This window comes from Candidatus Laterigemmans baculatus, from assembly GCF_010367455.1.
Classification (GTDB): Bacteria; Planctomycetota; Planctomycetia; order Pirellulales; family Pirellulaceae; genus Laterigemmans; species Laterigemmans baculatus.
This window is the reverse complement of the sequence record NZ_WRPR01000052.1, coordinates 1-57,421: the sequence shown is the minus strand read 5'-3', so window position 1 is coordinate 57,421 and position 57,421 is coordinate 1. Positions and strand designations below refer to the sequence as shown.

Genomic DNA, 57,421 nt, shown 5'->3' with positions numbered 1-57,421 from the left:
CGGGAGATCACGATCGCGTCGGCGCGGGCGAGCGCTGTGAGCGGCTCGCGGAGCAGGCCTCGTGGCAGGAGGTGCCCGTAACCAAAGGGGCAGGTCGCATCGATCAGGACGACGTCCAGATCGCGGTGCAGGCGGCGGTGTTGGAAGCCGTCGTCGAGCACGATCGCTTCCATCTCCAGTTCCTCGACCACCACTCGTGCCGCTTCGACTCGGTCGGGATTCTGCACGTGGGGAACGTCGGGGATCCGGTCGTAGAGTTCGCGGGCCTCGTCGTTGCTGCCGCTCTCGTCGCTGCGGTAGCCGCGGCTGACCAAGCCGACCCGCAGTCCCCGCCCGCGGAGATGGGCGGCAATCGCCGCGACCATCGGTGTCTTGCCGGTCCCGCCGGCGGTGAGGTTGCCGACGGAGATTACTGGAACGCCCGCGCGGTGGATGGGCAGGCGCTGGGAATCGTACCGTCGGTTGCGGAGGCGGACCGCGGCCCCGTAGGGAATCGCAGCGATCCGCAGGGCCGAGCGCGCGACGACGGCCAGCGGGTCGCGCCGCTGGCCGTCGATGATCCGCCGGTAATCCATTCCGTTAGAGCGCCGCGCAGATCGCGTCGGCCATTTCTTGGGTGCCGACGGCGGTCGGGTCGTCGCGGTGCGGCTTGAGGTCGTAGGTGACGTTCTTGCCTTCGGCGATGACCGCGGCAACAGCCTTCTCGAGCCGGTCGGCGGCGTCCATCTCGTTCAAGTGGCGAAGCATCAGCATCCCGGAGAGGATCAGAGCGGTCGGGTTGACCTTGTTCTGTCCGGCGTACTTCGGGGCGCTGCCGTGGGTGGCTTCGAAGACCGCGCCGTTGGGGCCGATGTTCGCCCCCGGAGCCAAGCCCAGGCCGCCGATCAGTCCCGCCCCAACGTCGCTGACGATATCGCCGTAGAGGTTCGGCAGGATCAACACGTCGTACAGCTCGGGCTTCTGCGTCAGCTGCATGCACATGTTGTCGACGATCCGCTCCTCGAACTCGATGTTCGGGTAATCCTTGGCGACGTCGGTGGCGGTGGCCAGCCACAGCCCATCGCTGTACTTCATGATGTTGGCTTTGTGGACCACCGTGACTTTCTTGCGACCGTTCTTGATCGCATAGTCAAAGCCGCAGCGGACGATCCGCTCGGTGCCGCTCTTGCTGATCGGCTTGATCGAGACGCCGGTCTCGTCGCCGCCGGTCTTGATCTTGCGGTCCGAGGGAAGGCCGTTGATGAACTCGATCAGCTGCGACGTTTCAGGTTTGCCCGCCTCGAACTCGACTCCCGCGTAGAGGTCTTCGGTGTTCTCGCGCACGATCACGATGTCGACGCCGAGCTCGCTGAAGTAGCTCCGCACGCCCGGATAGTGCTTGCAGGGGCGGATGCAGGCGAACAGGCCGAGCTCCTGCCGCAGGTAGACGTTGATGCTGCGGAAGCCGGTGCCGACCGGAGTGGTGATCGGCGCCTTGAGAGCGCACTTGGTCCGCCGGACCGATTCGATCGTGTCGTCGGGGATCGGGGTGCCGCGCGTCTTCATCACGTCGACGCCCGCTTCTTTGACGTCCCAGTTGATCTTCACGCCCGTCGCGTCAACGCACTTGCGGGCCGCTTCGGCCAGTTCCGGACCTGTGCCGTCGCCGGTGATCAACGTGACTTCGTGGGCCATCAATATGCTCCAAAGGTGCGGGATTTGCCGTATTTATTCCAGGCCGGAGGCTACCCGACCGCCCGGAGATCGTCAACGAGGCTAGGCTCCGTCAGAAAACTGCATATCACCATCACCCTCCCCCCGGGAGGGTCGGGCTGGGATGGTGAAAAGCCCGGAAGAAAAGGGCGCCAGAAGTAGAAGCGGCACGTCAAAATCTCACCCTCCCGCTTGCGGGAGGGTCGGGCTCTTAGGCCCGGGGAGGGCAATGGGTTTCGGCACGAACTCTCGATTGAGCCGTTAGAAAACAAGCCAATACGTTGAGGAAAAAGGGTCACACGCACTCATCGCGCGAGCGTCTACCGGCCCCTCCCCGCTCGTTCCTCGCGACCCTCCCGGGGGGAGGGTGTCGTTTGGCGTTTTTTGACAGGGCCTTCAACCCTTGCGGCGACCGGGGGCGATCAAGTCTTCGCCGTGGCCGGCCAGCTCCAAAACCTCGTCGGTGCTCTGCGGGTCGACGCGGCGGCACGTCTCGGTCAGTAGGTCGGCCCAGTCATCGAGCGGATCCTCCCACTCCTCGGGAGTCGTTTCGTAGGGAGGGATGTTGGCCATCTCGTCGAGCAGCAAAATCAGCCGCAGGAGATGGCGGAACAGCACGCCTTCTTCTTTTTGCAGCTTGCGAGCGGTCACGTAGGCATTGAAGTCGCCGCCGAATTCGAGCAGCTCGCCTGCGATCCAAACCGGCCGCACCCGCACGTCGTGAACGCGGGGAAAGTCGTGTTCGAACAGCCGATGGATCTTCTCGCCGAGAGTCAGCGGCCAGACCTTCGGCTCCTCGAACATCACCCGCCCAAAACCCTTGTTCTCGATCTCCTCCTCTTCCTCGTCCTTCGGCGAGCCGAGCTCCTCGGGCGTCGCCAGGCCGAGCTGCAGCAGCCGCGGGTCGAGCCGCGTTTGGGCCAGCGTCCCCGGGGGCATCACGTCGTAGCGGGGGACGCGGACTAGCCGCGCGACCGTGCCGGGAACTTCCAGCACGCTCTCCAAAGCCAGCAAGCGTTCGTTCGGGTCGGCGATCGCGAGCTGGTCGGCCAGGTAGACGCCGTAGAGCGGATTGATGCTGCGGAGTTGAACCAGCAGCGGCAGGCGGCTGGTTGGGTGCGCGTACTGCGGGCGGTAGTCGTCCAGCTCGTAGCCGCGAGCCGCAGCGGCTTCGGCGTCCGATTCGCTGTCCCCCGATCCGCTCCCGTGAGCGCCGTGCCCGGCAGTCTCCTCCGCGGCCCCCTCTGCGGCCGGTTCCAGCTCGGCCTCCCGCATCTCGGCGAGCAATTCGCCAAACAGGCCCTCGGGTTTTTCCACCGCCGGTTTTTCCACCGCCGCCTCGGCACGCTGCTGCGGCGTGAGTTTGGTGGTCGGCTTGGCGGCCTGAGGGGCCGCTTTCGGTCGCGGCTTGGGTTCGAGTTCGATGTAGCCGGCCGTCCAGAGCGTGAGCAGCATCCGGTTGAGCTGCCGCTGGGCCTCTTCGATTTGTTTGGGTTGCATTAGCCGTCGCCCGACGAGATCGCGGAGCGGCTGCACTTCGGGGGAGCGGCCCAGGAGGTAAGCGAGCAATCGCCAGGGCAGGTGTCCGCGGCTGGCTAGGTGGGCGCTCGGGGCGTTGCGGAGGTGCTCGAATTGCTGCTGGGTCCAGTACTGCTCACCGGCCCGCCGCTTGGGCATCTTTTTCTTCAGCTGCTTTTTGGCTTTCATCAGCCCCGGGTCTTTGATGTCCTCGGGGATCTGGTCGTACTTCTCCTTCCACTTGAGCAGCTTGACGTCGTCCTCGTGAGCCAGGGCGTAGACGAAGCCGCGGTCGTCGAACTGGGGTCGGCCGGCGCGACCGAAGATCTGGTGGGCCGTGGAAGCTTCGACGACTTTTTTTTTGTCCTTCGGTCCCTTGAGCAAGCTCGGCAGCACGACCGAGCGGGCCGGCAGGTTGATGCCCGCCGAGAGCGTCTCGGTGCAGACGCACACGCTGAGCAGCTTTCTTTGGAACAGCTCCTCAACGATCCGCCGATAGCGGGGCAGGATGCCGGCGTGGTGGACGCCGACGCCGCGCATCAGGATCGCCTTCAGCTTCGGTCCGGCTCCCTCGCTCAGTTCGGCCGCGTTGAGGTAATCGGCCAGCTCGGCTTGCCGCGATTTGTCGATCAGGCTTTTGCCTTTGAGCAGCTCGGCCACCGTCCAGCACTGGGCGCGATTGAAGCAGAAGAAGAGGGCCGGCGTGCGGCGCGAATCGGGCGGGCCGGCAGCGATCTTTTCGGCAAAGTCGCCGAGCAGTTGATCTTCGACCCATTCGAATTGCAGCGGCACGATTCGCTCGGTTCCGCGGACCAGCTGCACCCGCCGGTCATGGGCGCGGGCCATCCAGGAGGTGAACTCCAGCTCGTTGCCCACCGTCGCGCTCAGCAGCATCAGGCGAACCGACGGCGGGAGCAGCCCCAGGGTCAGCTCCCAGACGATCCCCCGCTCGGCGTCGTTGAACGAATGGAACTCGTCCATCACCACCGAGCCGACATCGGAGAAGTCAAACTTCTCACGATTCAGCAACCGGTTCAGCAGGATCTCGGCGACGACCACCAGCACCGGGGCGTTCGGATTGACCGTGCGGTTGCCCGTCACTAGGCCGATCTGGTCGGCGCTAAAGCCCCAGCCGACTGCCGACCGCCGCAGCTCGTCGAGCTTCTGGTCGGTCAGCGCGATCAGCGGCGTCGTGTAATACATCCGGCTGCCGGTCCGCAGCGCTTCGTAGACCGCCGCCTCGGCGATCAACGTCTTGCCCGTCCCGGTCGGCGCACAGACCAGCACTCCCTGCGGCGAAGTGAAGTACGCCAGCAGCGCTTCCTCCTGAACCGGATAGGGCTCGAACGGAAGCAGGTCAAAGTATTCGGCCGCAAGCGTGTCGCGATCGAGATCGGGGTCGATAGGGGGGGCGGAGCGATTCATGGAGAGTGATTGTAGGGCAGGAGCGGCGAGTGCGGAGGAGACGGAGTACGGAGTACTGAGTACTCGAACCGCGACTCGTGCCGCCTTAGACTCGGAGGACGCAAGAGAATCCCGCGGCTACCCCCTGGAGAAGACAAACCATGCAGCAGGTCAAGATTTTCAAAAGCGTCGAAGGGGAACTCGGGGCGCTCGAGGAGACGATCAACGGCTGGGTCCGAGAATCGGGAGCTCGGATCGTTTCGATCACCGGCAACATCGCTCCCCAGACCGTCGCTCCCGGGACGGCGATGAACACCTTCAGCGACTCCGACGTGCTGATCATCGTGCTCTACGAAACCGAAGCCTGAGCGGCGGCGGGCACCGTCTGCGACGGGGGGGCTGAGTGCCCCAGAATTTCTGCTTGCTTTTCCGCGCAGCCGAGCGAATAGTGGGAATGTTGGGTCGCGAGGTTCCGCGTCGCGACGGACGGCTTCAGAGCAGACCGCCCTCCATTCTGGTTGGCACCGGAAGGCGTCTGCTGAGTTTGTAGCAAAAGGAGGTGATCAAGTGGATTATTGCTGTACTAGCCAACGGGGTGGTAACCCGTAGCGCAGTCGGCGGGCTACGCAAGCGTGGCCGCCACCCCACTCGCCGATCACTTCATTTAAGTATTGTGCGAGAATTGCTTTGCCCGTCGGTGGGGATTCACCTTGGTCCCCATCGACGGGTTTTTTCGTGCGCTGGATGCTTCTTTATCTCGTACTCAGCGAAGCGGTACTCGTACTCGTACTCGAAGCCATCACGGAACTCGCGGGGGAATCGAGTACCGCTCCGCTGAGTACGAGTACCGCTCCGCTGAGTACGAGTACGATTGAAAATCCCCCTCACACCCGCTCGAGCTGCATTCGGCGGATCGTGGCGGCGGTTTTCCAGGTGGCGATCCCGAGCGGCCGCATCGGTTCGAGCTCGGGCCAGACGTTGAATTGCCGCCCCTCGGCGTCGACGCTCAAGATTTCCTCCCCGTCGACCAGGGCGACCAGCAGCGGCTCGGTGACCCGCAGCTCGATCTTGTACCAGCGATCGTTTTCAAACGGGGTGTAGCTGGTCGTCGGGTTCTCGATCGCGGACATCCCGTCGATGTTCGAGATTCCGGTCACGCCGCCGCCCCAGCCGCCGATGATCAGCGTCGCGTGCTGCGAGCCGATCGGGAACGTCAGCCCGCAGAAGAAATCTTCGCCGGCCGTTCGCTGGGCTTCGAGCGTGATCCGGTAGTCGGTTCGGGGCAGGGGACCGCGGTAGACCAGCCCGCTGCCGGGGTTTCCGGCGGCGATCTCCAAATGTCCCGGAGTCAGCTGGATCTCTCCGTGGCGATCGAACGGATCGCGGGCAACTACGCCCCAGGCTTCGGGGGCCGTCAGCAGATGGCGAGGCTTGGCGGGCATCGGAGCTCTCTCAGAAAGACGAATGGAGGGCACTAGTCGGATTATTCATCAGCCGCCACTCGCTAGCGCAGATTATTCATCAGCCGCCGGGTGCTAGCCCCCGGTTTCCGAAAACGCCGAGGCAACCGGACGCAAGAAGCGTGGCGGCTGATTGAATGCGCGGTGGCTTGCAACGCTTTTTTCACCCATGTGGATTCGCTGTCCGCTCCTCGGCGGCGGAAGTGTGCAGCGCGGCGGCTTGGCGGCGGCTGGCGAGGTGGTTGGCGGCGACGACGACCGCCCCGGCGGCCAGGGCGATCGCGACCAGCGGCCAGAGCGGTTCGCTCCAGTCCGCCACGCCGACCCCCATCCACTCCTGTTCCTTGAACGGCAGCCCTGCGGTCTCGGCGGTCGGCACCTGCAGCGGCCACAGCTTGCGGAGCGAGCCGAGCATCAGTCCAAGGAGCGCGGCGAACGTGGTGTTGGAGTAGCGAAGGAGCAGGATCCGCAGCAGGCGGCTGAACAGAGCCAGCCCGATCAGGCAGCCGGAGGCAAACACGACCAACCGCAGCAAGCCATCGGCGGTGATCTGCAGCCGGAAGAAATCCTTGACGAGCCCCGTCACTGGATGGTAGACGCCGAGCAGCAGCATCAGGAACGCGCCGCTGATTCCGGGCAGGATCATCGCGCAGATCGCGATCACCGCGCAGACGAACAAGTAGAGCAGCGTCGGTTCGGCAGCGGTCGGTGTGAACTCGCCGAGCCCATAGGCCCCGGCCGCCGCCAACAAACAGGCGGCCACCGCCGGGGCGGACCAGCGGCGGACGTAGGCCGTGACCACGATTCCGCTGGCGGCGACGAGCCCAAAAAAGACGGCTCGGGTTTCCGCCGTGTGGTGTTCGAGCAGCCAGTGCATCAAGTTGGCCAGCCCGCCGATGCCCGCCAGCACGCCGACGCCGAGGGCGAGCAGAAAGCGGCCGTCGATGTGCTGCCAAGCGGCCACCAGACGCCGCTCGCGGAGCAGCGCCAGGGCGGTCGCATCGATCTGGCTGATCGCCGTCACCAACCGCTGGTAATGGCCCAGCACCAGGGCTACGGTTCCACCGCTGACTCCCGGTACGATGTCGGCCGCACCCATGCAAAAGCCGCGGGCGACATTTTGCAGATCGTGGGCGAGCGAAGCGGGCTGCGGTGCCGAAGGCATGGATGATCCCTAGGGAAAGCTGGCAGGACTGTGCGGCGAGTGAAACTGCTGAGCGGGCAAAACTGCTGAGCGGGCAAAACTGCTGAGCGGGTGAAACGGTAAGATCGGCGAAATTAAAATTCCATGAAAGATGTAGCGGCCTCATGCTGATCGTCGAGATGTTGATTCTGGCTATCGTCCAAGGAATTGCCGAATTTTTACCGATCAGCTCGTCCGGCCATCTGGTGATTGTCGGAGCCTTGCTCGGCGGCAGCGACGAAACGGCGACGGTCGAGATCATACTGCACGCCGGCACGCTGGCGTCGATCCTGGTGGTCTACTGGCAGCGGATCTTCGCGCTGCTGCGGGCCGATCGGCGGGTGATCCCGCTGTTGATCGTCGGGACGCTTCCGGCGGCCGTCTTAGGGCTGACGATCAAGTCGCAAGCCGAATGGCTGCTCAGCAATCCGCTTCTAGCCGGCTGCATGCTGCTGGTCACCGGCGGACTGTTGTTGATGCTGAAGTGGTTGCCCGAGGGGACCGGCGAGTACCAGCAGATGCGACTCTGGGAGGCGTTGCTCGTCGGCTGCTTTCAAGCGTTTGCGCTGCTGCCGGGGATCAGTCGCAGCGGATCGACGATCGTCGGGGCTCGGCTGCTGGGGATGGGTCGCACCGACGCGGTCACGTTCTCCTTCCTGTTGGCGATCCCGGCGATTCTCGGAGCGAGCGTGTTGGCGGTTCGCGATCTGGTTCAAGAAGAGGTGGCTTCGCAGGCCACTGCGGTTTTGGCGCTCGGGGCGGTGGTCTCGTTTGTCGTCGGGATCGGAGCGCTACGGTGGTTGATCCGCTGGGCTCGCGAAGGCCGATTGTACTGGTTCGCCGCCTGGTGCATTCCAGTCGGCCTCCTCGTCATCGCGATGTACTTCGCTGGAAAACTCTCATGACGACTTATGGCAAAATCGCCCAGCTCCGCACGCCTCAAGAGCTTCGCGATCGGCTCGCGGAGCTCGGGGTGACGCTCCCGGTCGACGAGGAAGTGCTCTCGGCCGAAGCCGGTTCGCCGCTGGCCGCTCCGGCAAGCGTGGGCGAGCGGGTGATCGGCAATCGGTGGTGCATCCATCCGATGGAGGGCTGGGATGCGAATCGCGACGGCACACCGAGCGAGCTCACGCTGCGGCGGTGGGAGCGGTTTGGTCGCAGTGGAGCGAAGCTGATCTGGGGTGGCGAGGCGGCGGCCGTCCGCCCCGACGGGCGAGCGAACCCGCATCAGACGATGGCCCTCGCCTCGTGCGAAGCGGGACTGGTGCAGCTTCGCGAGACGCTGGTCGCTGCGCACCGCGAAGCCTCTGGAGACACCGACGGGTTGCTGATCGGGCTGCAGTTGACCCACAGCGGACGGTTCTGTCGTCCGGACCGCAAGGATCGGTTGGAGCCGCGAATCGCCTACCATCACCCGCTGCTCGATGAGCGGTTTGGGATCGATCCGGAAGACCCGAGCGTGGTCTGGAGCGACGATGAGTTGGATGGCCTCGTCGGCGATTACGTCCGTGCGGCCCAGGTCGCCGAGCGAGCCGGCTTCGATTTCGTCGACGTCAAAGCCTGCCACGGTTACTTGCTGCACGAATTCCTCTCGGCGCGGCGTCGACCGGGGCGGTACGGCGGCGATTTTGAGGGCCGCACGCGGTTGTTGCTGTCGGCGATCGACGCGGTCCGCGATGCCTGTCCGGGGCTGCAAGTCGGCGTTCGGCTGAGTCTCTTCGATACGCTTCCGTACGCAACCGGAACGGGCATCGGCCAGCCGATGCCGTACGACCACATCGCTCCCTACGACGTGGCGTTCGGCTGTGACCCGGCCGATCCGGTGCGGATCGATCTGAGCGAACCGCTGCGGCTGGTCGCCGAGCTGCGTCGTCGCGACGTCCAGCTGTTGAACCTGACCTGCGGCAGTCCCTACTACAATCCGCACATCCAGCGGCCTGCGATCTTCCCCCCGAGCGATGGCTATCAGCCGCCGGAAGACCCTTTGGTCGGCGTCGCTCGGCAGATCAACGCGGCGGCCCGGGTTCGAGCGGCCGAGCCCGAGATGTTCATCGTCGGCAGCGGATACACCTACCTGCAAGATTATCTGCCGCACGTCGCCCAGGCGGTCGTCCGCGCCGAGATGATCGACGCGGTGGGGCTTGGCCGGATGGTGCTCTCTTATCCCGAGCTGCCAAGCGACACGTTGGCCGGCCGCACGATGCCGCGGAAGCTGGTCTGCCGCACCTTTAGCGACTGCACGACCGCCCCGCGGAACGGCATGGTCAGCGGCTGCTATCCGCTCGACGCGTTCTACAAACAGCGGCCCGAGCGAGCGGAGCTGCAGGGACTGAGCCGACGGCGCTAGCCGCGGGTGAGCCGACGGCGCTAGCCGCGGGTGAGCCGACGGCGTTAGCCGCGGGTGAGCCGCGCTGCCGAAGGGTCCGTGGCCGGCTCATGCATCAGCCGCCGGGCGCTAGCCCCCGGTTCCCGAAATCGCCGGGAAAACCGGACGCTAGCGCGTGGCGGCTGATTTCGCAATCAGGCAACGTGCCCAGGGCCCAACTACTTTCTTTTTGTGCGGCGCTTTTTTGTCGACCACTCTTCCGGGGTCTGCTATTCTCCCGGAAGTTGAGAAATATCCGCCGCCAGCGAAGAAAATGGTGGCGGGTGTCTATACGGTCGTATAGGATCGAGATGTACTTGGTGTACATCCATCGGCCTTTCCTTCCCGCCGCTTGTACGAGTGTGATGACCCATGAGCGCTCCCGCGACGCTGACCGACCGCCAGCAAGCTGTCTATGACCTGATTCGCGAATTGATCGTCCGCCGGGGGTACGGCCCCACGGTGCGAGAGATTGGCGAACATTTTGGGATCCGTTCCCCCAACGGGGTGATGTGCCATCTGAAAGCCTTGGAGCGGAAGGGCCTGATCCGCCGCAGCCCGAACAAATCGCGGGCGATCGAGTTGACCCACTCGGCCGACCGCAGCGGCACCTCGATGCCGATGGCGGGGCGGGTCGCCGCGGGGCCGACGACCCTCGCCTTCCAGCAGAATGAGCGTCTCGATCTCGGCGAGATGTTCTTCCGCGACGACCGGTTTTTGTTGCAGGTCTCGGGCGATTCGATGATCGACGCGCACATCGCCGATGGCGACTACGTGATCGTGCAAAAGACCGCCACCGCTTCGGCAGGCCAGATGGTGGTGGCCCAAACCCCCGACGGCGAAGCGACGCTCAAGTACTGGTATCCCGAGCCGAACCGGATCCGCTTGCAGCCGGCCAATCGAGAGATGGGTCCGATCTACGTCGACAACGCCGAGGTAATCGGCATCGCCGTCGGCGTGGTGCGGCCCCACGTCTGAAGCCCGCATGTCGCCAGAGTTGCCTTTCGCTCCGCGAAAGTAGCGAGTCTGCGCAGCTTTCCCGGAGCGAAAGGCGACTATGTTGTCGACGGCTTTAGCCGGCGGCCCGTTTTTCACTGGCCGCGTTCAGTTTGTTGTAGAGCGTCTTGAGGCTGATCCCGAGCTCGTGGGCCGCGGCTGGTTTTTTGCCGTCGTGCCGCTCGAGCGCGTCCTCGATCGCTGCCAGCTCCATGTCGCGGAGGCTCGTGGGGCTGTGGGTGCGGAGCTCCTTGCGGAGTTGTCGCTCGGAGAACTGACGCGGGAGGTGTTCCGGGAGAATTGGCAGCGCGTCGCAGAGGATCGAGGCATGCTCGACCACGTTGGCCAGCTCGCGGACGTTCCCCGGCCAGACGTGGGCGAGGAGCAGCTCTTTCGCTTCGTCGCTGAACAGTTGATCGTCGCTGCGGGAGTCGTTGCGGAAGCGACGGAGCAGGTGGGCGGCTAACGGGAGGATGTCGCTGGCCCGGTTGCGGAGCGGCGGGATTTGGATTTCGAAGGTGTTGATGCGGAACATCAGGTCTTCGCGGAAGGTCCCTTCCTCGACCATCGCTTCCAGATCGCGGTGCGTCGCGCAGATCACGCGGACGTCGATCTTCGTCGTTTGGTTGTCGCCGACGCGGCGGATTTCTCCCGACTCCAGGACGCGGAGCAGCTTGGCCTGCATCGACAGCGGGAGCTCGCCGATTTCGTCGAGGAACAGGCTGCCGTCGTTGGCGACTTCGAACAAACCGGTGCGGGCCGCATCGGCACCGGTGAAGGCACCTCGGCAGTGACCAAAGAGTTCGCTCTCGATCAGGCTCTCGGGCAGCGCTCCGCAGTTGATGGCGACGAACGGCTTGTCGGCTCGCAAGCTCTGGTCGTGAACCGAGCGGGCGACGAGCTCTTTGCCGCTGCCGGTCTCGCCGCGGATCATCACCGTGCTCTCGGTCGGAGCGACCTTGGCGACCAGTTTGCGGACCGCTTCGATCGACGCGTGCGAGCCGATCAGGCGGCCATCGCCCTCGGCCCGCTGGACGCGGAGCTGCAGCGCGGCGACTTGGCGGCTGATTTTGCGATGTTCGGCGACGCGGCCGAGCAGGGTCGCCAGGTCGGCCAGGCGGCAGGGCTTGGTCAAGTAGTCGAACGCTCCCTGGCGCAGGGCGGCGATCGCCGTGTCCTGGCTCGCCTTGCCAGTGAGCACCACCGCGGCGACGTCGGGGTACATCTGCTTGGCCCGCTGGATGACTTCGATGCCGTTCATCCCGGGCATATCGAGGTCGACCAGCAAACAGTCGTAGGCGTTTCGCTCGAGCGCCGCGACCGCGGTCAACCCGTCGGGACAGACCGTCACGGTGTGACCCATCCGCGGCAACTCGCTCCGCATGACTTCCTGCAATCCAGGCTCGTCATCGGCGAAGAGGATGGCCATGCCTTTGGAGGAGTTAGGCTGCCGCGAGTCTTTCATGGTCGACATCACTGCTGGCTTCGAGGGGGAGAAGGACTTCCAAACGCGAACCACACTGCGGCCCCTCGCTGTGGGCGGTCAGTTGGCCGTCGTGTTGATTGACAATCCGGTAGGTGATGCTCAGCCCGAGCCCGGTCCCGCGGCCGTCGCGGCGGCGGGTGAAGAAGGGTTCGAACAGGTGCTCGCGGACTTCGTCGGTCATTCCGCAGCCGTCGTCCTCGACCGTGATCCGCGCCGAGTCGCCGACGGTGTCGACGCGGACGTCGACCGCGCCTTCGGTATCGACACTCTCGAGCGCATTGGTCACCAGGTTCAGCACGACTTGCTTGATCTGCTGCGGGTTGACGTTCGCGATGACGGGACCGGAGCAATCGAGCCGCACGGTTTTGCAGCGGTACTGGCCGAGCGTGCCGACCATCGCGACCACGTCCTCGGCCAACTCGGCGAGATCGGTCGGCGATTTCCGCAGGTCGCCCATCCGGCTGAAATCGAGCAACCGTTCGGTGATCCCTTTGCAGCGGAAGGCCTCTTCCTGAATCCGCCGGAGGTTGGTTCGCAAGCTCTCCAGCTGGTCTTCCGAGAGCGGACTGAATCCGTCCCCGCCGCTGTCGCACTCGCCGCTGTCGCACTCGCCGCTGTCGCCTGCGGAGCGGTGGGGCGTGTGCAGCAGGTCGTGGAGCCGCGATTCGAGCGCCTCGGCGCTCCAGGCGATCGACGCCAGCGGGTTGTTGATTTCGTGGGCGACGCCTGCGGCCAGGAAGCCGACGCTGGCGAGCTGTTCGCGCTGGACGACTTCGCGAGTTCGGTCGCGGATTTGGGCGTCGAGTCCGCGGCAGACCGCTTCCAGCTCGTCGTAGGTTTTTTGGAACCGATCGGTCATCCCGTTCATCGCCGCGGCTAGTTCCGCCAGCTCGTCGCCGGTTCCCAGATCGATGCGGTGGTTGAGCTCCCCGCGCGCCACTCGGCGGCTGCCGGCGAGCAGTTGGCGGAAGGGCTGCATGATCAGCGTCCGGAACAGCCATAGCAGCGTGCCGACCATCGCGATCGCGGCGATCGTCGAGGACCAGGCGAGGATGATCATCGTGCGATACTGGCCGCGGACATCGTTGCGGAACCCGGCCATCCGCTGCTGGAGGATCGTCGGCAGTCGCTCGGCGTCCTCGGCGAGCAAGTCCAGCTCCGCTTGCAGCGAACGGAAATCCGACTCCCGCATCTCCCACAGCTCGGGCTGTTGGAGGGCTTCGATCCGAGACAGCCGGCTCCGCAGATCGTTCAGCACCGCCATCTGCTGGACGCCGTCGGTCAGCAGCGAGTCGGGCACTTCGCTATGGCTGAGGCGATCGCTGTACCGCTCGAGCGTGCTGTGGAAATCGGCGAGCGCATCGTGGAAGCGGGCGTTCTCATTGCGGAGCATGATGCTGCGGAAGGAGATTTCATCGAACAGCGACTCGCGGTGGCTGCCGTTGCGAATCCGGTGGCAGGTGTCGCGGAGCGTGTCGGCGGAGCGTGTCAACGAGCTGCTCAGAGGCAGTTCGGCGGCCCGCTCGCTGACGTTCATCGCCAGCTGACGAAAGCCGTACAGCCCCCAGAAACCACTGAGGGCGAGCGTGCTGACGATGGCCGAAAGGATGGCCAGCGCCAGGAGCAGCTTGATGCGGATCGGCCAGCACGCGAGCAAAGCCCACCCCTCCTTGGATGCGGCGAATGGGAGAATCGGAATCGCTCGCCGAGTCTATCGCAGGCAGTCGCGCCGGAGCAACGGATATTCCGCAGCCCGGTACGTCCGGCTTCTCACGCTTCTGTCAGGCGGGAAAGCCTGCCGTCCGCTGGCGGGCGTCTATACTGCGAGGGCGAATCCCTACACCCTTTACCGTCGATGAGGATCGATTGATGAAACGACGCTTGCTGACCGTGTTAGCGCTCTCGGCCGCCGTGGCGCCGACCACTCCGGCTGGGGCCGAGGAGTATCTCAGCGGAATCCGCTGGGAAAAGCCGCCGGTGGTCGATCCCGGAAAGACGGACGACGCCCCTCCCTCCGACGCCGTCGTTCTCTTTGGCGGCGAGGACGCGTCGGCCTGGGAGAACCAGGAGAACTGGAAGGTTGAAGATGGCACCCTGATCTCGGGCAAAGGCTATTTGACCACCAAGCAGGAGTTTGGCGATTGCCAGCTGCACATCGAATGGTCCGCTCCGACGCCACCCAAAGGAGAAGGGCAAGGGCGTGGCAACAGCGGGGTCTTCATGATGGGCAAGTACGAGATCCAGGTGCTCGACTCGTACCAGAACGAGACCTACGCCGACGGCCAGGCCGGGGCGATCTACAAGCAGACGCCGCCAATGGTCAACGCGACGCGGCCGCCGGGAGAGTGGAACACGTACGACATCTTCTGGACTGCCCCGCGGTTCCACGAGGACGGTTCGCTCAAGTCACCTGCCTCCATCACCGCGGTCCACAACGGCGTCCTGATCCTGAACCACTTCACCTTGCTCGGCGATACGCCCTTCACGCGTCCCCCCGAGTACCAGGCGCATGAGCCGCGAGGTCCGATCGCGCTGCAGGACCACGGCAACCCGGTCCGGTTCCGCAACATCTGGGTGCGAGAGATCAAGCCGCCCGTGGGCGAGCGGGTCCGCGACCCGTACCTCCGCGATGGCGACAAAGAGACGCCGCTGCCGAAACAAGCGGACTGAACCGACGGCGCTAGCCGCGGGTTCTGCAGCGGTGGAAAAACCGGGAGACGCGAGGCCCGAGGCTAGCGCCTACGGCTCAGAATGCTCCCATCTCAGCGTCGCGGTTCGCCCTCCCCGCTCGTTCCTCGCGACCCTCCGAAGCGGAGGGTGTCTCCGAACCAAAAAAAACAGCCGCCGGAAGAATTCCGGCGGCTGTGGCGTTCTTTTTGAAGAAACGTGAGCGAGCAAGCTCAGCTGGCGTCGCGATCGTCGTCGTCGTCGAGAGCCAGCGGGATCGCGATCGCGGCGGCGATGATCAAGGCCAGCACGATCGGGTTGGCCAGCACGCCCAGCAGGCCGCCGTTGCGAGCACCGCGAGCGACTTGGGGATCGACGGTGTGGATCACACCCCGCTTGGCAACGGCCGGAGCCGTGCCTTCTTCCCAGACGCGGTAGTTATTCAGTCCGCCGTGGGAGACGACTTGGTACACGCCCGGCTTCAGTCCTTCGGCGGCGAACCGTCCGTCGGCGTCGGTGCGGAGTTCCAGGACCGGTTTGCCGTTCTGGCCGATGACGACCGGAGCGTCGCTGACGCCGCGGCCGGCTTCGTCAACCAAGCCGCCGATCAGCAGCCCGTTCTGCAGGCTGACGTCTTCGACCTTCTGGCTGATCGTGATCCCGTCAACGATGACGTTCTCAGCTGCTTTGGACATCTGGGGGAAACAGACCCCCAAGCAGGTCAGAGCGACGACTGCCGCCCGAAAAGTTTTGGAAGCCTTCATACCCAGTTCCTTCTGCGGTTTAAACAAAGCCACGACTTGTTACCTGCAAGATTCGTCCGCTCGGTCCGCTGTTCTGCAGTTAAAAAGTTCGTTTTGCGATTTTTTTTCGCTTGGCAGAAAGCGCTCTGCCCCCGAACGGTGGCCGAAGCCAGCCGTCCGAGTGGGGAGCCTACGAAAAACGACGTCTCGAAGAAAAGAGACGTCGCTTTCCATTGGAAGAATTTTTTTGCTGTGAGCAGGTATCGGCTCAGTCGGTCTGCGACTCGAGATATTCCCCTTGCTGTTCGGCCAATTCGCCAGCCGCTTCGAGCGTATCGCCTCGAGCTTCGGCGACGTCTTCCACTTCGCCCTCGGTGACGATCCCGTCGGCGGTGGCCGATCGGACTTCTTCGCTTTCCTCAATGACCGCTTCGTTGAAGTCTTCTTCGGCATTCCGCAGCTGCGTTTCATCGCATCCGAGGGAGAAGCCGAACAGAGCCATCAGACTGGCAAGGGTAATCGCGTAACGCACAGGTAAACCTCGTTGTTGGTAAGCCAAAGGCTGGGAAGTCACGGCGGCGGAGCGCAAACCAAACCCGCGGGCCCTCCGCCGATAGCTACCGTAGAGCAAGCCCCATGCCAGAATGCGAGGCGTCGGGGCTCAGCCCGAAGCCAGGCTCTGTCAGAAAACTCTGAGCCGACGGCGCTAGCCGCGGGTGAGCCGACGGCGCTAGCCGCGGGTGAGCCGACGGCGCTAGCCTCGGGTGAGCCGTAGGCACTAGCCGCGGGTGCTGCAGCGGAAATCCCGGGGCTGCGAGGCCCGAGGCTAGCGCCTACGGCTCACCCGAGGCTAGCGCCTACGGCTCACCCGAGGCTAGCGCCTACGGCTCACCCGAGGCTAGCGCCTACGGCTCAAAAGAGTGAAATCGCCGGGTTTTCTGACAGAACCTAGGCTCAGCCCGAGGCTAGGGTGCGGGCGGAGTCGTGGATCGGGCGGAGATGCTCGAGCGTCGGATGCGAGATCCGCAGCCGCGCGGTCTCGACGTAACAGCCGATCCGCCCCGAGGTGAACGTCGGATCGGCCAGGGTCAGCAGCACGCTGCCGTTGAGCGAGAATTCGAGGTAGTCGCGGAGCGCGACGAGCGAAATCTCAAACGGGCCGCCGTTGTGGCTCCGCCAGTAGCCGGCCTGCAGCGAGCGAAAGTGAAAGGCATGCTCGAGCCTCCCCCCGGGACGCTCTCCCCAGGCCCGTAGCTGAGCCACCCCTTTGAGCAGATCGAGCGAGAGATAGTAGCCGTTGCTGGTCAGCGGGTCGGCCCGGAACACCAACCCGCACTTGCCGGTTCCCTCCAGTTCGAGCCCGGCCGAAAAGCGAAAGCAGTCGACTTGTTGGTTCAGCAAAAAACCTTCAAAGCCCCCTTCGGACTCGATCGTGATCGAGTCGCGGGGATCGTCGCAGCTCCAGTTGGCGTGCCGGTTGTGGACCAAGGGCTGCAGCGGGAGCAGCGTCTCGGGGAGATCGACGCGATGCACCCGCTGTTCAAAGCCTTCGTAGGAGACCGCCCGCAGTTGGCCATCCCCCTGCGGGATCAGCCGCTTCGGCGGCGGCATGATGTTTTCATGATCGCGACGCTGACTGTCGACGGTGTAAAAATTCCAAAGCAGCGGCCCGGCATCGTCGTGGGAGACGCGGGCCGCATAATTTCCCTGCGGCAAGAGCACGTTGTCGTAGAAGTTCCGCCACGGACCGGCGAGGCTCTCGGAGTACCAGTAGCGGACCTTGGCGTCCTCGCGAATGCTGCCGATCAGGTAATAGTACCGCCCGATCTTGAGCAGATTGGGGACCTCGATGTCGTCGTACTGTCCCGGACGGTGCAGCGGCGGGAGCGTCTTAAAGCGATCCGGCTCGCTCTCCTCGAGCAGCCCCACGCAGCCGCGGCGGATCACCGGTCCGTCGGGGACGCGAGCCGCCGTGAGCAGATACCCTTTGCCGTTCTCGCGGAAGTAAAACGGGTCTCGCCAACTGACCCATGAGCGGCCCTCGTCGAGCGAGTGTTCGTAGCAGGGAGCGGTTGCCTCGAGCGGAAAAGAACTCTGAGGATCGAAGCTGCTTGCGACTCCCTCGCTGCCGTCGTGACGCTTCTCTCCGGTCGAACGCCACGAGTCGCTCGCCTTTCGCCAGGAGAGGAGGTCGTCGCTGCGAGCCAACCCGATCCGCTGAATCTCTCCACGCTCGCGGCGGGAAAGCCCGGTATAGAACATCCGCCACGAGCCCGGCCGATGGGGATCGGCAGAGACGTGGACCGTCCACAGCATGTGATCGTCCCAGCCGCCGGGGTGTCCGATGAACAACGCATTGTCGACGCGGTGCCAGTTGAACCCATCGCGGCTGATCGCATGCGCAATAAAGTCGTGGTTCGGCAGGACCAGGTGAAAAAGATGGTACAGGCCGTCGTGCCAGAGCACGTCGACATCTCCCATCGTCTTGCGAAACGTCAGCGAATCGTTGTACACGGCAGGGGAGAGGTTTCAGGGTGCAGGTTTCAGGGTGCAGGTTGCAGGGAGCAGGTTGCAGGGAGCAGGGAGCAGGGATTGGCCACGGAAGGACACGGAAGGGGGAGGAGGCAGGGGCACCGACAAACCTGCTCGATCTCCGTGCTATCGGCGGTCCTTCTCCTTTCCGTGTCCCTTCCGTGTTTTTCCGTGGCCACCCTTCGTTTGATTCGTGAGTTTTATTCGGCGGGGGTCAACGGGGCGAAGGCGAGCCGAAAGGTTTGGGTGTAGCCTTCGGCGAAGACGACTTTGGCAGTCCGCTTGGGGCCTCGGCCGGTCAGGTCGACGATCCGCCCTTCGCCGTACTCGGGATGCATCACGGCCATCCCGTTGCGAAAGAATCCGACCGCCAAGGAATTCTCGCGCTGCCGCGAGAGCAAGTCGGCCGCAGTCGTCATTCCCGCCGGCGGCCCCGCGGGGGACGATTCCCTCACCATTCCCCGCTCGTCATCGGGCAACTGGCACAGATCGTCATCGTCGATGGCCGAGGGTCGTGCCTCCTCGGCCGGCAAGTCCCACGCGTCGGGGTATCCCGCCTCGTCGGCGTACGGATCGGCGTCGCTTCCGCCCGTGTAGAACTCGGCCGGATCGGGCGTCTCGGTCATCCGCATCGTGGCCCGCGGCAGTTCGATCAAGAAGTGGCTCGGGGCGGCTGGCCGCAGTTGGCCGCGCATCGTGCGGCGGCGGGCGTAGCTGAGTTGGAGGTGCTGCTCGGCCCGCGTGATTCCGACGAACAACAGCCGCCGCTCTTCCTCGAGCTGCGAGGGATCGTCTTGGCTGCGGGCGTGGGGGAGCAGATCGTTTTCCACCGCGATGATGTAGACCCGAGGAAACTCGAGTCCCTTGGCTGCATGCAGCGTCATCAACGTCACGCGATCGTTCGACTCCTGCCAGGCATCGGTGTCGCTCACCAGCGCGACTTGCTCGAGAAACGCTTCGAGCGGCGCTTCTTCGGGAAACTGTTGATCGAATTCCACCGCCGCGCTGATCAGCTCGTCGACGTTCGCCAGCGGGTTGTTGTCCGAGTCATCGACGGCGGTTTTCTCCAGGTGTTCCTGGTAGCCGGTTTCCTGGAGCAGGTACCGCAGCAGCGTTTCGAGCGGCTCGGTCGCTTTCAGGCACAGCCGGTCGTAGAGGGCGACGAAGGCGGCAACTTTGGCCGCCGAGCGGGGTGCCAGCGAGCCGATCAGTCCGGCCTCTCGGGCGGCATCGAGCAGCGGGATGCGGTGGGAGTCAGCGTGCTGGCGGAGCCGCTCGATCGTCTTCGCGCCGATCCCGCGAGCGGGCGTGTTGATCACTCGCTGGAGCGCCACGTCGTGGGCCGGGTTGTTGATCAAGTGCAGGTAGGCCAGCAGATCCTTGATCTCCTTCCGCTGGTAGAACTCGACGCCGTTGACGATCTGGTACGGCACGCCGCGAGCCCGGAAGGCGTGTTCGAGCGAGCGGGTCAGGGCGTTCATGCGGCAGAACACGGCGACGTCGCGAGGTCGAAACCGCCCCGCGTCGACCCCGGCGGCGATCTGCTCGGCGATGTCGTCGGCTTCCTCGTAGCCATCGTTGTAGCTCCGCAGCGTGACCGGTTCGCCCGACGGGTTATGGGTGAACAACTCCTTCGCCTTCCGCCGCGTGTTGTGGCGGATCAGGGTGTCGGCGACGTGCAGAATCTCGGGCGTGCTGCGGTAGTTCTCTTCGAGCCGCACGGTCAGCACCGACGGATAGTCTTTCTCGAAGTCGAGGATGTTATTGATGTCCGCGCCTCGCCAGCCGTAGATCGATTGGTCGGGATCGCCGGTGACCGACAGGTTCGGGTAGTCGACGCTCAGCGCCCGCACGATCGCGTACTGGGCGAGGTTCGTGTCCTGATACTCGTCGACCAGGATGTAGCGATGCCGCGAGTCGAGTTCGGCCCGCAACTCGTGATTGTCGCGGAGCATCCGCGCGACGTGCAGCAAGAGATCGTCGAAGTCGACCGCGTTGGCCGTGAGCAGTTGCTGTTGGTAGACCGGGTAGACGCGAGCGGCGACGTGGTCGGCCGCCCGCAGGGCCTGGTCCTCGAGCATCTCGGGGAGCACCAAGCGGTTTTTGAAGCGGCTGATCACCGCCGCGATCTGCTCGGGCGAAGTGTGGCTGGTGTTGACCTTGGCCGCCTCGATCGCTCGCCGCATCGCCTGCTTGGCATCGGTCGTATCGTAGATCGAATAGTTTTCATTGAGTCCGACCAGCGACGCGTAGCGGCGGAGCAGCCGAGCGCAGAAACGGTGGAAAGTTCCCATCCACACCGGCTGGCCGGGAGCGAGCCGTTCGACGCGGCCCCGCATCTCTTCGGCCGCCTTGTTGGTGAACGTCAGGGCCGTGATCTGCCAAGCTGGAATCCCGTGCCCGATCATGTGGGCGATGCGGTGGGTGACGACACGCGTTTTGCCACTTCCCGGGCCGGCGAGGATCAACAGCGGCCCGTCGACGTGCGTGACGGCTTCCCGCTGGGCAGGAGTCAGATCGCGAAGGATGGCGTCCATGGAAAGGGGCCGTGCGAACGAGGGACGGGCGGTGAACAGGTGCATTGTACGAACTTCCTCACCGACGTCCCTCCCCGATTGCCGCTAGAATCAGCGAGCGTTGCACGACTGCGCAGTGGGCCCGCCTCGCGGAAGGCGGGCCGCCGAGCATGCCGCTCCAAGTAATCCATCGCTCGTCCGCAAGCCTCAGCCCGCCATTTTTGTTAGGAGATTGCCATCGATGGCTGACTCGAAATCGGGAGCCAAGAATGTGTTGGGCGGTCCGCTGGAGACGTGCAGCACCGATCCGTTGACCGGTTTTTACCGCAACGGTTGCTGCGATACCGGGGGCCAGGACGTGGGGATCCACACGGTGTGCGCGGAGATGACCGAAGAGTTCTTGAGGTTCTCACGGCAGCGGGGCAACGATCTGAGCACGCCCAATCCGATGTTCCAGTTTCCTGGGCTGCAGCCCGGCGACCGCTGGTGCGTCTGTGCGGCGCGGTGGAAAGAGGCCTACGACGCCGGCGTCGCTCCGCCCGTGGTGCTCGAAGCCACCCACGTCTCGACGCTTGAATTCGCCAGCCTCGAAGAACTGCGGGGAGAGGAGTGAGCACGAGCACGATTGGGCGGATCGCTATTGACGCTAAATCCTGAAAATTTCTATACTTGCCGCTTGGTTTCGGGTGCTCTCTCGAGCTTGTGGCACGGTTGGAATTTATGAAAAGCGAACGACGGCACCATCTGCAGCAGAACGAACTGGCCGGGCATCTGGGCACTTTCCGCGAGCGGTTTGAGCCGTACGCCGTTCCCGCCTTGATCGCCGTCGTGGTGATTGTGATCGCCGTGATCGCAGTCGGTCTGTTCCGCTCTCGAGGGGCGGAGCAACAAGCCGACGCCACGCTCGGGCTGCTGCTCAACACGGCTCAGGAAGATGCCGAAAGCTACCGGGAGATCCGCGCCAATTATCCCGACACCCAAGCCGCGCTCGTCGCTACGCTGACCCAAGCCGATGCCGATCTCGCCGCGGGCATCGAAGCGATGTACTCCGATCGCGAGGAGGCCGAAACCCGCCTCAGCGAAGCCGTCGAGGCCTACCGCGAAGTGCTCGATTCGGCCCAGTCCCTGCTGCTCCAGTCGCGAGCCGCTTTCGGTTTGGCCCAAGCGCTGGAGACCCAGGGCGATCTCGAAGCGGCGGTCGATGCCTACCAGCAAGTCGTCGATTTGCAGGAGTCCAAAGGCATCGTCAAAGTGGCCCAGCAACGGATCGAGTCGCTGCAAAACCCGCGGATCCAACAGTTCGTCTCCTGGTTCGAAGAGCAGAAGCCGACCACCGTCGACCCGGCCACCCCGCCCGGGATGCCCGAAGCCGGAGCGCTGCCCGAATTCCCCGACTTCTCGCTCCCTTCGGTGACTCCGCCGGCAACCCCCGCCCCGCCCACAACCCCCGGTGCCGAAGTCGAGGACGCTCCAGCTGAGGACGCTCCAGCTGAGGACGCTCCGGCTGAGGACGCTCCGTCGGCCGAGACCCCTGCCGAAAGCGAGCCGGAGATGGAGCCCGAGCCGACCACCGAGCCCGAGCCGACCACCGAGCCCGAGCCGACGACCGAGCCCGAGCCGACCACCGAGCCCGAGCCGACCACCGAGCCCGAGCCGACCACCGAGCCCGAGCCGACGACCGAGCCCGAGCCGACGACGGAGCCCGAGCCGACCACCGAGCCTGAGCCGACCACGGAGCCTGAGCCGACCACGGAGCCTGAGCCGACGACCGAGCCTGAGCCGACCACCGAGCCCGAGCCGACGAGCGACGAAGAGAATTCGCAATCTTGAACGCTCGACGTGAATCCGTAGAAGACGAGTTGGACGACTTCGAGATCGACGAGTTGGTCGTCCCTGTGGGGGCCGCGGAGCAGCCCACGGCGGAAGAGGGTGCGGCGGGCGAGTCACTCGCGGCGGAGTCCGGCGATGTTTCGGGCGGCGATGTTTCGGGCGGCGAGCCGATTCGCGAGATGGTCGTCCCCGAGAGTGCCCGAGGGATGCGGCTCGATCTGTTCTTGACGCATGTCATCGATGGCTACAGCCGCGAGCAGTTGCGTCGTGCGGTGCAGAACGACGCGGCCGAAGTCGATGGGCGGGTGAAGCGGCCGAGTTTTCGGGTCAAGGCGGGGCAGACGGTTCGCTTTCGCGTGCCGCCTCCAGCAGCGGACGGGCCGATCCCCGAAGCGATCCCGCTGGACATCCTGTACGAAGACGAGGGGATGGTCGTCGTCAACAAGCCTCCGGGGATGGTGGTCCATCCAGCCCGAGGGAATTGGACGGGGACGCTGACCAGCGCGCTGGCTTACCACTTTCAGTCGCTCTCGGATGTCGGCGGACCGACGCGGCCGGGGATCGTGCACCGCTTGGATCGCGACACCAGCGGCGTGATCGTGATCGCCAAGACGAATGCGGTCCACATCCATTTGGCCGAGCAGTGGGCGGCGCGGACGGTCAGCAAAACTTACTTGGCCGTTACCGCCGGGCGGCTCGATCGCGATCGCGACCAGATCGATGCGCCAATCGGTCGCCACCCGTACCAGCGGGAAAAGATGGCGATTCGCGACAACCACGTCACCAGCAAACCGGCCCGCACGTTTTACGAAGTGCTCGAGCGGTTCCATCGCTTCTCCTTCGTGCGGCTTTCGCCCGAGACGGGGCGAACGCACCAGATCCGCGTGCACCTGGAGCACGTGGGAACGCCCGTGCTGTGCGATCGGCTCTACGGGGGGAGGTCGATGATCACCGCCGCTCACCTCGAGAGCTCGGCTGCCGGCGGCGTTCGCAGCGAAGGTCCACCGCTGCTCGAACGCCAGGCTCTGCACGCCGCTCGGCTCGAGCTGGATCATCCGCAGAGCGGTCGGCGAATGGTGTTCGAAGCTCCGCTGCCGGCCGACATGACGGCGGTGCTCGAGAGGCTGAGAGAGCTGCGCGATCAGTGAAATCAGCCGCCGGGCGCTAGCCCCCGGTTCCCGGAAACGCCGTGAGAACCGGACGCTAGCGCGTTGCGGCTGATAGTTGAGTCCTCACTTAATCTCGTGATGGCGGTGGCGGACGATCGCTCCCTCGGCCATGAAAATCACGTCTTCGGCCAAGTTTTCCGCCAGGTCGGCGATTCGCTCCAAGTGGCGGGTGGCGCTGAAGCAGTGCAGGGCGGGTTCGACGTTCTCGGGGGATTCCTTCATCCGCTCCTGCAGCTCCCCGATCATCTTGCGGTTCAGCGCGTCGACGTTGTCATCGGCAGCGATCACGCGGCGGGCCAAGGCGGCGTCGCTATCGACGAATGCGTCGAGCGCTTGGCGGACCATCGCGCTGGCTTCTTGCACCATCACCTGCAGATCCTCGGGGATCGGAAACAGCGGGAAATGGTGCAGCGCCTCGGCCCGTTCGGCGATGTTGCAGCCGAGGTCGGCGATCCGCTCCAGGTCGCTGTTGATCTTGATGACCATCGTCAGCCACCGCAGATCGCTGGCGACCGGTTGGTGCAGGGCGAGCAGCTTGAGGCACTCTTCCTCGATGTGAACTTCCCGCTCGTCGACCGCCTGGTCGGTCTCGATGACCTGCCGGGCCAGATCGGGCCGCCGGTCGCGCAACGCCCGAAACGCTTGTCCGATCATTTGTTCGACGATTCCGAACAGCGACAGCAGTTCATCGCGGAGTTGATCGAGCTCGCGTTGCAGATGTTTCGACATGCGGGTTACCCAAATTTTCCAGTGACGTAATCTTCGGTTTGCTTCCGAGCGGGTTTGGTGAAGACTTGTTCGGTCGGTCCCACCTCGACCAGCCGGCCTTCGTAGAAGAACGCGGTTTGGTCGCTGCAGCGAGCGGCCTGCTGCATGTTGTGGGTCACGATGATGATCGTGTACTGCTGCCGCAGTTCAAAGATCAAGTCCTCGACCGCCAATGTACTGGCCGGGTCGAGCGCCGAGCAGGGTTCGTCCATCAGCAGGACTTCGGGGCCGACGGCGATCGCCCGCGCGATGCACAGCCGCTGCTGCTGGCCGCCGGAGAGTCCCAGGGCGGGGGCATGCAGGCGGTCTTTGACCTCGTCCCACACGGCCGCTTTGCGAAGCGCCCACTCGACCAAATCTTGGAGTTCGCTCTTGGAGCACCGCATGTGCAGCCGCGGTCCGAAGGCGACGTTCTCGAAGATGCTCTTGGGAAACGGGTTGGGCTTTTGGAACACGATTCCGATCCGGCGGCGGAGGTCGACGACGTCGGTCGAGCGGGCCAGCAGATCGAGCTCGCCGAGCATCGCGGTGCCGGTGCAGCGGGCTCCGGCGATCGTGTCGTTCATCCGGTTGAACCAGCGGAGCAGGGTGCTCTTGCCGCATCCGCTCGGGCCGATGAAGGCGGTCACCCGCCGCTCAGGGACGTTGAGCGAGATCGAGTGCAGGGCCTGAAAGTCGCCATACCACGAACTCAACTCCGAGACGCGAATCGCCGCGGCGCTCGCGGCGGCCGATTGCGGCGTCTCCTGTGGCGACCGCGGGAGGGGCGCTGGTGTGATGGTCTTTTCTTGCATGGTCACAGTCGGTTCCAGCATGGATCAGCTAAGGGGCTTTTGAAGCTTCTGGCGTATCAGCACCGCGACCGCGTTGAACGACAGAAGAATCAGCAGCAAGACGATGATTGCCGCGGCGGCGATGCCATGAAAACCTTCCTGGGGACGACCGGTCCAGTTGAAGATCTGCATCGGCATCACGGTGAAGTCGTCCATCAAGTGTTGCGGACCGCGGCTGATATACACGATCCCCGCGATGATCAGGATCGGTGCCGCTTCGCCGATCGCCCGGCTCATCGCCAGAATCGCACCGGTCATGATCCCCGGAATGGCTGCCGGGAGGCTGACGTTCCAGACCACCTGCCAGGGAGTCGCTCCGAGTCCACGGGCTCCATCGCGCAGCGACGAGGGGACGGCGCGGAGCGCCTCCTGGCTGCTGATGATCACGATCGGGAGGATGACCAGCATCAGCGTCAGAGCGCCAGTCAGCACGCCGCGGCCAAACGGCAGCCGGAAATAATACCACGCCCGCTTGTCGATCCGCCCCGCCTCGGCGTCGCTGAACAGCGTGTAGGCGAGCACTTCGGGGTCCTCGGGGTAGTCGCCACCGGGCTCGATCACGTGGACTTCGATCGGCTCGAGGTCGACGTCGTAGGCGGTCATCCCCTCGCGAACCTCGCTCATCGGAGCGTCTCGGTCGGCGACCGGGACGAGCACCGCCCGCTCTCCTTCGCTGAAAAATTGATCGTAGTACTGGACGCCTTGCTCGAACGCGGGTGCCCCTGATGCCCCCGGCACTTGGAACAGCCCAAACATTCCCACGAAAGCGGTCAGACCGAGAATCCCGTACACCACGCTGGGGACGCCCGCCAGGTTCGTGATGTTCAGCTGGATCAGTCCGTGGAACATCGCACCCCAGCGGTTTCGGGGGCGGAATTCTTCGAGCAGGATCGCCGTCGCAATCCCGATCGGCAGCGTCAGCAGTCCGCACAGCGTGCAGACCCAAATCGTGCCGGTCAGCGCCGGCCAGATCCCCGCTTCCTCGGGCACCGGCTGGGGCCCGGAGGTCATCAGCGTAGGCGTCAGGTAGGGAACGCCTTCGCGGAGGATCGAGGAGAGCAGAAAAATCAGCGTCAGCACCGAGATGGCCGCGGTGGCCACGCAGAGCGCAAAGAATGCCACGTTCAGACGAATCCGGCCGCGGCCTTCCCGCAACCGCACCGCGGGCGACTGCGCGGCGGGGGACTGCGCGGCGAGGGGCTCTCTTCCCAAGGCGGATTTCGATTCCGGCTGGTCCCCTGATTCCGGCTGGCCTACTGATTCCGGTGGGCCCACTGATTCCGGTGGGTTTGGCGATCCCGGGTGCGGTTGGCTCATTCGTACATTTCTCGGAAGCGTCGGCGGACGACGCTGCCGAACATCGTCAGAGCCAACGTGAGGACGAACAACGTGAAGGCGACCGCGTACATCGAATAGTACTCGACGCCGTAGTTGGAAACATCGCCGGTGGCCATCTGGACCATGAACCCCGTCATCGTCTGCACGTCCTCGCGAGGATCGGCAGTGACTCGCGGACGGCTTCCCGCGGCCAGGGCGACGATCATGGTCTCGCCAATCGCGCGGGCCACGGCCAGCAGAAACGCGCTGATGATTCCGCTCAGCGCCGCCGGCAGCACGACTTTCACCGACACATCAAATCGGGTTCCGCCCAGCCCGTAGGCCCCGTCGCGGAGGGCTCGCGGGACCGCCTGCAGGGCGTCCTCCGAGAGCGAACAGACGGTCGGCAAGCAGAGGATTCCGACGGCAATCCCGGCGCTCAAGGCGTTGTAGACGTTGAATCCCTCGTGGAACCACTGCAGGATCGGCGTGATCGTCGTCAGGGCGAAAAAGCCGTAGACGACCGTGGGGATTCCAGCCAGCACTTCCAGCACCGGCTTGAGCACGTTCCGCACCCGCCGCGGCGCGTACTCGCTGAGATACACCGCGGTGATCAATCCCAGCGGGAGGGCGATCACCATCGCGATCACGGTGACCAGCAGCGTGCCGCTGATCAGCGCCCAGATCCCAAAATGCTTTTCGCGGCCGATCAGCGGATTCCACTCGGTGCCGAACAGGAATTCCCCGACCGTCACTTCGTCGCTGCGGAAGAACTGCAGCGTCTCGGTGATCAAGACCCCGATGATCGAAACGGTCACCAGGATCGAGAAGATCGCGCACAGCACGAGCGTGGCGAAGATGAAAAATTCGCGGAAGCGGATGCCCTGCAGCGGTCGCATCGGGCGGGAAAACAGCTCCCGGACGCGGGCAGCATTCCGATCCGCGACGGTTTGCTCGTCGCGCTCCGAACGCTCGTCCTGGACGATGGCGGAACTCATGCCGTGGTTCGATTCCAGTTTCTAGAAACTGTGGAGGTTCTCGGGAGCGTAAACCTCCGTGACCGGGCCCGATCGGCTCTCGCCTTCTTCCGTCAAATAGTGCGTGCCCGTCTTGCGGCTTTGGAGGTTCGTCCGCACCTGATCATAGACGCTCGCCGGAAGCGCGACGTAGCCGGTCTCGGCCGCCAACTCGGGAGCTTGCTCGAGGTAGAACTGCGCAAACCGTTTGACCTCCGGACGGCGGAGCGAGTCGGCGTTGACGTAGATGAACAGCGGACGGCTGAAGGGAGCGTATTCGCCGCTTTCGATCGTCTCGGGATTCGGCAGCACCGCTTCGCCGCTCTGCGGATTGACGACCGGGACCGCTCTCAGCTTGTCTTTATTCTCTTCGTAGTACGCGACTCCGAAAAAGCCGATCGCTTCGGGGGAGCCCGAGACGCCGGTGACCAGCACGTTGTCATCTTCGCTGGTGCTCATGTCGCTTCGCATCTGTCCGTCTTCGCCAGCGACGACCTCGTTGAAATAGTCAAACGTGCCCGAATCGGTCCCGGGAGCGAAGATCGCGATCTCCTTTTCCGGCCAGCCCTCGCGAACGTCGCTCCAGTTCTTCGCCTGTCCCTCGGCGGTGAAGATCTTCTTCAGTTCGTCGACCGTGATCTGATCGACCCAGTCATTTTTCGGGTGGACGACGATTGTCAGCCCGTCGAAAGCGATGGGCATTTCGACAAACGCAGCGCCCGACTGGCGAGCCGATTCGAATTCCTCCTGCTTGATCGATCGCGACGCGTCGGAGATGTCGGTCTCCCCTTTCGTAAACCGCTTGAACCCGCCGCCGGTCCCCGACTGTCCGACCGTGACGCCCACGTTCGGATACCGCTTTTGGAACTGGGCGGCCGCCGCTTCGCTGATCGGATAGACGGTGCTCGAACCGTCGATCGAGACGTCGCCAGTCAGTTCGCGATTGACCGTGATTTTCTCGGCCGCTTGCTCCTCTGCCTGCTCGGTGGGAGCGATTTTAGAAGAGCAGCCCACCGCGGCGATCACCAGGATCAGGGGCAACAGAGACAGACGCATCGTACGGTTTCCTCAGGCGGTAGCACGGCTCGATGGACTTGCGGAAGGGGACCGCCGTGGCCGCCCCAACGCTCGCATCATCGTGCCTCTCGGGTGGGCCCTTGGTAAAGAGGCAAATCGTGAAGATCGTGTGAAGAATCAGCTTACTGCCGGGGCGGCGGCTCGCTCGAGGCAGCGGCTGATCTGCCGCACGGCCTGCCGCAGCCGCTGTTCGTTCTCCACCAGCGCCAGCCGCAGGTAGCCTTCGCCGGCGGCTCCAAACCCGCTGCCCGGGCTGACCGCCACGTCCCCTTGCTCGAGCAGCATCAGGGCGAAGTCCATCGTGCTCATCCGGCTCCGCCAGGGCTCGGGGACGCGGGCCCAGACGAACATGCCGGCTCGCGGCGGGGTCACTTCCCAGCCGATCCGCCGCAGGCCGTCGACCAGCACGTCGCGGCGGCCCTGGTAAATCTGCGACTGCTTCTCGACCGCCGCTTCGGTCTCTCGCAGAGCCACGATTGCCGCGATCTGGATCGCCTGGAACATCCCGTAATCGTAGTAGCCCTTGACGGTCCCCAAGCCGCGGATCATCTCGGCGTTCCCGGCGCAGAAGCCGACCCGCCAGCCGGCCATGTTGTAGCCCTTGCTCATGGTCGTGAATTCCACGCCCACTTCCTTCGCTCCCGGAGCGGCCAGGAAACTCGGCGGCTGGTAACCGTCGAACGCCACGTCGGCGTAGGCAAAATCGTGGATCACCAAGAAGCCGTACTTGCGTGCTAGCCGGACGACTTCGACGAAGAAATCGGGCTCGATCGTCGCCGACGAAGGGTTGTGCGGGTAGTTGACGATCAGCACTTTCGGCCGCGGCGTCAGGTTCTCGCAGGTGTAGGCGACGTTGCTGAGGAACTTGTCGGGATCGGCCACGTCGAGAGCGACGACGTTCCCCGAGGCGAGGATCACGCCGTACATGTGGATCGGGAAGTAGGGCGAAGGAATGATCGCCGTGTCGCCCGGGCCCATCAGCGCCAGGCACATGTGCGAAAAACCTTCCTTGCTCCCCAAGCAGGCGATGACTTCGTGTTCGGGGTCCAGCCGGACGCCGAACTTGCGAAAGTACTTGCTGGTCAGCTCACGCCGCAGGTTGAGCAAACCGTTCGACTTGCTGTAACCGTGGTTCCGCGGATCCTGGGCCGCTTCGATCAGCTTCTCGACCACTTCCGGGGCGGGCGGATCGGAGGGATTGCCCATCCCCATGTCGATCACGTCGGCACCAGCCCGCCGCTTCTGATAGAGCGTGTTGTTGATCCGCCCGAACATGTAGGGCGGCAAGCGATCGACGCGAGAAGCGAAGTGAACTTCGAACGGAGCCGGCTTCGGGTCCTCGGTGGGAGGATCGATCGCCGGCCCATCGAAATCGTAGGAATCGGTCATGGTTGCTGGTGGGGGCGGAGACGGTGACGGAAAGGGGGGCCGCGGCGAGGCGGTCCCCATTGTGTTCCATTTCTCCGACTCGTTGTAGGACTCGCTCGACGCTCTGTCGATCGGCCTCACCAGCCGCCACGGTTTAGCGGTCTCTCAAAAAACGGCATTCCACCGTCACCCTCCCCCCGGGAGGGTCGCGAGGAACGAGCGGGGAGGGCCCAGTGCGGCTCGCCCTTCTTGAGCCGTAGGCGCTAGCCTCGGGCCTCACATCTCGGCGGGGGGTGCAGAACCCGCGGCTAGCGCCGTCGGCTCAGGGTGGTCTGCCAGCGGTTTAGCGTTTTGCCGGGGCGGCTTGCTGGGGGGCCTCGGCGACCCGTCCGTCCTGGGTGGTCCCGGTCAGGAAGTTATCGATCTGCGCCGACTGCTTGATTTCGTCGAACGTCGCAGCCATCGCGATCCGCTCCTTCTTTTCGTGGATGTCGCGGGTCAGTTCCTCGCGGACGGCGCTCGGGTCGCTGACGAGCGGTTCGGTGCGGCCTTGGCACCGCAGCAGGATGTACTTGTCGCCGGTGGCGATGATCCCGCTCAGCCCACCCGGCTGGAGCGCGAAGGCTTCCTCTTCGATCGCCGGTTGGCCGCCAAAGCGACGGATCGGCGGGACTTTGCCAAAGTTGCTCTGCGACGTCGGCTCGATCGAGTACTGGGCGGCCAGTTCCCCGAAGAATTTCTCGGTTGGATTATTGCGGGCCATGTCCCAGACTTTTTGGGCGGTCCGCTGATCGCCGAGCACGATCGCCTGGACTTCGACCCGCGGTCCGAAATTCTTTTCGAAGCCTTGCTTGAGGTCTTCCTCGGTGACGGTGATCTCCGCGTCGATCAGTTTCTTCAGCGCGGCGGTCGGCCAGACGGCGTCCTTCTTGTACAGCTCGATCGCCTTGGCGTCTTCGCCTTCGAGCGCGTTGGCCAGCCAGCGGTCGACGTCGGCTTTGCCATCGGCGGTGACGAAGCCAAACGCGATTGCGGCCCGCTCGACTTCGCGTTGGACGTCTTCCTCGGTGACTTGCTGCTGCTTTTTCTTGAGGGCCTGAGTCAGCAGGGTGCGGTTGATCTCGCCTTCGAGGATCTCCTGGCCGTGACGCTTGATGGCTTCCTCAGTCGCCAAACCGATCGTCAGCTTTTGCTGGTTGATGATCGCCGCGACCCCGGGGTACTGGGCTTCCAGTTCGGGATTGCCAAAGACTTTCACGACCTGCGCTTTTTGCCGCAGCTCTTGAAACAGTTCACCCGCCGCGCCGCGGACTTTCTCGTCACGCAGCCGATCGGTGATCTGCGTGCGGATCGCCGGGAAGGCTTCTTCGGAGGGGGGGGTGGCAGCCAGTTTGCGAACGCACTGCAGGAACGCCCACTGGTCGCCGAGCTGGAATGGCTCGGAGATCTCGTTCTCCTTGAGCCCGAACGCGAGCTTCTCCAGTTCCGGGTCACCGATGTGGTGGCGGATCGGCGGGATCAGCCCCCGGACGCTCGCGCTTCCGGCGTCCTCGCTGTGCTGGGCGGCCAGCTGGCCAAAGGAGTCGGGGTTGGCCTTCGCCTGTTTGAGCAGCTCTTCGGCTCGGCTTCGCTCGGAGACCAGGATCATCCGGCACTTGACCGCTTCGCCGTACTGGCTGATGAAGGCCCGGTCGAATTCTTCCTGCGTGACCGTCACTTGGTCGGCGACCAGCGCCCGCAGGGCCAGCATCGGCCAGATCACTTCGCTGCTGTACTGTTCGGGAGTGATGTCCCGCTCTTCTTCGAGCAACCGCAGGTAGCTCTCGGGCGAGAGCCCGAATTTGCCCGCTACGCGGATGACTTCGTTCTGGACGTCTTGGTTGCTGATGTGGATCCCGGCTTCCTTGCAGGCTTGCAGGACCAGATAGCGATCGACCATCCCGTCGACGATATCGGTCCCGTAGCGGAGCATCGCTTCTTCGCCGATCCGGCGGCGGGTGAGCGGCTCGGCGTTGACGATCGCCAACACGCTGTCCTTGGCCACCTTCGGTGCGGCGGCGGGTGCGGCGGCGGAAGTTGCCGGGGGATCGGCGGCCGGAGCGGGCTGGACTGCGAGGGCAAGCTGGATCGCGAGCACCGGCGGCATCGCGATCGACAATGCTCGTGCGGATTTCAGAAACGTCTGGGAGAGGGTCATTTCGGTCACTCCATGAACCGAGCGAATGAACAAATCGTCCGATGCCGACCCGGTCCGTGGTCGACAGCCGCGGGGGGAGTCTAGAAATCTCCGCAATTCGGCTCAAGATCATTCCCGCCGGTGCCGAGGGGCCGGCAACACTGTCGCGGCGCGTCGCTGCCGAGCGGGCCGATCCGCTCTGGACTTCGCGCCCGTGGTCGCTCTACACCTGGACCTAACACCTGGGCCTGTGCGGATCGCTGGTGCTGGCGATTCGCCCCTTCCCAGGAGCTCCCACAGTTCCACGACCTCCACAGTTCCATTAGGGGAATCCGCATGGACGTGAATTTCTTTGCTTGGCTCCGCAACGGCGTCAAACAGTCGGTGTTGCTCGGTGTGAGCGACGCGATCGAAGACCTCGGTGTGCCGGCCGACGCGGATGAACTGCATCCGGGCGTCGCGGCGCTCCTCCAAGGCGAAGGCAACGAGACCAAACGCGTCGGGGCCAGCAGCGGCAAGGGAACGCGGAAGCGGCTCGGCCGTTCGCTCAAAGACATCGAGACGACGACAAGCACCTGAAGCTGGTTGCGGAAACCGATCAGCCGAAACGCGCTAGCGTCCGGTTTCCGGGAACCGTGGGCTAGCGCCCGGCGGCTGATGAAGCTGCCGGCGACTATCTATGCCAGCGGGAGTTCGAAGCGGAGCCGCGTGCCTTGGCCGGCCGCGGTCTCGAGGCTGGCGGTTCCTCCGGCTCGCTCGGCGCGGCGGATCATGCCCCGCACGCCCCACCGCGCCTGCGGTACCTGCGTCGGCTCGAATCCCCGCCCGTCGTCGGCGATGTCGAGCCGCAACCAGGAATCGACGACGTCGGCCGTAACGCGGATCGTGTCGGCCCCCGCATGCCGCTGGGCATTCCAGACCGCTTCTCGAATCAGCCGGTACGCCGTGGTGGCCACCGCTTGCGGGAGCGGTTCGCTCGCCGCAGCCAGCTCGATCTTGAGCTTCGCCGGCGGCGCGATCGTGGGGGAAGCGATGTGCTGCATTTGCTCCAAGTCGCCCTTCAGCACCGCGTGCCAGTAGCCTCCCGCGATCTCCGGGATATGCAGCCGGCGGATCAGCTGCCGCCCTTCGGCGATCGCCCGCTGCAGGGTCTCGATGAGCGCTGCGAGCGAATCGTCGTTGATCTCGCGGCCCGCTTTGTGGTGCGCCCGGATCGCTTCGGCGTGCATCTTCGCCGCGACCACCCACTGGATCAGCCCGTCGTGGAGATCCGCCGCAAACCGCTCGGCTTGCAGGTCGTCCGGATCGCTCTCAGAAGATGGCGAGTTCATGGGAAGGGCTCGCTTAGATATCCAGGTCGTTCAACTCGTCGACCAGCGCGTCCCACCGGTCGGCTGTCGAAGTCGGCTCGGCCACTGGCTCTTGGGCCGCAATCGGTCGGTGCGGATTGGGGGCCGCGGCGTGGCGATCGGGCGGGGATGCGGGGCGGGGGGATGCGAGCGACGGTCGCACGGGGCGGTGGGGGGCTGCCGGGGCGAGCTGGAAGGTGACGACGCGGCGGGAGGCGAGCAACCGCTCGAGGGCTGCTTGCAGGGTCGCTGCGGAGTGGTCCGCGAGCGGGTGGTGGAAGATCCGCCGCTCGCCGGACGCGCTGCCGATGGCTGCCGCTTCCGCGTCGAGCGGGTGCGGAGCGCGACGACCAGGGATGTGGCATGCGGCCAATCGTTCGGCGGCCACCGCGGGCGTTTCCCAAGAGAGCAGGGCGAGGTCGCCGCCGAGCCGTTCGAGCAGCAGTCGATCGGTCGAGTTCTCGGCGAGCGACTCGAGCGGACCAATCAGACTCAGGTCCATTCCGGGCGCCCCGATCAAGCGGGCGACGAGGTCCGATTCCAGCTCGCGGCGCTGCGGCGTTCCGCCCGCCGATTGGCTCACGACGACGTTCAGACGAATGCTCACGCGAGTCGACTCATCGATGGGAGGGAGGCAATTGGTGTTCGAAGTCCTCGTACAGCGTAGCCCAAAGCTGGCGAACATTCCCCTCGGCGGCTCGCCACCGCTGCTCAAAAGTGTGGGGGTCGAGGATCGCCTCGCGTTGTTCGGGAAAGTCGTCGAGCAGGATTGCCGTGAGCCGACGGGCGACCGACTGCGGCGTTCCCGTCTCAAACAGCCGGTAAAAACCTTGCGGCGGGCGATGGGCGGTGACCAGCAGCCGGACGCCCGCCCGCCAGGCTCGATACAGCAACCGCCAGCGGCTGAGCCAAGCCAGCTGTTCGTAGCCGTCGACGATCAGCGTTGCTCCGCGCGGGGTCGCAGCCAGAGTCCGCCAGAGCTGGGCCGCGGCGGCCTTCTTTGCCTGAGCCTCGCCGGCTCGCAGGGTGACCAGCTGCGAGGGGTGTCCGCTCAGGTAATCGAGATGGCCGCGAAGATGGGCCAGCATCGTGGTTTTTCCGGTCCCGTGAGGTCCGCTGATGCACGCCCGGCGGTGGGCGGCGACGCGAGCGGCGAGTTCGGCCGCGGAGAGGGGCGAAGCATCGTCGGCGCGCAGGTAGGGGAGGGCGCCGGGGCGAGTGTAACGAGTGCTAAACGGGTTGTCGGGTCGCAGGTGATCGGGTCGCAGGTGATTCGAGCGCGGGTTGGAGGGGTGGAGTGGGGCGGTCGCCGGCGTCGTCGCCGGCGGCGTGCATCGTGAACGGGAGCTCGGTCACGATCTCCTGGCCGCCGGAGAGGAACAGCCGCATCCGCGCGCACCAGCGGATCCGCAGCAGGTGACCGTTGTAGGAGACGGGGCTCTCGGGAAGCAGCGAGACGAACTTTTGCGGCTGGCTCAAATCGATCTCGCGGAGCCGGGCGGCGCTGAGCCGGCGAAAGAAGTGAACCGAGAGGTCCTCGTCTCCTTTGCCTTCGGTGTACCACAGCACCGAGAGTTCGATCCCCTGCAAGCTCTCCAGGTTCAGCCGTTCGACATGCCAGGTGCATTCGAACATGTCACCGCAGGTGTACCGACCGTCAGCCCGTTCGCAACGCAGGCTCACCGCCGGTCGCGCGTCCCCGCTCCGCAGGGCGGATGAACGACGACGGGGAAACTTCGGGAGAACGATGGCCACGGTCGAGACTCTCCACTGACGACTATTTTCCAATGAACCGCATTGTGCGGACTTTGAAAGGAATGCATAGCTCTGGGAGGCACTTTCAATTCAAATTCTTCCTCCCATGGTGTCTCCGGGTCAATGGAGACGTTCTTCTCGCTACAGATTGCCGTCTCGCTCGCCACGTGGCGGTCGACGCGGACGTCGGTCCCTTGGCGAAAAATCGATTCCTCTTCGCAAACCAGGCTGACCCGCAAACGCCGCAGCCTCAGCTTGCCGAACTGGGCGACGAATAATCGGTAGCTGGACGAGGGTCGCAGCGGATTGTCGCTGATCTCGACGATTGTCGCCCCCACGCCCGCCGATTCACGGAGCTGCCGCAAAAAGTACCGCGCGGTCCAGATCCCGATTCCCCCCAGAGGCAGCAGCAGGAAGGTCAGCATCGGCCGCGGAGTCCCCCGCCAGAGCCCCGACACAGCGACCGCGGCCAAGACCACCCAAACTCCACACCAAAGCAAAGCGAGAACAGCAGCCGCAGCCACACGTGTCACCGGCGAGGCACTAGAGGGCAAACGGTATGCCAAGCGAATCCCGGGGCTGTCTCCCAGCGCGTCGCCTTGAGGCACGTTGGGGAGCGGCCGCGTTTGCCGCGCCGGGCGACCGACCAGCTCGAGCGATTCGGTCCGCCGCGCCAGCGCCGCCCGCCGCTCGCTGCTCGCCCCGACCCTCAGGATCCGGTAGCTCAAGCCGCCTCCGCCGGTCACGAGCAAGGCCAGCGAGGCGATCAGAAAGATCCAAAAACCGAGTCCCACTGGGACCGCCGGACCGCCTCCGCCAGGAAACCGGCCGACGATCGTCAGCGTCACCGCAAAGACGCCGATCAAAAACAGGAGCGCGTAAAACAGCACTTCGCCCACGACGCCCGAAAACACCCGCGCTGCCAGGCGGCTGCCCCGTTTCTTGCTCCACGGTTGCGGTAAAAGTGGCATGGCAGCGGAATCGCGCTTCAGGTCGTCAGAGGAGCAGGTGGCAATGCCCAGGGCGGAGTGCTCGAACCATACCCGCCGCACGCCGACAAGAGTATAGAGCCTCCGCCGCCGAGAGCAGCCCACCCCCACCCCCACTCGTACTCGTACTCCTACTCCTACTCCTACTCCTACTCGTACTCGTACTCGTACTCGTACTCGTACTCAGCGAAGCGGTACTCGTACTCGATTCGAGCGCACCGACACGCGAGCCGCGGGGATCGAGTACCGCTGCGCTGAGTACGAGTACCGCTGCGCTGAGTACGAGTACCGCTGCGCTGAGCACGAGTACCGCTTCGCTGCGTACGAGTACCGCTTCGCTGAGTACGAGTACCGCTGCGCTGAGTACGAGTACCGCTGCGCTGAGTACGAGTACCGCTTCGCTGAGTACGAGTACCGCTTCGCTGAGCACGACTGCCGATCCGTGTACGATTGACACTCCCGATTGCAAAATTTTCCCTTCCCTCGAGGGCTTGCCATGCCTCCTCCCCTTCCGTTGCTCGCCCTCTCGCTGCTGTGCTTTGCGTTTTTTGGCTCGTGGCAGACTCCGGTTCGCGGCGGGGATTGGCCGCAGGTACTCGGTCCGCAGCGGGATGGGCATGCCGAGGGGGAAACGGTCGCCCCCTGGCGTCAGCCGCCGGCGATTCGCTGGCGAGCCGAGTGTGGGGCAGGGTACTCCGGTGTCGCCGTCGCCTCTGGCAAAGTGCTGCTTTGGCACCGGCTCGGCGACGAGGAGGTGCTCGATTGCCTCTCGGTAAAAGAGGGCCAGCGGCTGTGGCGGGCGGCGTTTCCAGCGATCTACCGCGGTGGGGTGGATGCCGATCGCGGACCCCGTTGCGTGCCGGTCGTCGCCGACCAGCGGGTCTTCGTGTATGGGGCGGCGGGGGATCTGCACGCGGTCGCCCTGGCCGATGGCAAAACGCTCTGGTCGCGGCAATTGCGGACCGACTACCGCGGCGACGATGGCTATTTCGGTGCCGGCAGCACGCCGATCGTCGTGGAGGATCGAGTGATTGCCGCGGTCGGAGGTGAAGCTGGGGCGGGGTTGGTCGCTGTCGACGCGGCCACGGGGCAGACGCTTTGGACGGCGACCGACCAAGAAGCCGCCTACGCTTCGCCGGTGACCGCCCGGGTCGGCGAAAAGACGTACGTCGTGGCGGTGCTGCGGATGGCCACCGTGATGGTCGATCCGGCGAGCGGCGAGATCGTCCGCCAGTTCGATTTTGGCCGTCGTGGTCCGACGGTCAACGCAGCCACGCCGCTGGTCGACGGCAGCGAGTTGCTCGTCACGGCCGCTTATGGCGTGGGGTGTCGCAAAGTCGATCTGGCCGATTCGCCGCCGACTCCGCTCTGGGAATCGACCGACGTGATCAGCAGCCAGTACGCCTCGCCGGTCCGCGTCGGCGGTTGGCTGTACGCGATCAGCGGTCGCGAGGATTTGGGAGACGCGGGGCTGAAGTGCGTCAGTTGGTCGGACGGCGCGACTGCCTGGGAACAGCCCGACTATGGAACCGCTCACCTGATCGCCGCGGGAGAGCGGATCGTGGCCCAGCGGGTCGACGGCCAGCTCGATCTGCTGGCGGCGAACCCCGAGCGGTTGGAGCGGTTGGCCACCGCCGAGTTGCCCGCCGGCGTCTATCGCTCGCTGCCGGCGCTCTCCGACGGCGTGCTGTACTGCCGCCGCACCCAGTCGGCGACCAGCGGAGAGCTCATCGCCCTGGAATTGGCGCCGTAGTACCTATCGCAGTAGAGGCATGGCAAGCCGCCAATGTAATCAGCCGCCACGCGCTAGCGTCCGGTTCTTGCGGCGTTTTCGAGAACCGGGGGCTAGCGCCCGGCGGCTGATGAATAATCCGGGCTAGCGTGTGGCGGCTGATCGTCAATGCATGCCCAGTCAAGGATTGCGGGCTATCAGCCTGTTCCAATCCGTCCGCCCTAAACTTCGACCGGTTTGCGGCCTGGGCGGTAGAAGCCGAGTTGCTCGAGCGCTCCGTAGACTTCTTCGAGCGTCTTTTCGCCGAAGTTCGAGATGCTCAGCAACCGCTTGGGGGTCGCCCCGAGCAGGTCGCGGACGGTGAAGATCCCGGTCTCTTCCAAGCAGTTGGTGGTCCGCACCGAGAGGCCCATTTCGGCGATCGACAGATCGAGGCGATCGCGTTGCAGGCGGGCGCGTTCGTCAGCTTTGCTCAGCGGAATGCGGGTCGACATTCGGTGGGTCCTCCGGTGACCGAAAAGAAAGCGAATTTGTCCGTAATGCGGGAACTGCGAATCGTACCGGAGGAGGTTCAGTAGCGGTAGACGTGTTTGGTCAGGAAGCCGCCGGCGGTCAGCAGCAGGCCGTTGCCCATCCACACGCAGTAAGGGGGCAGCGTGCCGTCCTTGGCGCTGTCGAGGCCGAACTGCAGCAGCGGGTAGTAGACGAGCAGGATCGGGACAAAACACATCCCGAAGCTGGTCCAGTAGTCGGCGCTCTTCATGCGGATTGCCAGCGGGACGCCGACGAGGACGAAGAAGAAGCAACTGAAGCCGCCAGCCCACCGCCGCCAGGGCTCGGTGCGGAGCCGGATCAGCCGCGCTTCGCCCGCGTGAATCTCGTTTTCGAGCGTCTGTCCGCGAGGTCCACCGAGCTCACCCCAGCGGGCGGAGATCAGCGAAAAACCGGTCTGGGCCGCCAGCCGCTGGCGGTTCGCCTCGTTGGCCCGCTCCTGGCGGATCGCTTCGGGACCCATCACCCGCAGCGGCAGCTCGCTCGGGCTGGTGCTGCTGACCGAGCCTTTCCGCAGCACCATGTCGAGCGGGATCGGGATCTCGGTCCCGTCGGGCAGGATCGCCTGATAGCGGTCGCCGTAGGAGACGCGGCAGTCGACGACGCGGAGGGTCAGCGTCTCGTCGGTGGGATTCAGCGACATGCCTCCTTCGCGAGCGGTCCAGGTGACCGGCTCGCCGGACGATTTGAGGTGCATCGTCACTGTCGGGTAGAGCAGCCGCCGACCGTCGACGTCGAGCACGTGGATCGAAAAGCCCTTGGGCGAGCTGTAGGAACGCTGGGCGCGGAGCATCCGGTAGACGACATCCTCGATCGAATGCATCATCACCTGCTTGGCTCCCGGCCGGCCCCAGGAGACCGCGATGTCGCTGAGATAGACCGCGAACGGGCTGAGCAGGGCGGCGAACACGAACGCCGGCTGCATCACGCGGAGCGGAGAAATTCCCGAAGCCTTGATCGTGGAGATCTCGCCGTCGGCCGACATCCGCCCATACACGCAGCAGACCGAAAACAGCATCGTCGCGGGAAGCGCGAACTGCAGGCTCATCGGCAGCACGTACGGCAGCAGGCTGAGCACCGCCATCACGCCGAGCCCTTCGCGCAACAGCTCGCGCCCGACCCCGATCAACAAGATCAGGACCGTCAGGACCAACAGCGCGACGGAGAAGATCTTGAGAATCTCCGCCAGGATGTAACGTGTGAGCCGAGTGGGCATGCCGATCCGGGGGCTGAAATGCGGCCGGAGCGTAGCAAGCGGGCGGCGTCGAGCGAAACCTCAGAAATGCGAACCGGTGTCCGGTGGCCGGTGGCCGGTGGCCGGTGGCCGGAAGAATCTGAGATTTTATCTGAGATATCAAATTCCATTCTCATCTCCCGGCTCCCGGCTCCCGGCTCCCGGCTCCCGGCTCCCGGCCACCGGACACCGTTTCCCTTAAATGTCGAGGGTCGAGTCGCTGGCTTGGCGGTTGTGCTGGTCGCGGAGCTGCTGCATCGTCTCGATGATCGCTTCGGCTTGCAGGCGGACCGCTTCGCCTCCCGCTTGCCGCTGCCGCGCTTCCCGGGCCTGCTCCTGAAGCTGGTCGACTTGCTTCCAGTCCAGGTTCCAGCCCTTGTCGATCGCCGCTTCGCGGAGCGCCTGGACGGTCCCGCCGAGGCGATTGATCAACGCGTCGCTCGGCTTGATCGAATAGCGACGGTAGGGGCTGCCCGTGCGGTGGCCGCCGAGCGGTCCGGGAGGGACCGGGACGTCGACCGGACGCAACCAGCTGCGGAGGGTAAAGCCGATCGCCAGGAGGCTGAGGATCGCGGTCACGACCGCCGTTCCCCGCTGTTCGAGCAACAGCAGAATCAACGTGGCGAGCACGCAGGCGGCAGTGGTTGCCAGCAGCGGTTCCGAAGGCAGCTTTCGCCGCCGCTTGATCGAGCGGGCACTCATCCCGGCGGCCAGGCCGGGGTCGTCGACGACCTGGACCGCGATCACCGTGATATTGTCTTGCCCGCCGCGTAGATTGGCCAAGTCGACCAATACCCGCACGGCTCGGTGCGGCGGCAGACAGCAGAGCAGGACGCCAATCTCCTCGTCGTCGACCTGCCCGGTCAGCCCGTCGCTGCAGAGCAAGTAGCGATCCCCCTTGAGCACCGGCCAGGGCCCTTCGAGGTCGATCTGGACATCGGCACTCGGACCGAGCGAACGGGTGATCACGTTTTTGGGGATCGACTGGCTGAGCGTGCTCTCGGGATGGACTTGCCCGGAGGCTTGCATCTCCCAGACCAGGCTGTGGTCGAACGTCAGCTGCTCGAAGGCGTTGCCGCGGGCGCGGTAGACGCGGCTGTCGCCGACGTGAGCGATCACCGCTCCATCGGGGAGCAGTGCCAAAGCGCTGGCGGTGGTCCCCATGTTGTGGAACTCGGGGTTTTGCATCCCCCGCCGGTGGATCTCGTTGTTCGCTTCCTGGACCGATTGCCGCAGCGCCTCGGCCGCCCCCACCTGGGATCGCTTCAAGTACTGGTGCGGAATCGTGTCGACCGCCATCCGGCTGGCCAGCTCGCCCGCTGCATGCGCCCCCATGCCGTCGGCCACGACGAACAGGTGACCGCGGGTGCAGTACCGCTCGACCGAGTCGGCCGGCAGCGCCGTCGCCGCATCCTGGTTATTCGCCCGCCGCATGCCGACGTCGGACAGCACCGCGAACTCGACCATCGAGGTCGGTGAGGGGGCGTCCGGTTGGGCAGCGGGCTGCGGCATGCGTCTCGGGTGGCGTTCTTCGCGAGGCGTGTTCTAGGAGTGCCGTGCGTCAGTTTGGGCGATGTGCGCTGGCTATTGTATTTACCGGTGGAGCGACAACCTAGTCGACTGCCGACCCGCGTTGATCCCCAGGGAGCCCGCGTTGATCCCGCGGGAGCCCACGTTGATGCCGCGGGAGGACGAATCTGCCTTGGCATGCCTCGCTGCGGGTTGCTATAGGCAGCCCCATGAAGCCCGCCCGCCGCCATGCCCGAATGGCCTTAGCCGCTGCTCTGCTTACGCTCCCCACGGTTGGGTGTGTCCGCCGTCGCATGATGGTTCGCACCAACCCGCCGGGTGCGCTGGTCAGCGTCGATAACCAAATCATCGGGACTTCCCCCGCCGCCTCGTCATTTACTTTTTACGGGACGCGGGAAATTCGGGTTGAGCGGGATGGATATCGCACCGAGACGATTCGCCAGCGGATCGATCCCCCCTGGTATCAGTACCCGCCGCTCGACTTCATCACCGAGACCCTCTGGCCGCTGGAAATCCGCGACGAGCGGGTGATCGACGTCGAGCTGGTCCCCAAGGAAACCGCACCGGTCGCCGCGGTCGTCGATCGGGCTCAGCAGCTCCGCGAGCAATCGCGGTCGGGAGTCGTTCCGGCGCCACCGGCCGTGGGAGCGGTCGCCCCGAGCGGGCCGGCAGTCGTCCTCCCGCCGCCCCAGCAATTGCCTCCCGGCGGCATGCCGCTGCCGTAGAGCGGCGAGTACTCAGTACTCTCGCCTCTCACTTGAACCCGATTCCCGACGGTCGCGGGTCGAGGGCTCCTTTGACGCCGAGCTGGCGGGGGTCGCGGGCCAGCTTGTCGCTCAGCACGCGGACGTCTTCCAAGATCGGTTGGATGCGAACCGAGGCGGTCTCGACGTTGTCCATCACCCGTTTGACCTGATAGTACAGCTCGTCGTCCTCGAGCAACCGCCGCAGCGATCCGTCGCCCCGGTTGAGCTGTTCGCTGAAGTCGCCGATTTGCACCACCGTGCGGTCGAAGTTCCCTAGGCTCCGCATCAGCGTGGCCACCAGCTCCTCGCCATTCTCGGCTAGCGGATCGGTGAACTGGGCGATGTTTTCGGCCGTTTTCTCCGCCGAGAGCACCGTCCGTTCGGCAGCCGCGCCGACGCGCTCGAAGCTCTCGAGCGTCCGCTGGGTCGTCTGCAGTGTCTGTTGGGCTTCATCCAAAAAGGCCGGGAACCGTTCGACCGAAGCTCGCAGCGATTCCTGCAGCTCGGGGTTGCCGATCACTTGTCGCACGTCCTGCAGGGCCAGGTCGAAGTTCTCGATCGCCGAGCGGGCGCGGCGGGCGAGCTCGCGGATCTCTCCCTCCTCGCCGCCGAGCAGCTGCTCGACTTGAACCGCCACGCGGTTGACCGAGCGACCGGCCGATTCGATCGACTCGCCCGCCTGCTGGATCGTCGCGAGCGTGCTGCGGACTTCGTCCTCAAGCTCGACGACCATCTCCAGCGGGTCGGTTTCGACTTCCCCCCACTCGAGATAGATCCCTCCGCGCATCGGCTGTTGGGCGAGCTCCTGCTCGGCCGGATCCAGCTCGTTGTTGGGAGCCGTGCCGGCTTGACCGTCAAACATGCTGACCAGCTGCGGCTTGGTCGCCCGGACAAACTCGATCTGCGCGTCGCCGGTGATCAGCGATCCGCTGGTGACTCGCGGAACCTGGTCCAGCCGCAACGGATAATCGTCGTCGATCTCCAGCGTCAGCAGGACGCCTTCCTTCTCTTCCGGACCGTCGCCGAGCAGCAGTTGCGTATCGACGACGCGGCCGATCCGCATCCCGTTCTTGAGCACCGGCGTATCGACGCTGACGCCCGGAGCTTCATCGAAGCGGACGTTGATCGTGTACCGCCCGGCGAACAGATTCGGGTAGGCACCAAAGAAGAAGGTGAGGATCACGGCGATCCCAAGCGATGCGACGACCAAGACGCCGACACCGAACCGCATGCGATTTTCGTCCATGATTCGCGACAGCCGCAGGATCGAAGGAAAGGGGAAGTTGGGGACTGAGTACTGAGTACTGGGATCACTCGTTCTGGCTGGCTCGCAGCTCCATCAGCCGCTCGCCCGCTTCGCCGCGAACGAACTGGCGGACGCGACGATCCTCCGCGTGCTCGAGCTGGCTCGGCGGACCGTCGAACAGGATCTGCGACTGGTCGCTCCGCAGTCGAGTGCGGGGAAAGAGCATCAGGACGCGGTCGGCCACTTTGCGGGCGGTCCGCATGTCGTGGGTCACGATCACGCTGGTCACCGGATACTTGCGGCGAGTCGAGAGGATCAGCTCGTTGATCACGTCGCTCATGATCGGGTCGAGTCCGGTGGTCGGTTCGTCATACAACACCAACTCGGGCTTGAGGATTAGCGCCCGCGCGAGTCCCACCCGCTTCCGCATCCCGCCGGAGAGTTCGGCCGGTCGTTTGCGAGCGACTTCATCGGGCAAGCCGACTTCGGCCAACCGCTGCATGACTTCCGCCTCGATCTCCTCGGGCGAGAGCTGTTCGTGCTGGCGAAGAGGAAAGGCGACGTTTTGGAAGATCGTCATGCTGTCGAACAAAGCCGCGTTCTGGAACACGAACCCGAGCCGCCGCCGCGTCTCGGTTAGCGCCGCGTAATTTAGCGAGCTGAGGTCGTTTCCGTCGAACAGCACCCGTCCGGAAGTCGGCTTCACCAGACCGATCAGGGTCTTCATCAACACCGTCTTGCCGCAGCCGCTCTCGCCGATGATCGCCAGCGTCTGCCCGCGGGGAATCCGCAACGTGACCTCTTTGAGGATCGATTGACCAGCGAACTGGACGCTGACGTCGTCCGCTTCGACCAGCGGTGCATCGTTCGAGTCATTTGGTTCGGAGGATCCGCAACTTTCGCGGAGCGAAAGGCGACTCTCGTCGAACTCCGGGGCAGCGATGGGTTCGGTCATCACGGAAAAAGTCGCTCGGGTTAAAGGATCGTGGCGCTGTGTTGCCACAGCGCAAAGTAGATCGCGTCGAGCAAGATGTTCAGAACGAGGTCGATCGCCAGAATCAAAACGAACGAGTACACAAACGCAGCCGTCGCCGCTCGGCCCACCCCTTCGGCTCCCGGCAAACAGTGGAAGCCGCGGTAGCAGCTGACCACCGCGATCACGCCGCCAAAAAACACGCTTTTGAAGATGCCGCTGAAAAAATCGAACCCGCCGACAAACTCCCGGCTGTTCGTCTGGTACGCCGCGTGGTCGATTCCCAGAATGATCACGCTGTAGAAGTATCCCCCGACGATCCCCATGAAGTCGGCCATCACGGTCAGCGCCGGGATCAGCAGGATGCAGGCCAGGAATCGGGGCACGACCAGGTAGTGGATCGGGTCGGCTCCCATCGTTTCCAGGGCGTCGATCTGCTCGGTAACTCGCATCGTCCCCAGCACCGCGGCCATCGCGCTGCCCACCCGGCCGGCCAGCATCGTCGCTGCCAAAACCGGTCCGAGTTCGCGGACGAGCGACATGTTGATGACCCCGCCGAGCCGGCTCTCGAGCCCGATCGAGGCGAATTGATAGTAGCTCTGCACAGCCAGGACCATGCCAATGAACGTCCCGGTCAAGGCGACCACCGGGAGGCTCAGCACGCCGACTTGATAGAAGTTCGGAAGCAGCGTCCCTTGCAGCGGAAGCCGCGTGAACATCCACACACACATCTGCCAAGCAAACAGCGTGATGTCGCCGACCATCGTCAGCCCGTCGACGACGATCGTGCCCCAGTCAGTGACCCAGCGGGTGATCGGGCCGTCGGAGGATCGCGAATCGTCGGTGGGAGCGACCGAAGCCATGAGCGGAGTGCCGAGCGAAAGGGACAACCAAAAGCGCAGGGGAGCGGGCCCTGGAGAGAGTATCGGCTGCTCAGGCTTTGCGGCTTGAGTGGAGTTTGCGGGTTAGGTGGTTTTGGTGCTCAGTGCGCAGTACTCAGTGCGCAGTACTCAGTACTCAGCCCCGGCACAGCGGTTGCTTGTTGCTCCGAGCAGTTCTTTTTCCTTTTCCGCAAGCAGGACTTCCGCGATGCGTCCCTATCACTGGTGGTACTTGTGCGCCTGCGCCGTGGCCGCCCTCGTTGCCAGCAGCTAGCCCCGATTGTTCAGGCGTTGGACTGACTGGAATCAGCCGCCACGCGCTAGCGTCCGGTTGTCATAGCGTTTTTCAGAAACCGGGGGCTAGCGCCCGGCGGCTGATGCATAATCCGGGCTAGAGCGCTGCTTCAGCCGGCGGTGATCCCCCCGCGGGGCAATAAAAAACCCGCCCAATCGCAAGCGATGGGCGGGTTCGAATGACGATTTGGGTTGAGGATGCAACCAGGGGCAGGCTCTGTCGGGAAGCTCCCTTTCCCCCGTCACCCTCCCCCCCGGGAGGGTCGGGCTCTTAGGCCCGGGGAGGGTCTGCTGAGTCTAGCCGCGTTGACGGCTCAACGTTGCGCCTTGCCCTCCCCGCTCGTCCCTCACGACCCTCCCCGAGGGAGGGTGTGGTTTCGGGCTTTCCTAACAGAACCTAGCCTTCGTTCTTCCCGGACGATTTCTCTTCGCTTCCGGCCGACGCTGCGACCGGTTCGCTCTTTTCGTGGTGATCGCGGTTTTCGCCGCGGAAGGCCAAACGCGTGGTCTTGCCTTCCTCGTTCTTGACCGCGTCGACGACGATCGTGTTCATCCCTTCAAAAGCTCCGCGGAGCAGCTCCTCGCTGAGCGGATCTTCGACCCGCTGTTCGATCGCTCGACGCAGTGGCCGAGCCCCGTAGTCGAGGTTGCTTCCCTTGGAGATCAGGAATTCCTTGGCGTCGTCGGTCAGCTCCAGCACGTAGCCGCGGTCCTGCAACCGCTCGCGAACCTTGCCCAGTTCGAAATCGATGACGATCTTCAAATCCTCCTGGCGGAGGTGTCGGAAGATGATCACGTCGTCCAAACGGTTGAGGAACTCGGGACGGAAGACACGCTCGATTTGGTCCATCACGCGGGACTTCATCGCATCGTAGCTGGCGTCGCCGTCGGGCTTCTGGAAGCCGAACGCCGATTCGTTCTTGATCGCCTCGGCACCCGCGTTGGTCGTCAGGATCAACAGGGTGTTGCGGAAGTCGATATTGCGACCGAACTGGTCGGTCAGACGACCTTCTTCCATGACTTGCAACAGCATGTTGAAGACGTCGGGGTGGGCCTTTTCGATTTCGTCGAGCAAGACCACCGAATAGGGACGCCGACGGATTTTCTCGGTCAGCTGGCCCCCTTCTTCGTAGCCCACGTAGCCGGGAGGAGCCCCGATCAAGCGGCTGACGTTGTGCTTCTCCATATACTCGCTCATGTCGATATGGATCAGCGCGTCGGAGTCGCCAAACAGGAATTCCGCCAAGGCTTTCGCGAGCAGCGTTTTCCCCACACCGGTCGGACCGGCGAAGATGAAGCAGCCGGTCGGACGCTTAGGATCCTTTAGACCGCTGCGGCTGCGGCGGACCGCTTTGGCGACGGCCGTGACGGCGGCGTCTTGGCTGACCACCCGCTTGTGCAGCTCGTCCTCCATCTTCATCAACCGCAGCGAATCTTCGGTCGACAGACGAGTCAGCGGAATGCCAGTCATCTTGCTGACCACCTCGGCGATGACTTCCTCATCGACGACGCCGTCGGTCTGCTGGCTCTTCTCCCGCCACTGGCGAGTGATCTCGTCTTTCTTCTTGCGAAGCTTTTCCGCTTGGTCGCGAAGATTGGCCGCTTTTTCAAAGTCTTGATTGGCGACCGCGTCTTCCTTGTCCTTGTTGAGCTGTTCGACTTCTTCGTCGATTTCCTTCAAATCCGGCGGACGGCTCATCGTGCGGAGGCGGATTCGTGCACCCGCTTCGTCGATCACGTCGATCGCCTTGTCGGGCAAGCAACGGGCGGTGATGTACCGCTCGCTCATGTCGACTGCCGCGGCGACCGCGTCGTCGGTGATTTGCACGCGGTGGTGCTCTTCGTACCGCTCGCGGAGTCCCTTGAGAATCTCGATCGTCTCTTCCGAGCTGGTCGGCTCGATGATGATCTCTTGGAACCGCCGAGCCAGGGCATTGTCCTTTTCGATGTACTTGCGGTACTCGTCGAGGGTCGTTGCCCCGATGCACTGGATCTCTCCACGAGCCAAGGCCGGCTTGAGCACGTTGGCCGCGTCGATGGCCCCTTCGGCTCCACCGGCTCCGACCAGCGTGTGCAGCTCGTCGATGAACAGGATCGTGTTCTTGGCCCGCCGGACCTCGGTCATCACCGCCTTGATCCGCTCTTCGAACTGACCGCGGTACTTCGTTCCGGCGACCATCATCGCCAAGTCGAGGACGACAATTCGCTTGTCAGCCAAGATCTCCGGCACTTCGCCGCTGACGACCCGCTGGGCAAAGCCTTCGACGATCGCCGTCTTGCCCACCCCGGCCTCGCCGAGCAACACCGGGTTGTTCTTGGTGCGGCGGCAGAGGATCTGGATCGCCCGCTCGATTTCTCGCTGGCGACCGATCACCGGATCGAGCTGGCCCTTTTTGGCCAGTTCGGTCAGGTCGCGGCCGAAGCTGTCGAGCGCCGGAGTTTTGCTCTTGCTGCTTTTGCCCGAGCTGCTCCCTCCTTCGCTCTCGCCTCCGCGGCCCCCCCGTTCGCCGACCTCGGCCCCTTCGAGACCGTGGCCGAGCAGATTGAGGACTTCCTCGCGGACGTCCTCGAGCTTCAAGCCGAGGTTCATCAGGACCTGAGCGGCCACCCCTTCTTGCTCGCGCAACAAGCCGAGCAGGATGTGTTCGGTGCCGACGTAGTTGTGATTCAGATTGCGAGCTTCCTCCATCGAATACTCGATGACTTTCTTCGCCCGCGGCGTCTGTGGGAGTTTGCCCACAGTCACCATCTCTGGGCCGCTCTGCACCAATTTTTCGACTTCCAGCCGAATCTTCCGCAGGTCGACTTCCAGATTCTTGAGGACGTTCGCGGCGACTCCGCTCCCCTCTTTGACCAGCCCCAGCAGAATGTGCTCGGTGCCGATGTATTCATGGTTAAAGCGCTGGGCCTCTTGATTGGCCAGCTGCATCACTTTCCGCGCGCGGTCGGTGAAACGCTCGTACATATTTGCGACCCCTGCCAGATTGACGTTTAACTCGTTGTCTTCCTTAACTAAGCAAACCCTACGCCGCTCGTCGACCGAAAGCGTCTCGACCTGCCCTTTTCAGCCTGCCTCTCCCCTACGGCAGGCGAATCTCTGCTAACCCTACGAACGATCTTAACGGGTGGGTCGAAAATCGGGGATGGGAGGCCTCGGGTCCTCCTCAAGGAGCAGGACCGACCTCGATCTTCTTTGCTATCAAACCACCGCGAGCCCTATCGCCCGCCACTGGCCGTCTCGAGCGGATCCGCCGCACCCCTGGGGCTACCGCGGCCGCACGTCCTCGACTCCGTCTGAATCATCCTCCCGTTCCCGTGTCGACACTTCGCCCGACGGCGGGCCGGCGGCCGCTGCCGAAGGGTTCTCTTCCGAGTTCGTAGCTGGCTCCTCGCTGGCTGCTGAATCGTCGCTGGCTGCTGAATCGTCGCCGGCTGCTGAATCGTCGCTGGGGGCTGGATCGTCGCTGGGGGCTCGGTCGCGTTCGAGTCGCTGGCGTTCCGCCTGCCGCTCGAGCCACCAGCCGTCGGCCGTCTCGAGCCGATCGAGTTGCTGGAGAGCATGTTCGGCAGCCTCGAAACGCTTGGTATGGCGGTAGACTGAAGCGAGCATCAGGAGCGACTGGCAGTCGCGGGGATCGACCTCGAGGCAGGCGGCGAGGACCGCTTCGGCTTCGTCCCACCGGCCCTGCAGATATTCGTTGTGAGCCTCGGCGAACCGGTCGGGGGCTTCGGCGACCAACCGCGGTTGCAGCAATCCGGGCAGCCGACCGGCGGCGCGGAAGGTGAGCACGAACCAGGCGGCGATTCCCACCCAGCACGCCAAACGGACCAGCGACGGGGCGAGCCACTCGGGGTAGACGAAGCGGGCGACGAGCAAAAAATTGAAGACGACCGCAAACGCTACGGCGGCCGGCAGCGCCGACCAGCGACCGCGATACCACAGCTCGGAAAGGCCCGGCCATAAGCAGGTGAGGTAGCGAGACGCGTCCATGCGGTGTGGCGGCACGCGGAGTCGGGGAAATAAACTGGCACGTCACGCGCAGAGCCTACGAGTTCCGCCCCCCCGGAAGCAAGACAGATGTCCGTCAGCCTTTCCAGACTGACACTCCTCTTGAGTCAGGCTGACGTACGGGCTTTTCGTTATGCTTGAGGTGATGACTCCACAACGCATCGTTGGTGACTGCTACCGCATTCCGCTAGGAATCGTCAACGCGTTCGTAATTGCCTGCCCGGGTGAACTGACGTTGATCGACACGGGACTGCCGGGAGAGGCCGATCGGATCGAGGCCGCCCTCGCGAAGCTCGGATACTCGCTCGGCGACCTCCGCAACATCCTGGTCACCCACTGCCACCGCGATCATGCCGGATCGTTGGCCGAGCTGCAGCGCCGCGCCCCGCAGGCCCGGACGTTCATGCATCAGGATGACGCGTGGCTGGTCGAACAGGGGCGGACGATTCGCGAGGATCGGCCGTTGCGGCCGGCCCCCGGGCCGCTCAACTTCCTCCTGTTCCACCTCCTCCTGCGGTGGGGATCGACGGAGATCGAGCCGGCCAAAGTCGACTGCCGGCTCCGCGGCCATGAGCGGTTGAACATCGCTGGCGGAATCACCGTCCTGCACGCCCCCGGGCACACCCGCGGCCAAGCCTGCTTTTTGTGGGAGCACGAGGGAGGGGTCTTGTTCGCGGCCGACACGGCTTGCTGCGTCTTCGGGCTCACCTATAGCGTCGCCTACGAAGATTTTGAGCTCGGCAAGCGGGTGTTGGCGAACCTCTGCCGGATGGAGTTTCAGTACGCCTGCTTCGGACATGGCAAAACGATCGTCCGCAACCCCCGCCGCGATTTCTCGGCGCGGTTCGCCCGCGTGCGGCACAAACGGCTCGTCCCCGCCTCGGAGCTGGCGACATCGACGTGAGAGGCCCGAGTACTGAGTACTGAGACTTCCGAGTCACGCCCGCTTACTCGCTTTCCTGGAGTCCCCGACCGATGCTCGATTCTCCGCTGCTGCCGCGACTCGCCACCTCGGCCGCCAGCGCCTACATCGGCGGGAGTTGGTTTGCTGTCCCGGGGCCGCGGGATTTGCATGTGACCAATCCGGCCGACGGGAGGCTGCTGGCGGAGCTGCCGATGCTCGGAGCCGACGAAGCCGAGCGGGCGATCGAGGCGGCGGCGGCCTCGGCGGAGCAGCCTTCCGAGGACGACCGGCGGGCGTGGCTCGAGGGAATCGCCGCGGGGTTGACCGAGAACCGCCGCGAGTTGGGCCGGATCATCTCTCTGGAGAACGGCAAACCGTGGAAGGAAGCCGAAGCGGAGGTGGATTACGCGGCCAGCTTTTTTCGCTACGCCGCGAGCCATCTCGAGCGGTTGCGGAGCCATCAATTGCGGGAGCGGCCCCGTGGCCACGGCTGGGTGGTTCACTACCGCCCGGTCGGCGTCGCCGCGCTGATCGTTCCCTGGAACTTTCCGCTGGCGATGACGGCCAAGAAACTCTCCGCAGCGCTCGCCGCGGGGGCTCCCAGCGTGCTCAAGCCGGCTACGCTAACGCCGCTCAGCTCGATCGCTTTGCTGGAGATCATCGACTCGCTCGGGTTGCCAGGCGGGATGGTCAACCTCATCGTCGGCGATTCGCGGTCGATCGGTCGCGTTTTTTGCGAACATCCGGCCGTCCGCTCGATCAGCTTCACCGGGTCGACCGAAGTCGGTCGCCTGCTGCTTCGCCAAGCGGCGCCGCACATCAAGCGATTGACATTGGAGCTCGGCGGCAACGCCCCCTTTATCGTCTGTGGCGACGCCGATCTCGACTCCGCGGTCGAGCATTTGATTCAGAACAAGTTTCGCTGTGCGGGGCAGACCTGCGTCTGTGCCAATCGCGTCTACGTCGACTCGGCCGTCGCTTCGGCGTTCACCGACCGGCTGGTGCGGAGAGTGGCGAAGTTGAACGTCGGCGATGGCTTGCAGCCGGAGACCGATCTGGGGCCGCTGATCAATCGAGCCGGTTTTGAGAAAGTCCGAGGCCATGTCGAGGACGCCCTGCAGCGTGGAGCGCGATGCGAAGCCGGCGAGCTGCCCCCAGAGCCGACCGAGGAGTGGGGGCTGTTCTTTCCCCCGACGGTGCTCAGCGGCGTGCCTCACGATGCCCGCTGTGTCGCCGAAGAGACTTTTGGGCCGCTGATCCCGCTGATCGAATTCGGCTCCGAGTCCCAAGTCCTCGAGTGGGCCAACGGCACTGAGTTTGGTTTGGCAGCCTACCTGTTCACGGCCGACGCCGAGCGGGCGCGGCGGATGATCGGCCGCTTGCACTTCGGTCACGCGGGCTACAACTCGGGAACGGGACCGACGGCCGAAGCGCCATTTGGTGGCTGGAAGGCTTCGGGTTTCGGACGCGAAGGAGGCCGCGAAGGATTGATGGAGTTCGTCGAACCCCAAACGGTTCCCAGTAGTACGTGAACCAGTGAAGGAAGCCACAGAGGACACAGAAAACACAGAGGCTTTACCCCTGTTCTTTCCACCACTCTGTGACCTCGGTGTTCTCTGTGGCAAGTCCCCGGATGCGATTCTGTCGCTGATCGCCAAAGAAAGGTCAGGCTGGAAAGCCTGACGTACGGGGAGTTAGGGCGGGGGCCAGCCGTGGATGTGCAGATCGCGCTGGGGAAAGGGAATCTCGATCCCTTCTTCCTTGAATCGATCGTGGATCGCCGTATGCAGTTCATGGATGATCTGCAGCCGCGCTTCGAGCGAGGTCAGGAAGCATCGCACGACGAGGTTCAAGCTGGAGTCGCCAAAGCCTTCAAAGGTGATGATCGGCGCGATCTGCTTCGACACCGCCGGATGGTCGTGGCAGATCTCCTCGAGAATCTTGCAGGCCTTCCGCGTGTCGCTGCCGTAGGCGATTCCGACTTGGATTTGCACGCGGTTGGTCGAATCGCTTAGCGTCCAATTGATCAGCCGGCCGGTGATCAAGTCTTTGTTGGGGACCACGTACTCCTGACGATCCCAGTTGGTGATCGTCGTCGCTCGGATGCGGATCCGGGAGATGACGCCGCTGGTCCCATCGACGGTGACGATGTCGCCGACGCGGATCGGCTGTTCGAACAGGAGAATGATGCCGCTGATGAAGTTCGCAAAAATCTCCTGCAACCCAAACCCGAGCCCGACGCCGAGGCCGGCGACGAGCCACTGGACGTTCTCCCAGTGAACCCCCAGCGAGTCGGCCGCGGCGATGATGCCCAGCGCCGCTAGCAAATAGCTGCTGAGCGTGGTGATCGCGTACCGCGCGGCGTTTTCCAGCGGCAGCCGCTGGAGGATGGCCGTTTCGAGCAGACCCGGTGCGTTGCGGACGAGCACGACGGTCAGCGCCAGAATCGGGATCGCGACCAGCAGATTCGAGAGCGTGACCGCTTCGATCAACGACCCATCCTCGGCGACTCGCTCCCAGAGCGTCACGCGGTCGAGGAATCCGAGCGCGGGAAAGACGGGGCTCCAGATGATGAACAGCCCGCCGATGACGGCGACGAACAGCCCCGCATCGACCAATCGCTGCGTCTGCTGATTCACTTCCGAGAGGTCGAGCGTGTCGGCGTCGACGACGTCGATCGGAGCCGCCTCGCTCGGCCCGGCTTGCTCCCGTTGGTCGGCCCGCTGCCGCATCTGTTCGATCGCCAACCGCCGCCGAGAGATCCGCATCCAGCGAGTCGCCAAGCCGGCCAGGATGGCCACCACGATCACCATCCACACGGTCCGGTAGAACCGATAGGCCAGCTGCACCGACGAGTAGCTATACCCAAAAAGGCTGAGCAGGGCTAAGGCGAGCGGAAGCAGGGCCAACAGCGGATGCCACAGCCAGTGCAGCTTCTCGAGCCAACCGTGAGGTTTGCGCATCAAGAGCAGCGCGGCGGCCCCGTTCCGCGGATGCGCCACCCGCCACAGCAGCACCGCGGTCAACGCCATCACGACCGTGAACAGCAACCGAGCGAGGGCCGAGAACTCCAAATTTTCGTTGTCCGAGGCGTCCAGGATCCGCCACAGGAAAATCAGCGGAAGGCCGAGCATCAGCATCCACCGCAACACGCTCCGCAGCGATGCGAGCGAGCTGACCGGCCAATCGAAGTGGGCCGCCATCAATCCCTTGGGACGCCCCATCTGGCGGAGCAGCTCCAGCGGAAAGGCTAGCGCCGCGACCAGCAAAAACGCGGCAGCGACTGCGGCTCCGTACGATTCTCCGGTGACCGTTACGCTCTCCAGCAGCCAGCCGAGGAGACCCAGCACGATGGCGGGCGGAAGCGACAGCAAGCCGGTCAGCAGGATCGTCTCGAGCGTCGGCCGCATCCCGGCAGTGGTTCGGCTGCTGGCTGCCACGCCCAGCGCGGCGATGCGGCGGCGGAGCCGCGGACCGAGGGCGAGCAGACCGATCCAGCAACCTAGCCAGACCAGCAACACCAACGGCCGGGAGAAAAGGATGAGCCGGAACGCTGTGCCGAGCTCCGCCAAGTTTCGCGGTTCGAACAACCACTCGGCATCGCTCGCCGCGCGGGGGAAATCCTGCAGGCTGAGCGGTGCCGAATCCCGCACCCACAACAGGTGCTCGTCGATCAACTGGTGGTACTCGGCAACCGTTTTCGCGTACTCGTCGCGGCGGACGCCGAGCCAGATCAGGGTGTCGAACATGAACGCTTCGGCGTCGGCATTCATTTGCCCGAGCACCTGCCGGCTCACGGTCACCAGCTCCGGTTCATCCTCCGGCGTCGAGCTATCGCCGACGATCGGCGGCGGCGGCAGCTCGTCGAGCATCGCGTCGATCCGCGTCAGCGTCGTTTGCACCTCCTCGATGATTTCCTGTTGCTCGCCTCGCTGAGCTCCCAGTTCGGAGGCCGAGGGCAGTTTGCTCCGCTTCCGCTGGAGGAGGAAGCCGACCGAGGGGCTGAGCCCGCCGCCGGTTCTCAAATCGCTCTCGACCAACTCGCGGGTCTTTTCCAGATCCTCCTGGAGACTCGCCGCGGCGGCCCGCAGCGTCGCCAGCTGCTTCTCGCCCCGCGAAGCGGCGCGGAGCATCGCCGGCCACCGCTGGACCAATTCGCGGATCGGCGCGACCGTTTCCTGAAGTTCGGGGGAAGCCGCCGCGTAGACCGCTTCGAACTGGCGAATCATCTCCAAAATCTGCTGTTGCCGCTGAGCGGCCAGCAGCTCGGTCAGCCGGCGGAGGCGAGCCTCGGTGACGGCGACTTCGCGCTCCAACTGTTGGGCGTGCAGCGGCAGCCACTCCGTTTCCACTTCCTGCGTCTGCAATTGCTGGCGAGTCACCGCCAGCTCGGCTTGGGCGGCTGCCAGGGCGGTGCGGCGAGCCGTGCGGGCGGCTTCGGCCACTTTGGGATCGACTCCCTCGGCAACGACGTCGGCTTCCTCGCGGAGCGACTCGATCGTTGCCTGTAGTTCCGCCAGTTTTTGACGCAGCTGCGGTGCCTGCTCGCGGCGCGTGCGAATCTCGGTCTGCGCCGCTTCGAGTTGCTGCCGCAGTTCCTCGAGTGCCGTGTCGGTCGCTTGCCGGGCAGCCCGAATCTGCTCGAGCGACGATCCCGAATCGACCTCCGATTGAGGAACCTCCACGGGGTTCGCCAGCGCCCGCTTCACCTGAGCCAACCGCTGCGGCGCCGTCCGCTCGGCCTCCTCGAGCGTCGGCAGTTGCGCACTCGCCGCCGCCAGCTGGTCGAGTGACCTGAGCGTGCGGTTGTAGAGGTCGATTAACCGCTCCTGAACTTCGGGAGCGAGCGAAGTGTCGGCCTCGACTGCCTCGAGCCGCGTCTGAATCGCTTCCGCCTCCGGCAGCGGAGCTTCACCGTTGGGCAGCGGTTCGGCAGCCGCTTCGGCAGCGGGGGCGGTCCCCGGAGCGGCGGCCTGCGGAGCGGCGGCAGCCTGCGGAGTGGGCGCCGCGAGTGCCGGTCCGGCGAGGAGCGCGAGGAGCAGGGCGGGGGCGGGGGCAGGGGCGAACAGCATCAGGCCAGCGAACCCAAAGTTCCGGTGGAGCGGTTGGTGGGAGCGGCGGTCGTCGCCGACAAGTCGTATGCTGGACATCCTCGTCGGTCGCCTCCGTGAAACATAGTCGCCTTTCGCTCCGCGAAAGTTGTGAGGGCATAGTCGCCTTTCGCTCCGCGAAAGTAGCGAGGACATAGTCGCCTTTCGCTCCGCGAAAGTTGTGGGGGCATAGTCGCCTTTCGCTCCGCGAAAGTTGAGAGGGCATAGTCGCCTTTCGCTCCGCGAAAGTTGTGCTCGACCGCTACTTTCGCGGAGCGAAAGGCGACGATGCGGCTGGCCGCTAGCCTTGCAAAGTTTGCCGTCGCTGGCGAGGTCGCCTCGGCCGCGATTCGGTGCGGCGATTTGAGAACCCTGATTTTCTGAAACGACTCGTCCAATGCCGCTGGCTGCCGATCGACTGTGCCTGGCCAATGCTCATCCCCTGCGGGCCGACGGCGACTATGTCCTCTACTGGATGATCGCGTTTCGCCGCACGCGGTGGAATTTTGCGCTGCAGCATGCGGTGGATGCGGCGCGTCGGCTGAACAAACCGCTGGTGATCTTTGAACCGCTACGGATCCGCTATCGCTGGGCCAGCGACCGTTTGCACCGCTTCGTGATCGAGGGCATGCGGGACAACGCGGCCGCGCTGCAGAGGCGGCCCGTGACCTACTATCCCTACGTCGAACCGGCTCCCGGCAAGGGGACGCCGCTGCTGCATCGCTTGGCCGAACGAGCCTGTCTGGTCGTCAGCGACCAGTATCCAGGGTTTTTCCTGCCGACCCTGATCGAAGCGGTCAAAGATCGGCTGCCGGCGCGGCTGGAATTGGTCGACAGCAACACCGTGATGCCGCTGCAAAGTTTTAAGCGAACCTTTACCGTCGCCCACAGCTATCGCCGCTGGATGCAGAAAAATATTCGCGAGCAGCTGTTCAAATTTCCCGCCGCCGATCCGCTCGCCCGCGTTCGGCTGCCGCGCCTGGAGACCGGCAGCGATTCGCCGCTGGCTCGCATCCAGCAGCGGTGGCCAGCCGCCGATTTCGCCGCCCTGCTGGACCGAGGAGGGCTGGCGAAGTTGCCGATCGACCACGCGGTCCCCCCGGCGACGTTGCCCGAGGAAGCCAGTCGACAACGTGGGGCAATGCTTCAAGGCGGAGCTGGACAGGGCGAACGGCGGCTCCGCGAGTTTCTTGGCGAACAACTCTCGCGCTACGCCCAAGATCGGAATCATCCCGACGAGGAAGCTACGTCGCGGCTCAGTCCCTACCTGCACTTTGGGCACCTTTCGCCGCATCAGATCGTGAGCGAGCTGTGGGAACAGGAGCACTGGAACCCCTCGCAGCTCGGCGAGGCCAACGGCAAGAACCGCGGTTTTTGGAATCTGTCGGCTTCGGCCGAAGCGTTCTTGGATCAGCTGCTGACGTGGCGGGAGCTCGGTTTCAACATGAGCTACCGCGAGCCCGATCGCTACGATTCATTCGATTCGCTCCCGGAGTGGGCGCTCGCCACGCTTGAGCGGCATGCGTCCGATCCGCGTCCGCATCGCTACAGCCTGCCGCAGTTCGAAGCCGCAGCGACTCACGACCCGCTCTGGAACGCGGCTCAGCGTCAGTTGGTCCGCGAGGGCCGGATCCACAACTACATGCGGATGTTGTGGGGCAAGCACGTGTTGCACTGGACGCAGTCGCCGCGGGAAGCCCTCGAAGTACTCGTGCAACTGAACAACAAGTACGCGCTCGACGGCCGCGATCCGAATTCCTACAGCGGGATCTTTTGGATCTTTGGCCGCTACGATCGTGCCTGGGGACCCCGCCGCCCGGTGTTTGGCAGCGTCCGCTACATGACCAGCGACAGCGCGCAGCGGAAACTCAAACTGCACCGCTACCTCCGGCGATACGCTCCCGAGGAGTAGGCTCTGTCAGAAAGCCTTTTGAGCCGTAGGCGCTAGCCTCGGGTGAGCCGTAGGCGCTAGCCTCGGGTGAGCCGTAGGCGCTAGCCTCGGGTGAGCCGTAGGCGCTAGC

The 57,421-nt window shown here is 64.5% G+C and carries 47 protein-coding genes (1 of these 47 cut by a window edge); 15 read left to right on the top strand and 32 right to left on the bottom strand.

The features are described 5' to 3' along the window. The 3 genes from lpxK to GNK13_RS11590 form a co-directional block, all read right to left on the bottom strand. Positions 1–575: the 5' portion of a tetraacyldisaccharide 4'-kinase gene (lpxK, locus tag GNK13_RS11600; RefSeq protein WP_164102684.1), read on the bottom strand. The gene continues 490 nt to the left of window position 1, outside the view; the window shows 575 of its 1,065 coding nt (coding positions 1–575); it begins with the start codon at positions 573–575; its stop codon lies off the left edge, out of view. Between the two features lie 4 nt (positions 576–579). Then, on the bottom strand, positions 580–1,674 hold the full coding sequence (locus tag GNK13_RS11595) for an isocitrate/isopropylmalate dehydrogenase family protein (protein WP_164102683.1): 1,095 nt from the start codon (positions 1,672–1,674) through the stop codon (positions 580–582). Between the two features lie 414 nt (positions 1,675–2,088). Beyond that, positions 2,089–4,635, bottom strand: a complete 2,547-nt coding sequence (locus GNK13_RS11590; protein WP_164102682.1) for a DEAD/DEAH box helicase — start codon at positions 4,633–4,635, stop codon at positions 2,089–2,091. Positions 4,636–4,775: 140 nt separating this feature from the next. On the opposite strand from GNK13_RS11590, the gene GNK13_RS11585 reads away from it, so the two are divergent. Next, entirely contained in the window at positions 4,776–4,982 is a 207-nt protein-coding gene (locus GNK13_RS11585) for a hypothetical protein (RefSeq protein WP_164102681.1), read from the top strand. Between the two features lie 516 nt (positions 4,983–5,498). Here GNK13_RS11585 and GNK13_RS11580 read toward each other — a convergent pair. Then, the gene (locus GNK13_RS11580) at positions 5,499–6,056 is read right to left on the bottom strand and encodes a family 16 glycoside hydrolase (RefSeq protein ID WP_164102680.1); all 558 of its coding nucleotides are present in this window, start codon (positions 6,054–6,056) and stop codon (positions 5,499–5,501) included. Between the two features lie 181 nt (positions 6,057–6,237). Further along, entirely contained in the window at positions 6,238–7,239 is a 1,002-nt protein-coding gene (locus GNK13_RS11575) for a DUF368 domain-containing protein (protein WP_164102679.1), read from the bottom strand. A gap of 158 nt (positions 7,240–7,397) precedes the next feature. Here GNK13_RS11575 and GNK13_RS11570 point away from each other — a divergent pair, with 158 nt between their 5' ends. The 3 genes from GNK13_RS11570 (at position 7,398) to lexA (ending at position 10,600) form a co-directional block, all read left to right on the top strand. Then, on the top strand, positions 7,398–8,162 hold the full coding sequence (locus tag GNK13_RS11570; RefSeq protein WP_235935078.1) for an undecaprenyl-diphosphate phosphatase: 765 nt from the start codon (positions 7,398–7,400) through the stop codon (positions 8,160–8,162). Then, on the top strand, positions 8,159–9,604 hold the full coding sequence (locus GNK13_RS11565; RefSeq protein ID WP_164102677.1) for an oxidoreductase: 1,446 nt from the start codon (positions 8,159–8,161) through the stop codon (positions 9,602–9,604). The genes GNK13_RS11570 and GNK13_RS11565 overlap by 4 nt, the downstream gene beginning before the upstream one ends. A 390-nt stretch (positions 9,605–9,994) precedes the next feature. Next, positions 9,995–10,600 carry a transcriptional repressor LexA gene (gene lexA / locus GNK13_RS11560; protein ID WP_164102676.1) on the top strand — a complete coding sequence of 202 codons (606 nt, stop codon included), beginning with the start codon at positions 9,995–9,997 and terminating at the stop codon, positions 10,598–10,600. Positions 10,601–10,694: 94 nt separating this feature from the next. Here lexA and GNK13_RS11555 read toward each other — a convergent pair whose 3' ends face one another. Next, positions 10,695–12,047: a sigma-54-dependent transcriptional regulator gene (locus GNK13_RS11555; RefSeq protein WP_164102707.1), complete on the bottom strand. Its 1,353-nt coding sequence runs from the start codon at positions 12,045–12,047 to the stop codon at positions 10,695–10,697. A 13-nt stretch (positions 12,048–12,060) separates the two neighbouring features. Continuing rightward, complete coding sequence (locus tag GNK13_RS11550; protein ID WP_164102675.1) at positions 12,061–13,761, bottom strand: sensor histidine kinase; 1,701 nt, start codon at positions 13,759–13,761, stop codon at positions 12,061–12,063. Positions 13,762–13,973: 212 nt separating this feature from the next. On the opposite strand from GNK13_RS11550, the gene GNK13_RS11545 reads away from it, so the two are divergent. Beyond that, entirely contained in the window at positions 13,974–14,774 is an 801-nt protein-coding gene (locus GNK13_RS11545; RefSeq protein ID WP_235935076.1) for a 3-keto-disaccharide hydrolase, read from the top strand. Positions 14,775–15,004: 230 nt separating this feature from the next. Here GNK13_RS11545 and GNK13_RS11540 read toward each other — a convergent pair whose 3' ends face one another. The 4 genes from GNK13_RS11540 to GNK13_RS11525 all read right to left on the bottom strand — a co-directional run bounded on the left by GNK13_RS11540 (position 15,005) and on the right by GNK13_RS11525 (position 20,583). Then, positions 15,005–15,535 (bottom strand): carboxypeptidase-like regulatory domain-containing protein, encoded by a 531-nt coding sequence (locus GNK13_RS11540; protein ID WP_164102673.1) that lies wholly within the window; start codon positions 15,533–15,535, stop codon positions 15,005–15,007. 247 nt (positions 15,536–15,782) lie between these two features. Continuing rightward, the gene (locus GNK13_RS11535) at positions 15,783–16,046 is read right to left on the bottom strand and encodes a hypothetical protein (protein WP_164102672.1); all 264 of its coding nucleotides are present in this window, start codon (positions 16,044–16,046) and stop codon (positions 15,783–15,785) included. Positions 16,047–16,468: 422 nt separating this feature from the next. After that, the gene (locus GNK13_RS11530) at positions 16,469–18,028 is read right to left on the bottom strand and encodes a glycosyl hydrolase (protein ID WP_203329031.1); all 1,560 of its coding nucleotides are present in this window, start codon (positions 18,026–18,028) and stop codon (positions 16,469–16,471) included. Positions 18,029–18,246: 218 nt separating this feature from the next. Next, a complete protein-coding gene (locus GNK13_RS11525; protein ID WP_164102671.1) occupies positions 18,247–20,583 on the bottom strand; it encodes an ATP-dependent helicase in 2,337 nt (778 codons plus the stop codon). A gap of 220 nt (positions 20,584–20,803) precedes the next feature. Between GNK13_RS11525 and GNK13_RS11520 the strand changes: the two genes are divergently transcribed. The 3 genes from GNK13_RS11520 to GNK13_RS11510 all read left to right on the top strand — a co-directional run bounded on the left by GNK13_RS11520 (position 20,804) and on the right by GNK13_RS11510 (position 23,540). Continuing rightward, complete coding sequence (locus tag GNK13_RS11520) at positions 20,804–21,175, top strand: DUF2237 family protein (protein ID WP_164102670.1); 372 nt, start codon at positions 20,804–20,806, stop codon at positions 21,173–21,175. Between the two features lie 107 nt (positions 21,176–21,282). Further along, on the top strand, positions 21,283–22,392 hold the full coding sequence (locus GNK13_RS21715; protein ID WP_235935074.1) for a tetratricopeptide repeat protein: 1,110 nt from the start codon (positions 21,283–21,285) through the stop codon (positions 22,390–22,392). Further along, complete coding sequence (locus GNK13_RS11510; protein ID WP_235935073.1) at positions 22,389–23,540, top strand: RluA family pseudouridine synthase; 1,152 nt, start codon at positions 22,389–22,391, stop codon at positions 23,538–23,540. The genes GNK13_RS21715 and GNK13_RS11510 overlap by 4 nt, the downstream gene beginning before the upstream one ends. Before the next feature lie 84 nt (positions 23,541–23,624). On the opposite strand, the gene phoU is transcribed toward GNK13_RS11510, so the two are convergent. From phoU to GNK13_RS11475, 7 genes are all read right to left on the bottom strand, one after another. Continuing rightward, on the bottom strand, positions 23,625–24,290 hold the full coding sequence (phoU, locus tag GNK13_RS11505; protein WP_164102669.1) for a phosphate signaling complex protein PhoU: 666 nt from the start codon (positions 24,288–24,290) through the stop codon (positions 23,625–23,627). 5 nt (positions 24,291–24,295) lie between these two features. Beyond that, positions 24,296–25,123, bottom strand: coding sequence for a phosphate ABC transporter ATP-binding protein PstB (gene pstB, locus GNK13_RS11500; protein ID WP_164102668.1), 828 nt, complete (start codon positions 25,121–25,123; stop codon positions 24,296–24,298). Between the two features lie 24 nt (positions 25,124–25,147). Next, on the bottom strand, positions 25,148–26,374 hold the full coding sequence (locus tag GNK13_RS11495; RefSeq protein ID WP_164102667.1) for a PstA family ABC transporter permease: 1,227 nt from the start codon (positions 26,372–26,374) through the stop codon (positions 25,148–25,150). A 101-nt stretch (positions 26,375–26,475) separates the two neighbouring features. Further along, positions 26,476–27,477, bottom strand: coding sequence for a phosphate ABC transporter permease subunit PstC (gene pstC / locus GNK13_RS11490; protein ID WP_235935071.1), 1,002 nt, complete (start codon positions 27,475–27,477; stop codon positions 26,476–26,478). 21 nt (positions 27,478–27,498) lie between these two features. Beyond that, the gene (locus GNK13_RS11485; protein WP_164102666.1) at positions 27,499–28,551 is read right to left on the bottom strand and encodes a PstS family phosphate ABC transporter substrate-binding protein; all 1,053 of its coding nucleotides are present in this window, start codon (positions 28,549–28,551) and stop codon (positions 27,499–27,501) included. 138 nt (positions 28,552–28,689) lie between these two features. Then, positions 28,690–29,961, bottom strand: coding sequence for an aminotransferase class I/II-fold pyridoxal phosphate-dependent enzyme (locus GNK13_RS11480; protein ID WP_164102665.1), 1,272 nt, complete (start codon positions 29,959–29,961; stop codon positions 28,690–28,692). A gap of 322 nt (positions 29,962–30,283) precedes the next feature. Continuing rightward, positions 30,284–32,137: a peptidylprolyl isomerase gene (locus GNK13_RS11475; protein ID WP_235935069.1), complete on the bottom strand. Its 1,854-nt coding sequence runs from the start codon at positions 32,135–32,137 to the stop codon at positions 30,284–30,286. A gap of 41 nt (positions 32,138–32,178) precedes the next feature. Between GNK13_RS11475 and GNK13_RS11470 the strand changes: the two genes are divergently transcribed. Together GNK13_RS11470 and GNK13_RS11465 are read left to right on the top strand one after the other, a co-directional pair. Then, positions 32,179–32,355, top strand: a complete 177-nt coding sequence (locus tag GNK13_RS11470; protein ID WP_164102664.1) for a hypothetical protein — start codon at positions 32,179–32,181, stop codon at positions 32,353–32,355. Positions 32,356–32,452: 97 nt separating this feature from the next. Beyond that, entirely contained in the window at positions 32,453–32,695 is a 243-nt protein-coding gene (locus GNK13_RS11465) for a hypothetical protein (RefSeq protein ID WP_164102663.1), read from the top strand. Between the two features lie 98 nt (positions 32,696–32,793). Here GNK13_RS11465 and GNK13_RS11460 read toward each other — a convergent pair whose 3' ends face one another. The 5 genes from GNK13_RS11460 to GNK13_RS11440 all read right to left on the bottom strand — a co-directional run bounded on the left by GNK13_RS11460 (position 32,794) and on the right by GNK13_RS11440 (position 36,191). Continuing rightward, positions 32,794–33,447 carry a sensor histidine kinase gene (locus GNK13_RS11460; protein WP_164102662.1) on the bottom strand — a complete coding sequence of 218 codons (654 nt, stop codon included), beginning with the start codon at positions 33,445–33,447 and terminating at the stop codon, positions 32,794–32,796. Positions 33,448–33,460: 13 nt separating this feature from the next. Further along, positions 33,461–34,072, bottom strand: a complete 612-nt coding sequence (locus GNK13_RS11455; protein ID WP_164102661.1) for a hypothetical protein — start codon at positions 34,070–34,072, stop codon at positions 33,461–33,463. A 10-nt stretch (positions 34,073–34,082) separates the two neighbouring features. Beyond that, entirely contained in the window at positions 34,083–34,553 is a 471-nt protein-coding gene (locus tag GNK13_RS11450; protein WP_164102660.1) for a hypothetical protein, read from the bottom strand. A gap of 142 nt (positions 34,554–34,695) precedes the next feature. Next, the gene (locus GNK13_RS11445; RefSeq protein ID WP_164102659.1) at positions 34,696–35,100 is read right to left on the bottom strand and encodes a hypothetical protein; all 405 of its coding nucleotides are present in this window, start codon (positions 35,098–35,100) and stop codon (positions 34,696–34,698) included. 44 nt (positions 35,101–35,144) lie between these two features. Beyond that, on the bottom strand, positions 35,145–36,191 hold the full coding sequence (locus tag GNK13_RS11440; protein ID WP_164102658.1) for a hypothetical protein: 1,047 nt from the start codon (positions 36,189–36,191) through the stop codon (positions 35,145–35,147). Between the two features lie 514 nt (positions 36,192–36,705). Here GNK13_RS11440 and GNK13_RS11435 point away from each other — a divergent pair. Continuing rightward, entirely contained in the window at positions 36,706–37,962 is a 1,257-nt protein-coding gene (locus GNK13_RS11435; protein ID WP_164102657.1) for an outer membrane protein assembly factor BamB family protein, read from the top strand. 200 nt (positions 37,963–38,162) lie between these two features. Here GNK13_RS11435 and GNK13_RS11430 read toward each other — a convergent pair whose 3' ends face one another. The 3 genes from GNK13_RS11430 to GNK13_RS11420 all read right to left on the bottom strand — a co-directional run bounded on the left by GNK13_RS11430 (position 38,163) and on the right by GNK13_RS11420 (position 41,239). Beyond that, positions 38,163–38,435: a DNA-directed RNA polymerase subunit alpha C-terminal domain-containing protein gene (locus GNK13_RS11430; protein ID WP_164102656.1), complete on the bottom strand. Its 273-nt coding sequence runs from the start codon at positions 38,433–38,435 to the stop codon at positions 38,163–38,165. A 77-nt stretch (positions 38,436–38,512) separates the two neighbouring features. Next, positions 38,513–39,709 carry an LptF/LptG family permease gene (locus GNK13_RS11425; RefSeq protein ID WP_164102655.1) on the bottom strand — a complete coding sequence of 399 codons (1,197 nt, stop codon included), beginning with the start codon at positions 39,707–39,709 and terminating at the stop codon, positions 38,513–38,515. A 216-nt stretch (positions 39,710–39,925) separates the two neighbouring features. Continuing rightward, the gene (locus GNK13_RS11420; protein WP_235935067.1) at positions 39,926–41,239 is read right to left on the bottom strand and encodes a PP2C family protein-serine/threonine phosphatase; all 1,314 of its coding nucleotides are present in this window, start codon (positions 41,237–41,239) and stop codon (positions 39,926–39,928) included. 311 nt (positions 41,240–41,550) lie between these two features. Here GNK13_RS11420 and GNK13_RS11415 point away from each other — a divergent pair, with 311 nt between their 5' ends. After that, entirely contained in the window at positions 41,551–41,982 is a 432-nt protein-coding gene (locus GNK13_RS11415; RefSeq protein ID WP_235935064.1) for a PEGA domain-containing protein, read from the top strand. Positions 41,983–42,010: 28 nt separating this feature from the next. Here GNK13_RS11415 and GNK13_RS11410 read toward each other — a convergent pair whose 3' ends face one another. The 5 genes from GNK13_RS11410 to GNK13_RS11390 all read right to left on the bottom strand — a co-directional run bounded on the left by GNK13_RS11410 (position 42,011) and on the right by GNK13_RS11390 (position 49,388). Beyond that, positions 42,011–43,249 carry an MlaD family protein gene (locus GNK13_RS11410; protein WP_164102653.1) on the bottom strand — a complete coding sequence of 413 codons (1,239 nt, stop codon included), beginning with the start codon at positions 43,247–43,249 and terminating at the stop codon, positions 42,011–42,013. A gap of 64 nt (positions 43,250–43,313) precedes the next feature. Next, positions 43,314–44,204: an ABC transporter ATP-binding protein gene (locus GNK13_RS11405; RefSeq protein WP_164102652.1), complete on the bottom strand. Its 891-nt coding sequence runs from the start codon at positions 44,202–44,204 to the stop codon at positions 43,314–43,316. A 20-nt stretch (positions 44,205–44,224) separates the two neighbouring features. Continuing rightward, positions 44,225–45,085: an MlaE family ABC transporter permease gene (locus GNK13_RS11400; RefSeq protein WP_164102651.1), complete on the bottom strand. Its 861-nt coding sequence runs from the start codon at positions 45,083–45,085 to the stop codon at positions 44,225–44,227. 709 nt (positions 45,086–45,794) lie between these two features. Next, positions 45,795–48,362, bottom strand: a complete 2,568-nt coding sequence (locus GNK13_RS11395; RefSeq protein ID WP_164102650.1) for an ATP-dependent Clp protease ATP-binding subunit — start codon at positions 48,360–48,362, stop codon at positions 45,795–45,797. A gap of 300 nt (positions 48,363–48,662) precedes the next feature. Beyond that, positions 48,663–49,388, bottom strand: a complete 726-nt coding sequence (locus GNK13_RS11390; RefSeq protein WP_164102649.1) for a tetratricopeptide repeat protein — start codon at positions 49,386–49,388, stop codon at positions 48,663–48,665. A 163-nt stretch (positions 49,389–49,551) separates the two neighbouring features. On the opposite strand from GNK13_RS11390, the gene GNK13_RS11385 reads away from it, so the two are divergent. Together GNK13_RS11385 and GNK13_RS11380 are read left to right on the top strand one after the other, a co-directional pair. Further along, the gene (locus GNK13_RS11385) at positions 49,552–50,310 is read left to right on the top strand and encodes an MBL fold metallo-hydrolase (protein ID WP_164102648.1); all 759 of its coding nucleotides are present in this window, start codon (positions 49,552–49,554) and stop codon (positions 50,308–50,310) included. A 71-nt stretch (positions 50,311–50,381) separates the two neighbouring features. Then, positions 50,382–51,842 (top strand): aldehyde dehydrogenase family protein, encoded by a 1,461-nt coding sequence (locus GNK13_RS11380; RefSeq protein WP_164102647.1) that lies wholly within the window; start codon positions 50,382–50,384, stop codon positions 51,840–51,842. 162 nt (positions 51,843–52,004) lie between these two features. On the opposite strand, the gene GNK13_RS11375 is transcribed toward GNK13_RS11380, so the two are convergent. Further along, entirely contained in the window at positions 52,005–55,460 is a 3,456-nt protein-coding gene (locus GNK13_RS11375; protein ID WP_164102646.1) for a mechanosensitive ion channel domain-containing protein, read from the bottom strand. 337 nt (positions 55,461–55,797) lie between these two features. Here GNK13_RS11375 and GNK13_RS11370 point away from each other — a divergent pair, with 337 nt between their 5' ends. Continuing rightward, positions 55,798–57,312: a deoxyribodipyrimidine photolyase gene (locus GNK13_RS11370; protein ID WP_390622508.1), complete on the top strand. Its 1,515-nt coding sequence runs from the start codon at positions 55,798–55,800 to the stop codon at positions 57,310–57,312. Positions 57,313–57,421: the final 109 nt, after the last annotated feature.

Bases quoted from the DNA above. Each gene is read 5' to 3' on its own strand.
- GNK13_RS11470 (WP_164102664.1), top strand. From the start codon at position 32,179: ATGCCGACCCGGTCCGTGGTCGACAGCCGCGGGGGGAGTCTAGAAATC.
- pstC (WP_235935071.1), bottom strand. From the start codon at position 27,477: ATGAGTTCCGCCATCGTCCAGGACGAGCGTTCGGAGCGCGACGAGCAA.
- GNK13_RS21715 (WP_235935074.1), top strand. From the start codon at position 21,283: ATGAAAAGCGAACGACGGCACCATCTGCAGCAGAACGAACTGGCCGGG.
- GNK13_RS11370 (WP_390622508.1), top strand. From the start codon at position 55,798: ATGCCGCTGGCTGCCGATCGACTGTGCCTGGCCAATGCTCATCCCCTG.
- GNK13_RS11405 (WP_164102652.1), bottom strand. From the start codon at position 44,204: ATGACCGAACCCATCGCTGCCCCGGAGTTCGACGAGAGTCGCCTTTCG.
- GNK13_RS11385 (WP_164102648.1), top strand. From the start codon at position 49,552: ATGACTCCACAACGCATCGTTGGTGACTGCTACCGCATTCCGCTAGGA.
- GNK13_RS11590 (WP_164102682.1), bottom strand. From the start codon at position 4,635: ATGAATCGCTCCGCCCCCCCTATCGACCCCGATCTCGATCGCGACACG.
- GNK13_RS11425 (WP_164102655.1), bottom strand. From the start codon at position 39,709: ATGCCCACTCGGCTCACACGTTACATCCTGGCGGAGATTCTCAAGATC.
- GNK13_RS11475 (WP_235935069.1), bottom strand. From the start codon at position 32,137: ATGACCCTCTCCCAGACGTTTCTGAAATCCGCACGAGCATTGTCGATC.
- phoU (WP_164102669.1), bottom strand. From the start codon at position 24,290: ATGTCGAAACATCTGCAACGCGAGCTCGATCAACTCCGCGATGAACTG.
- GNK13_RS11525 (WP_164102671.1), bottom strand. From the start codon at position 20,583: ATGGACGCCATCCTTCGCGATCTGACTCCTGCCCAGCGGGAAGCCGTC.
- GNK13_RS11400 (WP_164102651.1), bottom strand. From the start codon at position 45,085: ATGGCTTCGGTCGCTCCCACCGACGATTCGCGATCCTCCGACGGCCCG.
- GNK13_RS11480 (WP_164102665.1), bottom strand. From the start codon at position 29,961: ATGACCGATTCCTACGATTTCGATGGGCCGGCGATCGATCCTCCCACC.
- lexA (WP_164102676.1), top strand. From the start codon at position 9,995: ATGAGCGCTCCCGCGACGCTGACCGACCGCCAGCAAGCTGTCTATGAC.
- GNK13_RS11575 (WP_164102679.1), bottom strand. From the start codon at position 7,239: ATGCCTTCGGCACCGCAGCCCGCTTCGCTCGCCCACGATCTGCAAAAT.
- GNK13_RS11445 (WP_164102659.1), bottom strand. From the start codon at position 35,100: ATGTTCGAATGCACCTGGCATGTCGAACGGCTGAACCTGGAGAGCTTG.
- GNK13_RS11375 (WP_164102646.1), bottom strand. From the start codon at position 55,460: ATGTCCAGCATACGACTTGTCGGCGACGACCGCCGCTCCCACCAACCG.
- GNK13_RS11555 (WP_164102707.1), bottom strand. From the start codon at position 12,047: ATGGCCATCCTCTTCGCCGATGACGAGCCTGGATTGCAGGAAGTCATG.
- GNK13_RS11450 (WP_164102660.1), bottom strand. From the start codon at position 34,553: ATGCTGGCCCATCTTCGCGGCCATCTCGATTACCTGAGCGGACACCCC.
- GNK13_RS11545 (WP_235935076.1), top strand. From the start codon at position 13,974: ATGAAACGACGCTTGCTGACCGTGTTAGCGCTCTCGGCCGCCGTGGCG.
- GNK13_RS11390 (WP_164102649.1), bottom strand. From the start codon at position 49,388: ATGGACGCGTCTCGCTACCTCACCTGCTTATGGCCGGGCCTTTCCGAG.
- GNK13_RS11485 (WP_164102666.1), bottom strand. From the start codon at position 28,551: ATGCGTCTGTCTCTGTTGCCCCTGATCCTGGTGATCGCCGCGGTGGGC.
- GNK13_RS11410 (WP_164102653.1), bottom strand. From the start codon at position 43,249: ATGGACGAAAATCGCATGCGGTTCGGTGTCGGCGTCTTGGTCGTCGCA.
- GNK13_RS11460 (WP_164102662.1), bottom strand. From the start codon at position 33,447: ATGAACTCGCCATCTTCTGAGAGCGATCCGGACGACCTGCAAGCCGAG.
- GNK13_RS11440 (WP_164102658.1), bottom strand. From the start codon at position 36,191: ATGCCACTTTTACCGCAACCGTGGAGCAAGAAACGGGGCAGCCGCCTG.
- GNK13_RS11540 (WP_164102673.1), bottom strand. From the start codon at position 15,535: ATGAAGGCTTCCAAAACTTTTCGGGCGGCAGTCGTCGCTCTGACCTGC.
- pstB (WP_164102668.1), bottom strand. From the start codon at position 25,123: ATGCAAGAAAAGACCATCACACCAGCGCCCCTCCCGCGGTCGCCACAG.
- GNK13_RS11520 (WP_164102670.1), top strand. From the start codon at position 20,804: ATGGCTGACTCGAAATCGGGAGCCAAGAATGTGTTGGGCGGTCCGCTG.
- GNK13_RS11420 (WP_235935067.1), bottom strand. From the start codon at position 41,239: ATGCCGCAGCCCGCTGCCCAACCGGACGCCCCCTCACCGACCTCGATG.
- GNK13_RS11585 (WP_164102681.1), top strand. From the start codon at position 4,776: ATGCAGCAGGTCAAGATTTTCAAAAGCGTCGAAGGGGAACTCGGGGCG.
- GNK13_RS11565 (WP_164102677.1), top strand. From the start codon at position 8,159: ATGACGACTTATGGCAAAATCGCCCAGCTCCGCACGCCTCAAGAGCTT.
- GNK13_RS11415 (WP_235935064.1), top strand. From the start codon at position 41,551: ATGATGGTTCGCACCAACCCGCCGGGTGCGCTGGTCAGCGTCGATAAC.
- GNK13_RS11430 (WP_164102656.1), bottom strand. From the start codon at position 38,435: ATGTCGACCCGCATTCCGCTGAGCAAAGCTGACGAACGCGCCCGCCTG.
- GNK13_RS11435 (WP_164102657.1), top strand. From the start codon at position 36,706: ATGCCTCCTCCCCTTCCGTTGCTCGCCCTCTCGCTGCTGTGCTTTGCG.
- GNK13_RS11595 (WP_164102683.1), bottom strand. From the start codon at position 1,674: ATGGCCCACGAAGTCACGTTGATCACCGGCGACGGCACAGGTCCGGAA.
- GNK13_RS11380 (WP_164102647.1), top strand. From the start codon at position 50,382: ATGCTCGATTCTCCGCTGCTGCCGCGACTCGCCACCTCGGCCGCCAGC.
- GNK13_RS11570 (WP_235935078.1), top strand. From the start codon at position 7,398: ATGTTGATTCTGGCTATCGTCCAAGGAATTGCCGAATTTTTACCGATC.
- GNK13_RS11395 (WP_164102650.1), bottom strand. From the start codon at position 48,362: ATGTACGAGCGTTTCACCGACCGCGCGCGGAAAGTGATGCAGCTGGCC.
- GNK13_RS11580 (WP_164102680.1), bottom strand. From the start codon at position 6,056: ATGCCCGCCAAGCCTCGCCATCTGCTGACGGCCCCCGAAGCCTGGGGC.
- GNK13_RS11465 (WP_164102663.1), top strand. From the start codon at position 32,453: ATGGACGTGAATTTCTTTGCTTGGCTCCGCAACGGCGTCAAACAGTCG.